The 46470-nt window shown below is 67.6% G+C and carries 33 protein-coding genes and 2 pseudogenes (1 of these 35 cut by a window edge); 25 read left to right on the forward strand and 10 right to left on the reverse strand.

Features of this window, described 5'->3' with window-relative positions; all coding sequences use genetic code 11:
- Nucleotides 1-76, forward strand: the 3' end of a protein-coding gene (locus tag A9G05_RS12295) for an ATP-dependent DNA helicase (protein WP_069561254.1). Its footprint begins 2186 nt before the window's first position; the window shows 76 of its 2262 coding nt (coding positions 2187-2262); its start codon lies off the left edge, out of view; it ends in the stop codon at nt 74-76.
- Nucleotides 77-92: 16 nt separating this feature from the next.
- Here the strand turns inward: A9G05_RS12295 and A9G05_RS12300 are convergent, their stop codons facing one another.
- Nucleotides 93-1133: an AraC family transcriptional regulator gene (locus tag A9G05_RS12300; RefSeq protein ID WP_069561288.1), complete on the reverse strand. Its 1041-nt coding sequence runs from the start codon at nt 1131-1133 to the stop codon at nt 93-95.
- A 243-nt stretch (nt 1134-1376) separates the two neighbouring features.
- On the opposite strand from A9G05_RS12300, the gene A9G05_RS12305 reads away from it, so the two are divergent.
- Complete coding sequence (locus A9G05_RS12305) at nt 1377-2321, forward strand: transporter (RefSeq protein ID WP_069561255.1); 945 nt, start codon at nt 1377-1379, stop codon at nt 2319-2321.
- A 118-nt stretch (nt 2322-2439) separates the two neighbouring features.
- Here the strand turns inward: A9G05_RS12305 and A9G05_RS12310 are convergent, their stop codons facing one another.
- The 5 genes from A9G05_RS12310 to A9G05_RS12330 form a co-directional block, all read right to left on the reverse strand.
- Complete coding sequence (locus tag A9G05_RS12310; protein WP_165669528.1) at nt 2440-3648, reverse strand: DSD1 family PLP-dependent enzyme; 1209 nt, start codon at nt 3646-3648, stop codon at nt 2440-2442.
- Nucleotides 3649-3732: 84 nt separating this feature from the next.
- Complete coding sequence (locus tag A9G05_RS12315) at nt 3733-5061, reverse strand: D-arabinono-1,4-lactone oxidase (RefSeq protein ID WP_165666709.1); 1329 nt, start codon at nt 5059-5061, stop codon at nt 3733-3735.
- 76 nt (nt 5062-5137) lie between these two features.
- The gene (locus A9G05_RS12320) at nt 5138-5506 is read right to left on the reverse strand and encodes a cytochrome c5 family protein (protein WP_069561258.1); all 369 of its coding nucleotides are present in this window, start codon (nt 5504-5506) and stop codon (nt 5138-5140) included.
- A gap of 166 nt (nt 5507-5672) precedes the next feature.
- Complete coding sequence (locus A9G05_RS12325; RefSeq protein WP_069561259.1) at nt 5673-6164, reverse strand: GNAT family N-acetyltransferase; 492 nt, start codon at nt 6162-6164, stop codon at nt 5673-5675.
- Between the two features lie 243 nt (nt 6165-6407).
- On the reverse strand, nt 6408-7094 hold the full coding sequence (locus tag A9G05_RS12330; RefSeq protein ID WP_069561260.1) for an endonuclease: 687 nt from the start codon (nt 7092-7094) through the stop codon (nt 6408-6410).
- A 308-nt stretch (nt 7095-7402) separates the two neighbouring features.
- On the opposite strand from A9G05_RS12330, the gene A9G05_RS12335 reads away from it, so the two are divergent.
- Nucleotides 7403-7759, forward strand: coding sequence for a hypothetical protein (locus tag A9G05_RS12335; protein WP_044412697.1), 357 nt, complete (start codon nt 7403-7405; stop codon nt 7757-7759).
- Here the strand turns inward: A9G05_RS12335 and A9G05_RS12340 are convergent.
- Nucleotides 7734-8612, reverse strand: coding sequence for a DMT family transporter (locus tag A9G05_RS12340; protein WP_069561261.1), 879 nt, complete (start codon nt 8610-8612; stop codon nt 7734-7736). The genes A9G05_RS12335 and A9G05_RS12340 overlap by 26 nt on opposite strands.
- A gap of 147 nt (nt 8613-8759) precedes the next feature.
- On the opposite strand from A9G05_RS12340, the gene A9G05_RS12345 reads away from it, so the two are divergent.
- The 13 genes and pseudogenes from A9G05_RS12345 (at nt 8760) to A9G05_RS12405 (ending at nt 23504) form a co-directional block, all read left to right on the forward strand.
- Nucleotides 8760-9008, forward strand: coding sequence for a DUF3820 family protein (locus tag A9G05_RS12345; protein ID WP_069561262.1), 249 nt, complete (start codon nt 8760-8762; stop codon nt 9006-9008).
- 216 nt (nt 9009-9224) lie between these two features.
- Complete coding sequence (gene putA, locus A9G05_RS12350) at nt 9225-13199, forward strand: trifunctional transcriptional regulator/proline dehydrogenase/L-glutamate gamma-semialdehyde dehydrogenase (protein ID WP_069561263.1); 3975 nt, start codon at nt 9225-9227, stop codon at nt 13197-13199.
- 295 nt (nt 13200-13494) lie between these two features.
- Nucleotides 13495-13838 (forward strand): annotated as a pseudogene (locus A9G05_RS12355) (LLM class flavin-dependent oxidoreductase); the annotation flags it as partial.
- A gap of 88 nt (nt 13839-13926) precedes the next feature.
- The gene (locus A9G05_RS12360) at nt 13927-14904 is read left to right on the forward strand and encodes a LysR substrate-binding domain-containing protein (RefSeq protein ID WP_069561265.1); all 978 of its coding nucleotides are present in this window, start codon (nt 13927-13929) and stop codon (nt 14902-14904) included.
- Between the two features lie 86 nt (nt 14905-14990).
- Complete coding sequence (locus A9G05_RS12365) at nt 14991-16457, forward strand: 2-hydroxymuconic semialdehyde dehydrogenase (protein WP_069561266.1); 1467 nt, start codon at nt 14991-14993, stop codon at nt 16455-16457.
- A 14-nt stretch (nt 16458-16471) separates the two neighbouring features.
- Nucleotides 16472-17284, forward strand: a complete 813-nt coding sequence (locus A9G05_RS12370) for a fumarylacetoacetate hydrolase family protein (RefSeq protein ID WP_069561267.1) — start codon at nt 16472-16474, stop codon at nt 17282-17284.
- An 11-nt stretch (nt 17285-17295) separates the two neighbouring features.
- Nucleotides 17296-18225: an acetaldehyde dehydrogenase (acetylating) gene (locus tag A9G05_RS12375; protein ID WP_069561268.1), complete on the forward strand. Its 930-nt coding sequence runs from the start codon at nt 17296-17298 to the stop codon at nt 18223-18225.
- A gap of 11 nt (nt 18226-18236) precedes the next feature.
- The gene (gene dmpG / locus A9G05_RS12380; protein WP_069561269.1) at nt 18237-19274 is read left to right on the forward strand and encodes a 4-hydroxy-2-oxovalerate aldolase; all 1038 of its coding nucleotides are present in this window, start codon (nt 18237-18239) and stop codon (nt 19272-19274) included.
- Nucleotides 19271-20041, forward strand: a complete 771-nt coding sequence (locus A9G05_RS12385; protein ID WP_069561270.1) for a 2-keto-4-pentenoate hydratase — start codon at nt 19271-19273, stop codon at nt 20039-20041. The genes dmpG and A9G05_RS12385 overlap by 4 nt, the downstream gene beginning before the upstream one ends.
- Before the next feature lie 28 nt (nt 20042-20069).
- Nucleotides 20070-20498, forward strand: coding sequence for a RidA family protein (locus A9G05_RS12390; RefSeq protein WP_069561271.1), 429 nt, complete (start codon nt 20070-20072; stop codon nt 20496-20498).
- Nucleotides 20499-20508: 10 nt separating this feature from the next.
- Complete coding sequence (locus tag A9G05_RS12395) at nt 20509-21081, forward strand: 3-hydroxyanthranilate 3,4-dioxygenase (protein WP_069561272.1); 573 nt, start codon at nt 20509-20511, stop codon at nt 21079-21081.
- On the forward strand, nt 21078-22067 hold the full coding sequence (locus tag A9G05_RS12400; RefSeq protein WP_069561273.1) for an amidohydrolase family protein: 990 nt from the start codon (nt 21078-21080) through the stop codon (nt 22065-22067). The genes A9G05_RS12395 and A9G05_RS12400 overlap by 4 nt, the downstream gene beginning before the upstream one ends.
- An 87-nt stretch (nt 22068-22154) precedes the next feature.
- A complete protein-coding gene (locus tag A9G05_RS12405) occupies nt 22155-23504 on the forward strand; it encodes an MFS transporter (RefSeq protein ID WP_069561274.1) in 1350 nt (449 codons plus the stop codon).
- A gap of 68 nt (nt 23505-23572) precedes the next feature.
- Here the strand turns inward: A9G05_RS12405 and A9G05_RS12410 are convergent, their stop codons facing one another.
- Both A9G05_RS12410 and A9G05_RS12415 read right to left on the reverse strand, forming a co-directional pair.
- Nucleotides 23573-24988, reverse strand: a complete 1416-nt coding sequence (locus A9G05_RS12410) for an amino acid permease (RefSeq protein WP_069561275.1) — start codon at nt 24986-24988, stop codon at nt 23573-23575.
- A gap of 267 nt (nt 24989-25255) precedes the next feature.
- On the reverse strand, nt 25256-26134 hold the full coding sequence (locus A9G05_RS12415; protein WP_069561276.1) for a LysR family transcriptional regulator: 879 nt from the start codon (nt 26132-26134) through the stop codon (nt 25256-25258).
- Nucleotides 26135-26279: 145 nt separating this feature from the next.
- Here A9G05_RS12415 and A9G05_RS12420 point away from each other — a divergent pair, with 145 nt between their 5' ends.
- From A9G05_RS12420 to A9G05_RS12445, 6 genes are all read left to right on the forward strand, one after another.
- Nucleotides 26280-27554, forward strand: a complete 1275-nt coding sequence (locus tag A9G05_RS12420; RefSeq protein WP_069561277.1) for an MFS transporter — start codon at nt 26280-26282, stop codon at nt 27552-27554.
- Nucleotides 27555-27632: 78 nt separating this feature from the next.
- A complete protein-coding gene (locus A9G05_RS12425; RefSeq protein WP_069561278.1) occupies nt 27633-30269 on the forward strand; it encodes a patatin-like phospholipase family protein in 2637 nt (878 codons plus the stop codon).
- Nucleotides 30270-30383: 114 nt separating this feature from the next.
- Nucleotides 30384-31493, forward strand: a complete 1110-nt coding sequence (locus A9G05_RS12430) for an AAA family ATPase (RefSeq protein WP_069561279.1) — start codon at nt 30384-30386, stop codon at nt 31491-31493.
- Nucleotides 31490-31924 carry a hypothetical protein gene (locus tag A9G05_RS12435; RefSeq protein ID WP_069561280.1) on the forward strand — a complete coding sequence of 145 codons (435 nt, stop codon included), beginning with the start codon at nt 31490-31492 and terminating at the stop codon, nt 31922-31924. Before A9G05_RS12430 ends, A9G05_RS12435 begins: the two co-directional genes overlap by 4 nt.
- Nucleotides 31921-33753, forward strand: a complete 1833-nt coding sequence (locus A9G05_RS12440; protein ID WP_083272559.1) for a hypothetical protein — start codon at nt 31921-31923, stop codon at nt 33751-33753. Before A9G05_RS12435 ends, A9G05_RS12440 begins: the two co-directional genes overlap by 4 nt.
- Nucleotides 33750-36671: a bpX6 domain-containing protein gene (locus tag A9G05_RS12445; protein ID WP_069561281.1), complete on the forward strand. Its 2922-nt coding sequence runs from the start codon at nt 33750-33752 to the stop codon at nt 36669-36671. The genes A9G05_RS12440 and A9G05_RS12445 overlap by 4 nt, the downstream gene beginning before the upstream one ends.
- Before the next feature lie 28 nt (nt 36672-36699).
- Here A9G05_RS12445 and A9G05_RS12450 read toward each other — a convergent pair whose 3' ends face one another.
- Entirely contained in the window at nt 36700-40164 is a 3465-nt protein-coding gene (locus A9G05_RS12450) for a response regulator (RefSeq protein WP_069561282.1), read from the reverse strand.
- Nucleotides 40165-40438: 274 nt separating this feature from the next.
- On the opposite strand from A9G05_RS12450, the gene A9G05_RS12455 reads away from it, so the two are divergent.
- The 3 genes and pseudogenes from A9G05_RS12455 to A9G05_RS12465 form a co-directional block, all read left to right on the forward strand.
- Nucleotides 40439-42577, forward strand: a complete 2139-nt coding sequence (locus tag A9G05_RS12455; protein ID WP_069561283.1) for a type I secretion system permease/ATPase — start codon at nt 40439-40441, stop codon at nt 42575-42577.
- Nucleotides 42578-42667: 90 nt separating this feature from the next.
- Nucleotides 42668-44083 carry an HlyD family type I secretion periplasmic adaptor subunit gene (locus A9G05_RS12460; RefSeq protein ID WP_069561284.1) on the forward strand — a complete coding sequence of 472 codons (1416 nt, stop codon included), beginning with the start codon at nt 42668-42670 and terminating at the stop codon, nt 44081-44083.
- 217 nt (nt 44084-44300) lie between these two features.
- Nucleotides 44301-46470, forward strand: a pseudogene (locus A9G05_RS12465) (hypothetical protein); the annotation flags it as partial.

Raw genomic sequence — 46470 nt, forward strand, 5'->3', positions numbered from 1 at the left:
CCTGATGGACGAACGCTTCGCCCAACCCGAGATCCGCCGGCTGCTGCCCAGTTGGTGGCGGGTGGAGATGGGTTGAACGCCGGGCCACTGCGTCACTGCGCGGCCATCACCTCATCACGGCACACCGACGGGCTCTGCCCGGTCCAGCGCTTGAAGGCCCGGCGAAAGCCACGCACGTCGCTGTAGCCGAGCGCTTCGGCGATGCGCTCGATGGGCATTTCGGGGTTGCTCAACAGGCTCATGGCCCGCGCCCGGCGCACCTGTTCCAGCAGGGTTTCGAAGGTGATGCCGTGCTCGCTCAGGCGTCGGCGCAGGGTCCGGCTACTCATGTTCAGCCCGTGGGCCACGGTGTCGATGGGGCTGCCGTGGGGCAGGTCGCGGGCGATGGCGCGCTCCACGGTCTGCAGCAGGCTGGCCTTCTGCTGCACCTGGGCGCTTTCCAGCTCCAGCAATTGCAGGGCCTGGCGCAGGGCCACCGGCTGGTGGCCGGGCAGCGGCCTGTCCAGCCAGTGGCTGGCGAACACCATGCGGTTGTGCAGGCAGCCGAAGAGCAGGTTCGGCCCCAGCAGGCGCTGGTACTGCTCGACGTAGGGCGGCACGCCATGGGTGAACTCGAAGCGCAGGGGCTGGAATTCGGCGCTGGCCAGGGCTTGGTTGTAGACCATCAGGCTGGCGAAGAACTCTTCAACGGCGAACACCTGCACATCGGCGTAGGGCAGCCGGCATACCACTTCCACGAAACTCTCGGCGGCCCCTTCGTGCAGGCTGTAGACCGCCATGCTGCCGGCGGTGTGCTGGAAGCGCAGACCCACCTCGAAGGCGTCGCGCAGGGTCTTGCACAGCGACAGCACGTGGCCGAGCAGGCCGAGGGTGCCGAGCACGTTGCGGTGCCCCACCCACAGCCCCAGCCCCCCTTCCGGGAAGGCCGCGAGGGCGCGCTGGATGAGGGTTGCCGCCTGGCGGTAGGAGATGCGCTGGGCCGGGTCCTGGAGGTCATCGGGGGTGAAGCCCAGGCCACGGCACAGGCGTTCGCTGCTGATGCCCCGGTCGCTCACCACCTCTGCCAGGGTCTGCAGCAGGAAGGGTGAAACCTGGGCCAGGTCGTACTGGGCGTCGAGGGGCGTGAAGGTCATGGCAGGCACATCCGAATCCGTCGCCTGAGGGTTCTTGTTGTGGGGCCAGGCGCGCAGGGTGGCCATCATAACCCGTTCGGGATCGCCCCAAGAGGGGTTGTAACAGCGTATTGCAGCCTGGCCTTGAATGCCCCCTGGCTGTCCGGCAATGCCCTGCTCCGCCAGGCCGCCAGCGCTTATTCCTATGGCGCCGCCCGAGGAGCCCTCCGGCGGCGCCCACACACAATAACAATGAGCACCCTCATGAACCCGAACCGTGCCACTTGGCTGCTTCCCCCTGCAGCCGCCCTCGCCATCGCCCTGCCACTGACCGCCCAGGCCACCGAGAACGGTGTCGACAACATCGGCCCCGGCACCGATGGCTTCTACGTCCTGCCGCTGGACGTGAACAGCCTTCCGGACCACATGTTCGCCTTCAACCTCTACTACAACCATTACGAGTCGAAGAAGCTGGACATCAGTTCCCTGGGCGGCAAGGTGCCGGGGGTGAAGATCACCTCCGATGCGATCATCCCGCGCCTGGACTACCTCAGCCCGCTGCGCCTGCTGGGCGGCCGGGTCGGTGGCTACGTGGCGCAGCCCTACATGCGCCAGCAGGTGGCGCTGTTCGGCCAAGAGAGCCGCCGCGAAGCCCAGGGCGACACCACCATCGCGCCACTGATCCTCTGGGACATGGGCAAGGACCTGACCCTGGGCGCCGCCCTGGAGATCACCCTGCCCACCGGCAGCTACGACGCTGCACGGCTGGCCAACACCGGCAACAACTTCGTCACCTACAAGCCGCTGCTCTCGGCCACCTGGCAGCCCAGCGAGCGCACCGAGCTGTCGGTCAAGGCCACCTACAGCTTCAACAAGGAGAACCCGGACACCGACTACCAGTCCGGCCAACTGTTCCACTTCGACTACTCCACCAGCTACCGGGTGACCGATAACCTGCGCCTGGGCCTGAACGGCTACTACGTGAAGCAGACCACCGACGACAAGCAGTTCGGCCGCACGGTGACCTTCATGGGCGAGGAGCTGGACGACGGTATGCGCGGGCAGGTCTTCGCCATCGGCCCGGCGGTGCACCTGACCTTCCTCAAGTACGCCAGCGTGGAGATGCGCTGGGCCAAGGAGTTCGCCGTGAAGAACCGCCCGGAAGGCGAGATGTTCTGGGCCAAGGTGAACCTGCCGTTCAGCCTCTGACCCGTCCCGGAACGCAGAACCCCAGGCAATGGCCTGGGGTTCTCTCGTCAGTTAGCACCTACCGCAGGAGCGCGCTCTGCTCGCAAAGCACTTCAAGCAGAGTGGGCTGACCCCGCGCTCAGCCGTACACCGGCCACTGCTCGACGATACGCCCATCGCGGACCGCCAGCAGGTCGCCGAACTGCAGGAGGATGGATTCGGACTGGGTCGGCCGCAGGAACACCTGGTCATCCACGCCCAGGCCGACGGCGTGGGAGCCGTTGATCATTTCCTGGTTGGAGCTGCGCCCGTAGAGGCCGTTGAACTGCAGGCCCGTGGGCGATTCCGGTTCGGCCATCCAGTTGCCGCCGTAGATGAAGAAGGTCTCGCGCTGGTTCGGGTCCCACCAGGAGAACAGTGCCGACTTGCCGTCCAGCGCCGGGATGCGCACCGCGCCGGTGCTCTTGAGCACGGGGGTGGCGATGTAGGCCGCCGGCTGGTGTTCCTCCAGGGACGGCAGGTCGTAGTGGGTGGGCTTGAGCAGCGCCGAGCCCACCGAGACCTCGCTGCTGGTGCGCTCGCGCTCGTGCATGCGGTAGCTGGGGCTGCCGGCGGTGTTCAGGGTCAGGTCCGGGCGCCACAGCGTGGGGTGTTGGGTGCGGGCGTAGTCGACGAAGCCGTCGTACAGCGTCATCACCTTGGCGAAGAGGGCCTCGGGCGAGCCGAGGATGCCCGGCACGCCCATGCCGACGAAGGGGTCGTAGCCCATGAAGCCGGCGAACTCCAGGTGCTGCGGATTGGCGCCGATCAGGTCGAGCATCCGCCCGAGGCCGGCCGTGTCCTGCACGCCGCCCCGGTGCAGCCCCACGTCCAGTTCGATGTTGATGCGCATGCGGATGTTCAGGGCCTTCGCCAGCGCCAGGTACTGCGCCAGTCGCTCGGGCGTGTCGAGCAGCCACTGCAGTTGCCGGGCCGGGTCGAAGGGGCCGCGATGGGCCTCGTAGAACAGTTGCGCCGCACGCACCGGCAGGGGCTTGCCGAGCAGGATGTCCGACTCGGGGAAGCGCTCGGCGTCGTGGTTGAGGAAGGGCTGGTGGAACGACATCAGCCGCTGGGTGCCGGCACGCTTGGCGATGTAGTCCAGCAGTTGCGGCGACGGCAGGGACTTCTCCACCAGGCGAAGCGACTTGCCGGCACGGCGCACCGACTGCATCACCACGTCGATGTTGTGGTCCAGCCGGTCGAGGTCGATCAGCATCACCGGGTGCATCGGCCCGTGGGCCTTCAGCTCGCGGTTCAGGCGGGCGAAGTAATCGCTGTACGGGGCGCCCTTGTCGGCCGGCCGCAGCCAGGCGCCGACGCCGGCGAGCAGTACGCCGGCACCGGCCGTGCCGACGAGGAATCTGCGACGGTTCATGGCTTCTCCTTGTTGTCAGGCCACGCCGAGGATCGAGGACAGGTGCGCATTGAGGAACTTGCCACTCGGGTCCAGCGCCTGGCGCACCTCGGTGAACTCCTTCCAGCGCGGGTAGAGCGCCTGCAGGGTGCGCGCGTTGAGCGTGTGCAGCTTGCCCCAGTGCGGCCGGCCGGCGTACTTCCAGAAGATCGGTTCGACGGCGGCGAAGAAGTTGTGGTGGTCCATGCTGTAGTGCTGGTGCACGGAGATGGAGCAGCTATCGCGACCCTCGAACATGCTCAGGGGAATGTCGTCGGCCTTCACGTAGCGGTACTCGATGGGGAACCAGGTGCGCAGATCCTTGTCGCGGATCAGCGCAAGGATCTCCCGCAGGCAGGCCGGGCCATGCTCGGCGGGCACCGAGTATTCCATCTCGTTGAAGCGCACGTTGCGTACATTGGCGTAGATCTCGTGGGAGTCGCCGACCCGGTCGTCGAAGCTGGCGATGTGGCGCAGGCTGTTGAGCAGCGCGCGGCGTGCGGCGGGGAAGTCGCTGCCGTACTTGTCGAGGTTCTCGATGATCTTCACGAAGCCGTTGCCGCCCTCCTCCTCCGGGTCCAGCGGTGGCGTGGCCGGGTCGGTGGTCTCGTTGAGGGCGACGGACAGCGCGTAGTCGGAATGGGTGATCACCAGCATCTCCCAGTGCTGGTTGTCGCGGGTGAGGTTTCCCACGTCCTCCAGCAGTTCTTCGGTGCTGGCGATCCACTGCTTCTCGCGCAGGCGATAGGCCTCGCGGTTCTGCAGGCGCACCCGCGTCGCCACGCCCAGGGCGCCCAGGGACACCCGCGCGGCGTTGAACACCTCGGGGTGGTGCTGGGCATCGCAGTCCAGCACCTCGCCACTGGCGGTCACCAGTTGCAGGCCAGTGACCAGTGAGGAATAGGAGCCGAAACCGACCCCGGTGCCGTGGGTCGAGGTGGCGATCGCCCCGGCCAGGGTCTGGTAATCGATGTCGGCCATGTTCGGCAGCGCCTGGCCGACCGCCTGCAGCGCCGGCCCCATGAGGGACATCGGCGTGCCGGCGGCGAACTCCGCCTGCAGGGTGGCCGGGTCATGGCCGAGAAGGCCGTTGAAGTAGGCCAGCGACACCAGGGTGCCGTCGGTAGGCACCAGGGCACTGAAGGAGTGGGCCGAGCCCACCGGGCGGACCTTGCCTTCGGCCTGGCGGATGACCTGGACCAGCTCGTCCAGGCTCTGCGGGGCGAGGCGTGCCTGGGGCAGGCAGCTCTGCCCGCCGGACCAGTTGCGCCAGGGGATCAGCCGGGGCGCGCGGGCCAGCTCCGCCAGTGCCGGGGTGCAGGCCAGTGCGGTGAAGGCGCCGGCCACGCCGGCCCGTAGCAGCAGTTGGCGTCGGGTGAGGTTCATAGCCATGGAAGACGCCTTATTCGAGGTGCTGACCGGACATGAAGGAAATCAGCGCGAGGAACTGTTCTTCCGAGCACTGCATGCACATGCCCATCGGCGGCATGCCCTTGAAGCCATTGATGCTGTGGTCCAGCAGGCTGTCGGTGCCCTGGGCGACACGCGGCGCCCAGGCGGCGGCGTCACCGCTCTGCGGCGCCCCGGAGGCGGGGTTGGCGTGGCACAGCTTGCAACTGGTGTCGTAGACCTTGGCCAGGGCCGGGTCGGCCGGCGCCAGGGTGGCGGCGTTCTGCGGCGCGGCCGGCTTGGCCTCCTCGCCACAGCCGCCGAGCAGCCCGGCCAGGGCCAGCAGGGCGGCGGGAATCAGCAGGTTCGCGGGTTTCGGCATCGCACTCCCCTCTTCTACCGTGCCAGGCGGCACGGCGCTTGTTGTGGTGGGTAGCGCGCCACGTTACGCCAGGCGCTTCCGGGCGCTGAGGGCATTGGCGGACAGCGAGGGGGCATGGCAGGACAGCGCGATGACCGCGCCGGGAACCACAGGGTGCGGAGGCGCCTCAGCCGAGGGTCTTGGTCATTTCGCGGGTGGCTGCCCAGCCGAGGGCCTGGTACACCGGGCGGCCGACCTCGGTGGCGTGCAGCACGGCGAAGCCCAGGCTGCGCCGGGCGAACTCGGCTTCCGCCAGCTTCATCAGCGCCGTCGCCAGCCCCCGACGCCGGTAGGCCGGCTCGACGTACACGTTGAGCACGTAGCCGCGCTGGTCCTGGGTCGGGTGGGCCGGGTGCGGTGGCCAGTCGATGCTCATCAGGCCGATGCCGGCCGCCGGACTGCCCTCGTCCATCACCATGAAGCCGTAATAGCGGCCGTCCTCCAGGCGCACCCGCAGCCAGGGGCGCAAGTGCTCGGTCATCACCCGCAGCGCAGCCGGATCACCTCCGGCTTCGAGGAACATCGCCTCGCGGTGCCTGCAGATCAGCTCCAGGTCGTCCGGTACCAGCCGCCGCACCTGCAAACCGGAAAACTCGATATCGCCGGGAATCTCGTCCATCACGCCACCCTCTCGTTGATGGCCGATGCTAGGTCGCGCCACAGGGCGGCCGATAGGCACAGATCCCTGGGAAAAGCGGCATACAGCGTCGTGCTGCCAGGTAGGGGCGACTTCAGTCGCCAAGCAGCCCACAGGGTTGCCCTCCGCAAGACCGGGGCAACGCCGTTGCCCTGGGCGACTGAGGTCACCCCTACACCGCCCCGATCAGGATCGGCACCTTCTTTCGCTGCAAGTCCGCTTCCCTCACTTGCACGCCTTCAGGTTCACCGCCCCCACGAAATGGTTGCCGTGCCCCATCACGCAGGCCACGCGCTGGTTGCGGTTCCGCTCCCAGGCTTCCACCGGATACTGCTTGTTCCAGGCGGTGTAGAGCTGGCGGTCCTGCCTGGACAGGCGCAGGCCGTAGCGCTCGCTCATGTAGAAGTAGGTGCGCGCGATCATCCCGCGGATCTGCTGGCGCGGCATGGCCTTGCGCGCCTTGAAGTCCACCACCATCGGGCAGGCGCCGTACTGGCTGGGCGCCTGGGGCAGCCAGCCGAAGCTGTAGTTGCTGCGGTCGCCGTTCACCTCGCCGATGCTCGGCACCAGGTTGTGCAGGTCGGCTTCGGCCCGGCGGTAGGCATCGTCGTGTCGGGCACAGTTCTCGCGGCCGCCGTTCTGCCAGCACTTGCGCTGGTGGCCGATGACCCAGGCCGGAACGATGTGCTCCCACTCGATGCGGCTGGCGCGCTTGGCATTGGTCCGCGGGACATAGCCGCAGCTCTTGAGGTCCACCTTGTTGCCGCTGTAGCGGCAGCCGCAATAGAACTCGACGGGGTGGGAAGCGTAGAGCTTCCAGGCGGCTTTCTTGGCTTCCTGGAAGGTGCGCGGCGCGGCGGCCTGGGCGGTACCGGCCAGCAGGAGGGAGAGCAGCAGGACGAAACGGATCATGGATCAGGGGATTCCCGTACAGCGTGGAGAGGCACTCACTGACAGCGGCTCTTCATCGGAGTTTTGTTGCCAGGGGATGAGTTCAACGAGTATATGTATATTCATACAGTATTCAATGAGAATCGTCTGATGATGCCTTCAGCCCCCATGCCCTTGCCAAAACCGCTGTCACAAAACCCTGGGATGATCCGTTCCCGGAAACACCCGCTGCCGCTGCGCGTTGCCGGCGGTCCGGACAACCCTGCACCACGCCGGCCGGCTGGAAGCCGCCACGGGGCGCGGTGCCTGCACTGATGAGGAGAACAGGGATGGTCGACGTGATGCAGTTGAAGTACACGGTCAACCGCATGGCGGTGTCCGAGGTACGCGAGGCGGTGGACGAGCTGCTGCTGGAGGGGCTGGTGACCGACGGCAAGACGCCCTTCACCCGGGTGCACTTCAACACCTGCCTGGCAGAGATCGAGGCGCTGTTCCAGCGGGCGGGCTACCACCGGCCGCTGGACGTGGTGGGCTACCAGGGGCTGGTGTATGCCCTGTTCGACCCGACCCGCTGGGAGCCGGTGGAGGTGCTGCGCTGGCTGAAGGACTACGTGGAAAACGCCCAGGCCTGCCGCTCCCTGGCACGCACCGCCGACGAGCTCAGCGCCGCTGGGCGTACGCCGTGAACAGGCCGCTGCCGACGATGATGGCGATGCCGACCACGCCGATGGCATCCGGCGCATGGTCAAAGAGCAGGTAGCCGAGCAGCCCGGCGAAGACGATCTGCCCGTAGCTGAACGGTGCCAGCAAAGCCGGCGAGGCATACCGGAACGCCTGGGTCAGCAGCATGTGCCCGCCCATGCCGCAGGCGCCCAGTGCCAACATCAGCAGGCCGTGGCCGGGGGTGGTGGGCAGGCTCCAGAAGAACGGCACCAGGGTGCTCATGATCAGGGTGTTGGTGAGGCCGGTGATGAAGTTGGTGGTGGCCGGGCTGTCGTAGCGCGAGAGGATGCGCGTCAGCAACTGGTAGAAGGCGAAGCACACCGCCGCCGAGACCGGCAGGAGCACCGCCGGGGTGAACAGCGCGCCCCCCGGCCGCACGATCAGCAACACCCCACCCAGTCCCAGCAGGACTGCCACCCACTGCCCACGGGTGACGCGCTCCTTCAGCAGCGGCACCGACAACGCCGTGACCAGCAGCGGCGCCAGGAAGATCACCGAGGTCGCCTCCGCCAGGGGGATGTAACGCAGCCCCGTGGTGAACAGCAGGCTCACCCCGATCAGGCACAACGCCCGCGCCACCTGCAGCCCGGGGCGCTTCGCCCGCAGCACCCGCAAGCCCTGCTGCGGCAGCAGGTAGCCGGCCATCAGCAGCGTGTGCACCAGGTAGCGCACCCACACCACCATGATGATCGGGTAAAAAGCCGACAGGTATTTGGAGATGGCGTCGTGGCTGGAGAACAGGAAGATCGCCACGCAGATCAGCAGGATGCCCTTCAAGGGTTCCTCGCGGCGCAGCGATGGGGTACTGGGGCTCATGCGGGGTTCCGGGCAGTCTGCGGCCGATATGTGTAGCAGACTAATGATGAGGCGGCTCAGAAAATAGCGGCTTGAGCGACCGACCTCAACTCAGCGCGACCGGTCTGGGGTTATCCTAGCCGCCCCTCCCCGACCCCACCCGGCCCGATGAACCCCGAAGACCTCCTGCTGCTGGTGACCCGCGAGATGCCCTACGGCAAGTACAAGGGCCGCCTGATCGCCGACCTGCCCGGCCACTACCTCAACTGGTTCGCCCGTGAGGGCTTCCCCAGGGGCGAGATCGGCCGCCTGCTGGCCCTGATGCAGGAGATCGACCACAACGGCCTCAAGCCGCTGCTGGAGCCCCTGCGCCAGAAACGGCGCCGCCCCCAGGCAGGTGCAACCAACTCGGACTAGTATGGAAACGCGCCCCTCGCCGCGTTTTCCCGACGACCGGTTGCACCTCACAAGGCATCGCGCAACCCCGCGCGCACCGAGGCGGTGCGGGGTTTCCCAGGCTTGCTGGAGACAGCGAAACATCAAGGTTGCACCTGGTTGCACCCCGACTTCGGCACAGCTACTCTTGGCGCCGCAATCCGCCGTGCCGACCACGGCAGCTGACGAGGACAAGAAATGGCCACCACCACTACCCTTGGCGTGAAACTCGATGAGGCGACCCGCGAGCGTCTCAAGGAAGCCGCCCGCCGCATCGACCGCACGCCCCACTGGCTGATCAAGCAAGCGATCTACAGCTACCTCGAGACCCTCGAGAGCGGCACCACCCTGCCGGAGCTGCAAAGCATCGCCGCGCGCCTGGCCGAGGGCGACAGTGAAGCGGTGGAGGCCCTCCTCGACCCGGTCTACCAGCCCTTCCTCGAATTCGCCGAGAGCATCCTCCCGCAGTCGGTCCTGCGCGCCGCGATCACCGCCGCCTACCGCCGCCCCGAGGAAGAAGTGGTGCCCATGCTGCTGGAGCAGGCCCGCCTGCCCGCCGAGATGGCCGAAGCCACCTACAAGCTCGCCTACGGCATCGCCGAGAAGCTGCGCAACCAGAAGAGCGCCGGCGGCCGTGCCGGCCTGGTGCAGGGCCTGCTGCAGGAATTCTCCCTGTCCTCCCAGGAAGGCGTGGCGCTGATGTGCCTGGCCGAAGCCCTGCTGCGCATCCCGGACAAGGGCACCCGTGACGCCCTGATCCGCGACAAGATCAGCAACGGCAACTGGCAGCAGCACCTGGGCCAGAGCCCGTCGATGTTCGTCAACGCCGCCTCCTGGGGCCTGCTGATCACCGGCAAGCTGGTATCCACCCACAACGAGGCCGGCCTCTCCAGCTCGCTGAACCGCATCATCGGCAAGAGCGGCGAACCGCTGATCCGCAAGGGCGTGGACATGGCCATGCGCCTGATGGGCGAGCAGTTCGTCACCGGCGAAACCATCGCCGAGGCCCTGGCCAACGCCAACAAGTTCGAATCCAAGGGCTTCCGCTACTCCTACGACATGCTCGGCGAAGCCGCGCTGACCGAAGAGGACGCCCAGCGCTACTACGCCTCCTACGAGCAGGCCATCCACTCCATCGGCAAGGCCTCCCACGGTCGCGGCATCTACGAAGGTCCGGGCATCTCCATCAAGCTCTCCGCCCTGCACCCGCGCTACAGCCGCGCCCAGTACGAGCGCGTGATGGACGAGCTGTACCCGCGCGTGCTGGCCCTGACCCTGCTGGCCAAGCAGTACGACATCGGCCTGAACATCGACGCCGAGGAAGCCGACCGCCTGGAAATCTCCCTCGACCTGCTGGAACGCATGTGCTTCGAGCCGGGCCTGAAAGGCTGGAACGGCATCGGCTTCGTCATCCAGGCGTACCAGAAGCGCTGCCCGTATGTGATCGACTACGTCATCGACCTGGCCCGCCGCAGCCGCCACCGCCTGATGATCCGCCTGGTCAAGGGCGCCTACTGGGACAGCGAGATCAAGCGCGCCCAGGTCGACGGCCTGGAAGGCTTCCCGGTGTACACCCGCAAGGTCTACACCGACGTGTCCTACGTGGCCTGCGCCCGCAAGCTGCTGGCCGTACCGGACGCCATCTACCCGCAGTTCGCCACCCACAACGCCCACACCCTCTCGGCCATCTACCACATCGCCGGGCAGAACTATTACCCGGGCCAGTACGAGTTCCAGTGCCTGCACGGCATGGGCGAACCGCTGTACGAGCAGGTGGTGGGCAAGATCGCCGACGGCAAGCTGAACCGCCCCTGCCGCATCTACGCCCCGGTGGGCACCCACGAAACGCTGCTGGCCTACCTGGTGCGTCGCCTGCTGGAAAACGGCGCCAACACCTCGTTCGTCAACCGCATCGCCGACAGCTCCATCTCCATCAAGCAACTGGTGGAAGACCCGGTCGCCAGCATCGAAGCCATGGCTGCTGCCGAAGGCACCCTCGGCAAACCGCACCCGCGCATTCCCCTGCCCCGTGACCTGTACGGCAGCGGCCGGGTGAACTCCAGCGGCATCGACCTGGCCAACGAGCACCGCCTGGGCTCCCTCTCCAGCGCCCTGCTGGGCAGCGGCCACGCCGACTGGCGCGCCCGCCCGATGCTCGGCTGCCCGGTCTCCGAAGGTGAGAGCCTGCCGGTGCTCAACCCGGCCGACCACCGCGACGTCGTCGGCTATGTGCAGAACGCCAGCCTCGAAGACGTCGGCAACGCCGTGCTCGCCTCGCTGACCGCCGCCCCCATCTGGCAGGCCACCCCGCCGGTGGAGCGCGCCGCCGCCCTGGACCGCGCAGCCGACCTGATGGAAGCCGAGATCCAGCCGCTGATGGGCCTGCTCTGCCGCGAGGCCGGCAAGACCTTCGCCAACGCCATCGCCGAAGTGCGCGAGGCCGTGGACTTCCTGCGCTACTACGCCGCCCAGGCCCGCCACGACTTCGCCAACGACAGCCACCGCCCGCTGGGCCCGGTGGTCTGCATCAGCCCGTGGAACTTCCCCCTGGCGATCTTCACCGGCCAGGTGGTCGCCGCGCTGGCTGCCGGCAACACCGTGCTGGCCAAGCCCGCCGAGCAGACCCCGCTGGTGGCTGCCCAGGCCGTGCGCATCCTGCTGCAGGCCGGCATCCCCGAAGGCGCCGTGCAACTGCTGCCGGGTGAAGGCCACACCGTGGGCGCCGCCCTGGTGAGCGACGAGCGCGTCAAAGGCGTGATGTTCACCGGCTCCACCGAAGTCGCCGGCATCCTCGCCCGCAACGTCGCCGGCCGCCTGGACGCCCAGGGTCGCCCGATCCCACTGATCGCCGAGACCGGCGGCCAGAACGCCATGATCGTCGACTCCTCCGCCCTGCTGGAGCAGGTGGTCAACGACGTGGTCGCCTCCGCCTTCGACAGCGCCGGCCAGCGCTGCTCCGCCCTGCGCGTGCTGTGCCTGCAGGAAGACGTGGCCGACCGCGCACTGGAGATGCTCAAGGGCGCCATGGCCGAGTGCCGCCTGGGCAACCCGGACAACATCATCGTCGACATCGGCCCGGTGATCGACGCCGAAGCCAAGGCCGGCATCGACCGCCACATCGAAGCCATGCGCAAGAAAGGCCGCCACGTTTACCAGGTCGCCCGCACCGAAGGCGACGTGATGAGCCGCGGCACCTTCGTCATGCCGACCCTGATCGAACTGGAAGGCCTGGACGAGCTGGAGCGCGAAGTGTTCGGCCCGGTGCTGCACGTGCTGCGCTACAAGCGCGAGAACCTGGACCAACTGCTGGACCAGATCAACGCCACCGGCTACGGCCTGACCCTGGGCGTGCACACCCGCATCGACGAAACCATCGCCAAGGTGGTGGACAAGGCCCACGCCGGCAACCTCTACGTCAACCGCAACATGGTCGGTGCCGTGGTCGGCGTGCAGCCCTTCGGCGGTGAAGGCCTCTCCGGCACCGGCCCGAAAGCCGGCGGCCCGCTGTACATGTACCGCCTGCTCGCCACCCGCCCGGAGGATGCGGTCACCCGCACCTTCCAGCGCCTCGACGAGCAACAGGCCGACGCCGGTCTGCGCACGCTCCAGGAAGAGCGCCAGGGCAAACCGCTGGCCGCCCTCAAGGAGTGGGCCGCGAAGGAAGGTCGTGGCGAACTGGCCAGCCTCTGCGACCGCTTCGCCGAGCTGTCCCAGAGCGGCCTGAGCCGCACCCTCCCCGGCCCGACCGGCGAGCGCAACACCTACCTGCTGCTGCCCCGCGAGAACGTGCTGGGCCTGGCCGACGACGAAGCCGATCTGCTGGTCCAACTGGCGGGCGCGCTGTCGGTGGGCAACCGCGTGGTCTGGCAGGACGGCGAAGTGACCAAGGCCCTGCGCACCAAACTGCCGAAGGCGGTTCAGTCGCGCATCCAGTTGGTCGCCGATTGGAAGAGCGAGGACGTGGCGTTCGACGCCGTGCTGCACCACGGTGATTCCGATCAGCTGCGCGAGATCTGCCAGCAGGTCGCCGCCCGCAAGGGCGCGATCATCGGCGTCCAGGGCCTGTCCCGTGGGGAAACCGCCGTACCGCTGGAGCGCCTGCTGATCGAACGCTCCCTCAGCGTCAACACTGCCGCCGCCGGCGGCAACGCCAGCCTGATGACCATCGGCTGACGCCCCGGGCCGCCTCGCGGCCCAACGGCCCGCGCTTCCACAAGAAGCCGGGCCGCCTGGTTCCCGGCCTTGCGCCGGGCACCTTCCCAGTCGGCGGCCCGTCCCGCCACCCGCCCCCAGGGCACGAGAGCGACGCCACAAGCGTCGCTCTTTTTTTGCCTGGCGTTCCGGCAGCCCTTACCGGGTTCGCCGCTGCCGCTGCAGCCGATCAGGTACGGAAGCACCGCACCCGTTGGTTCAGCTCGTTGCCAAGGTCGGTGAGGTTGTGAGCCTGGCGCTGGCCGCTGTCGGCGGCGACCCGGACTCCCACAACTTCGCGGTGAAGAACGGCTGCAACCTGATGGTCACCCCGCTGATGAAGGGTGACGAGGAAATGGTGGACCTGAAGAACACGCTCGAAGCTGCCCTGGCCAACAACCCCGATGTACCGCGCCCGCAACTGATGGTGCTGCGCCACACCCATGTGCACAGCATGGGCGACCCGGAAGGCTGGAAGCCCGACGCCGCTGCCATCTCGCGCTTCTACCGCACCTTCGACGCCTGGTTCGGCAACAAGCAGCCCCGGTCAACAGCATCCTGCCGCCCAGCCCGGAAGAGATGTTCAGGGACCGCTCCGAATTCGAGCTGGAGAACATCCGCGTTTCCCTGAATGCCCCGGTTGCCCGGAGCGAAGGCAATCGTGAGAAGCTCGCGACCTCCAGACAGACGTCGATGAGGAAGTCGCGGCATGCATTTCACCCACATGTCCGTCGCCCGGAAGCTGAAGTTCTACCAACTGGTGGCGTTCGACCAGGTCCTGCAGAGTGGCTCCCTCTTGCGTGCGGCCCAGGCGCTCAACCTCACCCAGCCGGCGGTGACCAAGATCATCCATGAGCTGGAGTCCTACTTCGGTGCACCCCTGCTGGTGCGCAGCAACCGGGGTGTCAGCGCCACGCCCCTGGGCGAGCGGGTCGCACGCCGGGGCAAGTCGCTGCTGGCCGAGCTGCGCGCGCTGACGGACGAGGTCAACGCCTACCAGGAAGGCACCTCGGGCCACGTCGTGGTCGGCACACTGATTTCCGCATCCAGCTCCTTGCTGCCCCAGGCCCTGCAACTGCTCAAGCAGCGGGCGCCGAAGGTGCTCGTCTCCCTGCGCGTCGGGCAGATGGATCAGCTTTTCCCGGCCCTCACGGTGGGTGAAGTGGACCTGGTGGTCGGGCGCGTGCCGGATGACTGGCGCACCCACCGCAAGGCGTCCCAACTGGACGTGACGGTGCTCTACGGGGAAGAGCTGGCCATCGTCGCCGGCGCCCGCCACCCGTTGCTCCGGCAGCCCACGGTACAGCTCGGCCAACTGCTGGACTGCCCCTGGGTCCTGCCGACCCAGGACTCGCTGCTGCGGCGCACCGTGGATGGCCTGTTCCACGAAGCCGACCTGCCCCTGCCGGGCAACGTGGTGGAGTCGCTGTCGATCCTCACCAACATCAGCCTCATGCAGGACCAGCAGACCGTCGCCGTCATGCCCCTGGAAGCCGCCCGGCAGTTCACCGAAGCCGGGCTGCTGGGCACCCTCGACCTGGGGCGCCGTCTGCAGTTCGGTGACATCGGCTACTTCCGCGCCGGCAACCGGGACCTCGGCCCGGCCGTGCACCTGTTCCAGCAATGCCTGGAGGAAGCCGGCGCGCTGCAGCGCGCGGCACCTGCGGACCCTCCAGCTATTCCATAAACAAATATCAGAGAACCATCTCTTCATTATTCGCTTATAGGACGCCTCCCTAGACTCCTCCGAAACCCCTGGAATCGGAGGCCGCTGTGTCCAATCCCCCCGCCCTGCTTCGCCATTACGTGAACGGTGAATTCGTCACCACGCCCCGGACCTTCGGCAAGCTGTCCCCCATCGACGGCCGCCTGCTCGGCCGGGTCTGCGAGGCCGATGCCGAGCTGGTGGACCGCGCCGTGGCGGCAGCCCGGTCGGCCCAGGAAGGTGCCTGGGCCCACTACAGCGCCAGCCAGCGGGCTGACGTACTGCTGCGCATCGCCGAAGGCATCGAGCGGCGCTTCGACGCCTTCGTCGCCGCAGAAGTGGCCGACACCGGTCGCCCGGTGCACCAGGCGCGGACCCTGGACATCGCCCGGGGCGTGCAGAACTTCCGCACCTTCGCCGAGCTGATCCGCCAGACCGGGGGCGAGTACTACGAGATGCGTACCGCCGAGGGCGAAGACGTCTTCAGCTACACCCTGCGCAAGCCCCATGGCGTGGTGGCGATCATCTCGCCGTGGAACCTGCCGATGCTGCTGCTCACCTGGAAAGTGGCGCCGGCGCTGGCCTGCGGCAACGCGGTGGTGGTCAAGCCCTCGGAAGACACCCCCTCCACCGCCACACTGCTGGCGGAAGTGATGCAGGCCGCCGGCGTGCCGGCGGGGGTGTTCAACCTGGTACACGGCTTCGGGCCGAACTCCGCCGGGGAGTTCCTGACCCGCCACCCGGGCGTGGACGCCATCACCTTCACCGGCGAATCGCGTACCGGCGCCACCATCATGAAGGCGGCCGCCGAGGGCGTGCGCGAAGTCTCCTTCGAACTGGGCGGCAAGAACGCCGCCGTGGTCTTTGCCGATTGCGACTTCGAGGCCGCCGTCGCCGGCGTGCTGCGCTCCAGCTTCACCAACACCGGGCAGGTCTGCCTGTGCTCGGAGCGCGTCTATGTCGAGCGACCGATCTTCGAGCGCTTCGTCGCCGCGCTGAAAGCCGGTGCCGAAGGCCTGAAGATCGGTTACCCCGACGAGCCCGACGTGAAGATGGGCTCGCTGATCTCCCACGCGCACCGCGACAAGGTGCTCGGCTACTTCGAACTGGCACGCCAGGAAGGCGCCACCGTGGTGACCGGTGGCGACATCCCCCACTTCGGCGACGACCGCGACCAGGGTGCCTACGTGCGCCCCACCATCTGGACCGGGCTGGCGGACGACGCCCGCTGCATGCGCGAGGAAGTCTTCGGGCCGGTCTGCCACGTCGCCCCCTTCGACCGCGACGACGAGGTCATCGCCCGGGTCAACGACTCCGACTACGGCCTTGCCGCCGCCATCTGGACCCGCGACCTGAAGCGTGCCCACCAGGTATCCCGGCGCCTGCGCGTGGGCATGGTGTGGGTGAACACCTGGTTCCTGCGCGACCTGCGCACGCCCTTCGGCGGCGCCCGCCTTTCGGGGCTGGGCCGCGAAGGGGGCCGCCACTCCCTGGACTTCTACTCCGAAGCCACCACCGTCTGCGTCAACCCCTGAGCAGGAGCGACTCCATGCATCCAGCACTCCTCGAAGCCGCCGAACGCCTGCGCCAGGCCGAGCACAGCGGCCAACCCTGCGCCCCGGTGCGCGACCTGATCGCCCGCGCCCTGGACGAACACCCCGGGCAGGACCCGGTCGCCCTGGCCTATGCCATCCAGCGCTGCAACACCCAGGCAGCCCTCGACGCCGGCCTGCGTCCGGTGGGCCGCAAGATCGGCCTGACCTCCCGCGCCGTGCAGCAGCAACTGGGGGTGGACCAGCCGGATTTCGGCCTGCTGTTCGCCGACCACGCGCGCGGCGACGGCCAGCCCATTGCCTGGAGCGACACCCGGCAACCCAAGGTCGAGGCGGAGATTGCCCTGGTCCTGGAGCACGACCTGCCCCACGAACGCCACACCGTCGCCGACCTGATCCGCGCCACCGCGTTCGCCCTGCCGGCCATCGAGGTGGTCGGCAGCCGCATCGCCAACTGGGACATCCGCCTGGTGGACACCATTGCCGACAACGCCTCCTCCGGCCTGTTCGTGCTCGGCACCCGGCCGGTCAGGCTGGAGCAGCTCGACCTGGTGCGCTGCGGCATGAACATGACCCTGCGCGGCGAGCCGGTCTCCGTGGGCGCGGGAGCCGCCTGCCTGGACAACCCGCTCAACGCCGCCGTCTGGCTGGCCGACACCATGGCCCGCCTGGGCGAGCCCCTGCAGGCCGGCGACATCCTGCTCACCGGCGCGCTGGGCCCCATGGTCACGGCCCGGCCGGGGGATGTGTTCACCGCCCATATCCAGGGCCTGGGCAGCGTCAGCGCCGCCTTCGCCCGCCAGGACTGAGGGGATCGTCCATGCCCAAGAAACGCACAGTCGCCATCGTCGGCTCCGGCAACATCGGCACCGACCTGATGATCAAGATCCTGCGCAACGCACAGCATCTGGAAATGGGCGCCCTGGTCGGCATCGACCCGGCGTCCGACGGCCTGGCCCGCGCCGCCCGCCTGGGCGTGGCCACCAGCCATGAAGGCGTCGAGGGCCTGACCCGCCTGCCGGTGTTCGACGAGATCGACTTCGTCTTCGACGCCACCAGCGCCACCGCCCACGTGCAGAACGACGCCTTCCTGCGCAGCGTGAAGCCCAGCATCCGCCTGATCGACCTGACCCCGGCAGCCATCGGCCCCTATTGCGTGCCGGTGGTGAACCTGGAGCACAACCTGCACCTGCACAACGTGAACATGGTCACCTGCGGCGGCCAGGCCACCATCCCCATGGTGACGGCGGTCTCGCGGGTGGCCAAGGTCCACTACGCCGAGATCATCGCCTCCATCGCCAGCCAGTCCGCCGGCCCCGGCACCCGCGCCAATATCGACGAGTTCACCGAGACCACTGCCAAGGCCATCGAGGTGATCGGCGGGGCGGCCAAGGGCAAGGCGATCATCATCATGAACCCGGCCGAACCGCCGCTGATGATGCGCGACACCGTGTTCGTGCTCAGCGACGCCGCCGACCCGGCGCAGGTCGCCGCCAGCGTGGCGGAAATGGCCGCCGCCGTGCAGGCCTACGTGCCCGGCTACCGCCTCAAGCAGGACGTCCAGTTCGACCGGGTGCAGGACCTGAACATCCCCGGTCATGGCCGCTTCAGCGGGCTCAAGACCTCCATCTTCCTGGAGGTGGAAGGAGCCGGCCACTACCTGCCGAGCTACGCCGGCAACCTCGACATCATGACCTCCGCCGCGCTGGCCACCGCCGAGCGCATGGCCCAGGCGATGAACCACGGCTGAGGAGACGCCCCATGGCATTCGACCCGAGCAAGAAGCTCTACATCTCCGACGTGACCCTGCGCGACGGCAGCCACGCCATCCGCCACCAGTATTCGATCGAGCAGGTGCAAACCATCGCCCGCGCTCTGGATGCAGCCCGCGTGGACGCCATCGAAGTGACCCATGGCGACGGCCTGCAGGGCTCCTCCTTCAACTACGGCTTCGGCGCCCACAGCGACCTGGAGTGGATCGAAGCGGCAGCGGAGGTGATCGAGCACGCACGCCTGACCGTGCTGCTGCTGCCCGGCATCGGCACCGTGCACGACCTCAAGGCGGCCTACGACGCGGGAGCCCGCAGCGTGCGGGTGGCCACCCACTGCACCGAGGCGGATGTGTCGAAGCAGCACATCGAATACGCCCGCCACCTGGGCATGGACACCGTCGGCTTCCTGATGATGAGCCACATGATCCCGGCCGAGGAGTTGGCGAAGCAGGGCCAGTTGATGGAGCGCTACGGCGCGACCTGCATCTACATGGCCGACTCCGGCGGGGCAATGAACATGGGCGATATCCGTGACCGCATGCGCGCCTTCAAGGCGCGGCTGAAACCGGAAACCCAGACCGGCATGCACGCCCACCACAACCTGTCGCTGGGGGTGGCCAACTCCATCGTCGCCGTGGAGGAAGGCTGCGACCGCATCGACGCCAGCCTCGCCGGCATGGGTGCCGGGGCCGGCAACGCGCCGCTGGAGGTGTTCATCGCCGCCGCCGAACGCCTGGGCTGGAACCACGGCACCGACCTCTACCGCCTGATGGACGCCGCCGACGACCTGGTACGCCCGCTGCAGGACCGCCCCGTGCGGGTGGACCGGGAGACCCTCGGCCTTGGTTACGCCGGGGTGTATTCCAGCTTCCTGCGTCATGCCGAGGTCGCCGCGCAGAAGTACGGCCTCAAGACCCTGGACATCCTCGTCGAGCTGGGCCGCCGGCGCATGGTCGGCGGCCAGGAAGACATGATCGTCGACGTCGCCCTCGACCTGCTGGCCCGCCAACCGGAGAACCGCCCATGAGCCTCGACATCCGCCCCATTGCCGCCGCCCTGGACCAGGCTGCGCGCCGCGCCGAAGCCCTGCCGCAGTTCAGCGCCACCACGCCCTTTTCGCTGGACGACGCCTACCGCATCCAGCGCGCCTCGATGCAGCACCGCTACGACGATGGCGAGCGCAGCATCGGCATCAAGCTGGGCTTCACCAGCCGCGCCAAGATGATCCAGATGGGCGTGGACAGCCTGATCTGGGGCTGGCTCACCGACGCCATGCTGGAGGAAGACGGCGGCCTGGTGGACCTGTCGCGCTACATCCACCCCCGCGTCGAGCCGGAAGTCTGCTTCCTCACCCGCCGCGACATCGACCGCCCGCTGACCCTGCTGGAAGCCGCCGACTGGATCGAAGCGGTGGCACCGGCCCTGGAGATCATCGACTCCCGCTACCAGGCCTTCGCCTTCACCCTGGAAGACGTGGTGGCCGACAACTGCTCCTCCTCCGGCCTCACCGTCGGCCCCTGGTCCCGCGACGTCTCCGGGCTGGCCAATGCCGGTGTGGTCATGCGCCTGGACGGCCGAGCGGTCCAGGTCGGCTCCACGGCGGCCATCCTCGGTCAGCCCCTGCGCAGCCTGGCGCACGCCTCCCGCCTGCTGCACGACGCCGAATGCGTGCTGCCGGCCGGCAGCCTGGTGATGGCCGGCGCGGCCACCGCCGCCGAGGCCCTTTACCCCGGCGCCCACGTCAGCGTCGAGATCCTCGGGCTGGGCGAGAGCCACTTCACGGTCCGTGCCTGACCCTTCGCCGCCCTCACAAGGAGCCACCATGACCGCCGATAACCGCTCCACCGTCGTCCCCGGCAAGGCCAAGCCCCGGGGCCGCTTTCCCCACATCAAGCGCGCCGGCGACCTGCTGTTCGTTTCCGGCACCAGCTCGCGACGACCGGACAACAGCTTCGCCGGCGTCGAGGTCGATGCCCTGGGCACCACCCGGCTGGACATCCGCACCCAGACCCGGGCCGTGATCGAGAACATCCGCGACATCCTCGCCAGCGAAGGCGCACGCCTGGAGGACCTGGTGGAGATCAGCAGCTTCCTCGTCGATATGAACGACTTCGGTGGCTACAACGAGGTCTACGCCGAGTACTTCGACGAGTCCGGCCCCACCCGCACCACCGTGGCCGTCCACCAGTTGCCCCACCCGTACCTGCGCATCGAGATCAAGGCCATCGCCTACGCCCCCCGCCACCGCTGAGGACAGAACAATGCACAAGAACCACTTCAGCCCGCCGCTCAACTTCAACCACTGGATCGAGGCAAACGCCCACCTGCTGCGGCCCCCCGTCGGCAACCGGCAGGTCTGGCAGGACAGCGACTTCATGGTCACCGTGGTCGGTGGGCCCAACCAGCGCACGGACTTCCACGACGACCCGATGGAGGAATTCTTCTACCAGTTCAGGGGCAACGCCTACCTGAACATCTGGGACCGCGGGCGCTACGACCGGGTGGAGCTGCGCGAGGGTGACATCTACCTGATGGCCCCCCACGTCATCCACTCACCGCAACGCCCGGAGGCGGACAGCCTGTGCCTGGTCATCGAGCGCCAGCGCCCGATCGGCCTGCGTGACGCCCTGCAATGGTCCTGCGCACGCTGCGGCACCCTCGTCAAACGCTACGAGATGCAACTGGAGAGCATCGTCAACGACCTGCCACCGGTCTACGAGCAGTTCTACGCCACCTCCGAGCAGGCCCGCCGTTGCCCCGAATGCGGCGACATCCACCCCGGTCGCGACTGGCAGACCTGGCACCAGACCCTCAACGAGTTCCACCGCCTATGAAGATCGACATCCACTCCCACTTCTTCCCGCCGATCAGCCAGGACGAGGCCGCCCGCCTCTGCCCCGAGCGCGCCCCCTGGCTGCGCGCCGAAGGCCGCAGCGGGCAGATCATGGTCGGCACCACGCCGTTCCGCCCCGTGCACGACGCGCTCTGGGACCCGGTGCGCCGCCTGGAGCACCTGGACGAACAGGGCCTGGACATCCAGGTCATGTGCGCGACCCCGGTGATGTTCGGCTACGACCAGCCCATCGAACGCGCGCTGCCCTGGGCGCAGTTGATGAACGACCGCGCCCTGGAAATGGCCAACCACGCGCCGAACCGCCTCAAGGTGCTGGCCCAGGTCCCGCTGCAGGACATCGACGCCGCCTGCCGCGAGGCCAGCCGGGCCGTGGCGGCCGGGCATGTGGGCGTCCAGATCGGCAACCACGTCGGCAACCAGGACCTGGACCAGGACGGCCTGGTGACCTTTCTCCACCACTGCGCGACCGAGGGCATCCCGCTGCTGGTGCACCCCTGGGACATGATGGGCCGCGAGCGCATGAAGCGCTGGATGCTGCCCTGGCTGGTGGCCATGCCGGCAGAAACCCAGTTGGGGATTCTCTCGCTGATCCTCTCCGGCGCCTTCGAGCGGCTGCCCGACACCCTGCGGCTGTGTTTCGCCCATGGCGGCGGTGCTTTCGCCTTCCTGCTGGGGCGGGTGGACAACGCCTGGCGCCACCGCGACATCGTCCGCGAAGACTGCCCCAACCCGCCCTCCAGCTACGTGAAGCGCTTCTTCGTCGACTCCGCCGTGTTCGACCCGCGCGCCCTGCAACTGCTGGTGGACGTCATGGGCGCAGACCGGGTGATGCTGGGCTCCGATGCACCCTTCCCGCTGGGCGAGCAACGCATCGGCGCCGGCGTGCTGGAACACCCGCACCTGACCGAGGCCGACAAGGCCCGCATCGTCGCCGGCAACGCCCGGCGCTTCTTCAACCTCGACTGAACCGCCGGGCCGATGGACATCGTCGTCCACCGGCCCGCAACGCCCGTGCCCATCCCTTCCGAGAACAACTCCAACAAGGAATCCGCCATGAACGCGCGCGTACACGCCCTTACCGAACTCATCGACCGCAGCCCGATCTCCGCCTTGCAGGTGCGGGTGCTGGTGCTCTGTTTTCTCATCGTCCTGCTGGACGGCTTCGACACCGCTGCCATCGGCTACATCGCCCCCGAGCTGATCCGCGACTGGGGCATCGAGCGGACAGCCCTGGCCCCGGCCTTCGGTGCGGGCCTGTTCGGCATGTTGCTGGGCAGCTTCTGCTTCGGACCGCTGGCGGACCGGCACGGGCGCAAGGCGGTGCTGCTGGTCTGCGTGCTGATCATTGCCGGCGGCACCCTCGCCTGCGCCCTGGCGCCGTCCATCGAGGTGCTGGCGGCGCTGCGCTTCGCCACCGGAATCGGCCTGGGCGGGGTGCTGCCCAACTGCATCACCCTCTGCTCGGAGTACTCGCCAGCCCGGCGGCGCATGCTGCTGGTCACCCTCAGCTACTCGGGCTTCACCCTGGGGCTGGCGCTGGGCGGCGGGCTGGCGGGTTGGCTGCTGCCGCTGATCGGCTGGCAGGGGCTGCTGCTGGTCGGCGGCCTGGCGCCGCTGCTGCTGTGGCCGGTGCTGTTCTACGGCTTGCCGGAGTCGGTGTGCTTCATGGCCAGCCAGGCGCGTCACCGGGCAGCCCTGGTGCGGGTCCTGGAGCGCATTGCCGGCCAGGGTGACTGGGCCAGCCGCCTGGACGCCCTGGCGGCCGCCCCGTCCCACACCCCGGCGGTTCGCGCATCGATCGCGGCGTTGTTCAGCGCCGGCCAATTGCCGCGCACGCTGCTGCTGTGGCTGACCTTCTTCTGCTGCCTGTTCGTCTTCTACCTGCTGACCAACTGGCTGCCGACCGTGCTGCGCGCCAGCGGCTACGCGACCACCGAGGCCGCCCACATCAGCGCGATGATGCCGTTCGGCGGCGTGCTGGGCGGCATCGCCATGGCCTTGCTGATGGACCGCATCGGCGCCCTGCGCATCCTGCCCTGGCTGTGCCTGGTGGCCAGCCTCGCCCTGGTGCTGGTCAGCACCCAGTTGGGCAGTGCCTGGGGCACCCTGGGCATCGTGTTCCTGGCCGGCTTCAGCCTGACCGGTGCGTTGAACAACCTCAGCGTGGTGGCCGCCACCCTCTACCCCATGACCTCGCGCGCCACCGGCGTTGCCTGGGCCCTGGCCGCCGGCCGGGCCGGTTCCATCATCGGTTCGATGCTGGGGGGCTGGCTGTTCGCCGAGGCGGGCGAGCTGGGCCGGTTCTTCGTCTGGATCGCCCTGCCGGTGCTGCTGGCGAGCCTGGCCCTGGGGCTGATGCAGCGCATGGCGAGTCGCCAGGAGGCGATGGCCGCCACCGCGTAACGCGACAGCGGCGGGCACAAGAAAGCGGGCAGCGCCCACCGGCGTTGCCCGCTTTGCTTTGCAGCGTCTCAGCGGCGCAAGGGCAGCGGGGCTGGCGCCTCACCGGCGACCGGCCGCGATGCGCGAAAACGCAGCAGGTAGATGAGCGTCATCACCCCCAGGAACGGCAGGCCCCAGATCAGCGTCAGCGAGAAGGCTTCGGTGAACAGCGTGGTGACCATCACCGCGAGCATCAGCAGCAGGCCGGCCAGGCTGGTCCAGGGGTAACCCCAGAGGCGGAACTCCAGGGTGTCGACGGCCTGGCGCCGGCGAAAGAGCAAGTGGGTGAGGAAGATGCCGGCCCAGGTGAACATGGCGCCGAACATGGCGATGGACATCATCAGGGTGAAGGCCCGCTCCGGCTCGACGATGTAGAGCAGCGTGCCCAGACCGATGCCCAGGGAAGACAGCAGCAGCGCCGCCAGCGGAACGCCACGCCGGCTGACCCGTCCGAACAGGGCCGGTGCCTGCCCGGCGCGAGCCAGGCTGAACATCAGCCGCGAGGTGATGTACAGCTGGCTGTTCATTGCCGAGAGTGCGGCCACCAGCACCACGGCGTTGAACAGGGCCCCGGCGAACGGCACGCCGGTCGCCTGCATCACCAGGACGAAGGGGCTCTGGCCCCCGTCGTTCTGGCGCCAGGGCAGGATCGCCAGCACCAGCGCCAGGGTCAGCAGGTAGAACAGCACCAGCCGCACCAGGGTGATGCGGAACGCACGGGTCACGGAACGCTTCGGGTCACGGGCCTCCCCCGCTGCCACGGCGATCATCTCGATGCTGAGGTAGCTGAAGAACGCCACGATCACCGCCACCCAGGTGCCCCAGTAGCCATGGGGGAAGAAGCCGCCGTCGCGGGTGTAGTTGGCGAAGCCGATGGGGCCGCCGGCCGGTGCATCGAAGACCACCCAGGCGCCCAGCAGGATGAACCCGACGATGGCGCCGAGCTTGAGTACCGAGAACAGGTATTCGACGGTGCCGAACGCCTGCACGCTGAGGAGGTTCACCGCCACCAGCGCGGCGGAGAACGTGACCATCCAGTAGCCACCCGGCACGTCGGGGAACCAGTAGGCCATGTACAGGGCAGCGGCGGTGATCTCGGTGCCGACGGCGAAGACGATCGAGGTCCAGTAGGCATAGCGGATCAGAAAGCCGAACCAGGGCGCGACGTAGAACTCGGCGAACGACCCAAAGGACCCGGAGGTGGGATGGCGGACGGTCATTTCCGCCAGGCAGCCCATCAACAGCAGGGCGATCACCGCGCCAATGGCGTAGCTCACCAGCACGCTGGGGCCGGCGAAGCCGATGGCAAATCCACTGCCGAGGAACAGGCCGGTACCGATGGCGCCACCGATGGCGATCATCGACAACTGGCCGCTGCCCAGGCTTTGCTTGAGGCCCTGCTCGCGCTGGGTCAGGTCATCGAACGTGCGTGTTGTTCTTGTCATGTTCGCAACTCCTGTGGAGGGGTGGGTCAGATCACCGACTGCAGATCGACGCCAAGGGGGTCGTCGAGGTCAAGGCGCTCGCAGTCGGCGCGACTCGAGCGAGGGGGAATCGGCATGGCAACTCCTGATGGATGCTCGTGGGCGGTTCCGCAGGCCGTGTGGCATGCGCTCTCCAGGGATGCTATCCAGCGTCGCCATTACTCAAAAATAGAAAACGGGCTCGCGTCTATTCCTACTCGGAATACTCGGAGTGACCTGCATCCTCCATCAGGGCGCGATCAGCTCGATGAAGGCACGCGACAGCGGCGAGCGCTCGTCGTCCCGGCGTACCAGCCACACGGCGGTGGTGGCGCCGGCGTCCAGCAGCGGGCGGTAGACGACGCCGTCGAAATGCATGCGGGTGAAGGACGCCGGCAGCACCGAGACCCCGAGTCCCGCTGCCACCAGCCCGATCAGGGTCAGGGCGCTGTGGGACTCCTGGGTGATGCGCAGGCTGAAGCCGGCCTCATGGGCCAGGGCGATCACCTGGTCGTAGAGGCCGGTGCCGGCATTGCGCGGGAAGTACACGAAGGGTTCGGCCGCCAGCTCCGCCAGGTGCAGGCCGGCGCTCTCGCCTGCCAGCCGGTGCTGGGCGGGCAGCACCGCCACCAGCGGCTCGCGGAACAGCTCCACCGCCACCAGAGACTCCGGCAACGGCAACGGGCGGATCAGCCCCACCTGGATGCGCCCGTTGAGCAGCGCGTCGGCCACCTCCCGGCTGTTCAGCTCGTGCAGCTCCAGTTGCACCTCGGGGAAGGCCTGGCGAAAGCGCAGGATGGCGCCGGGAATCACCGAGGTGAACGGCGCCGAGGAGGTGAACCCCAGCTTCAACTGGCCCAGTTCACCGCGCTGGGCGCGGCGCGCCACCTCGGCGGCCTGGCTCACCTGGGCGAGCACCTGGCGGGCCTCGTCGAGGAACAGCCGCCCGGCCTCGGTGAGGGCCACGCGGCGGTTGGTGCGCTCGAACAGTCGCGCCCCCAGTTCCTCTTCCAGGGCCTGGATCTGCTGGCTCAGGGGGGGCTGGGAAATACCCAGCAGTTCCGCCGCGCGGCCGAAGTGGAGTTCGTCGGCGACGGCAATGAAGTAACGCAGGTGGCGGAGTTCCATGGCAGCGATTGATAGGTTTCAGATATCAAAGATGTCGAACAATATATTGGAAACGTGTATTGCGCACCGATAGGCTTTCCCCGTCCCCCAGAGCCCGCCAGCAGCGGGCCACGGCCCTGATGGGCCGACTTGCCTGATTCGCGTGATGAGGTCCCCGATGAACCACCCCGAGCGCCAGACTGCCACCGGCGCGCCCGCCGAGCCGCCTTCCCATATCGAGAAAGGCAGCGCCACCTTCCTGCGCACCAACCTGGCGCTGTTCTGCGGCGGCTTCGCCACCTTCGCCCTCCTCTATTGCGTGCAACCGATGATGCCGGTGCTGGCCCAGGCGTTCGCCATCAATGCCGCCGAGGCCAGCCTGGTGCTGTCGGTGTCCACCCTGGCGCTGGCGGTGGGCCTGCTGTTCACCGGCTCGCTGTCCGACGCCCTGGGGCGCAAGCGGGTGATGGGCGTTTCGCTGCTCTGCGCAGCCCTGTTCACCCTCGCCAGCGCGGCCATGACGCGCTGGGAGCTGGTGCTGCTGATGCGTGTGCTGGTGGGGCTCTCCCTCAGCGGGCTCACGGCCGTGGCCATGACCTACCTGAGCGAGGAGATCCACCCGGCCCACACCGGGCTGGCGGTGGGCCTGTACATCGGCGGCAACGCCATCGGCGGGATGAGCGGCCGCCTGGTGGCCGGGGTGATGGTGGACTACCTCTCCTGGCACTGGGTACTGGCCTGCATCGGCCTGCTGGCGCTGCTCGCCGGCCTGGTGTTCTGGCGCCTGCTGCCGGAGTCCCGGCACTTCCGCCCCCGGCCGATCACCCTGGGCAACCTGGCCGGCGGCTTCGCCCTGCACCTGCGCGATGCCCGGCTGCCGGTGCTGTTCGTCGAGGCCTTCCTGCTGATGGGCAGCCTGGTGACCTTCTTCAACTACATCGGCTTCCACCTGCTGCAGGCGCCCTACCACCTCAGCCAGGCGGCGGTGGGTATGCTCTCCATCGTCTACCTCTCCGGCACCTACAGCTCGGCCATGGCCGGCTCGCTGGCCGACCGGGTGGGCCGGCAGAAGGTGCTGTGGGTGATGATCCTGCTGATGCTCGGCGGCTTCGGCCTCACCCTGCTGGCGCCGCTGCCGCTGATCCTGTTGGGCATGCTGCTGTTCACCTTCGGCTTCTTCGGCGCCCACTCGGTGGCCAGCGGCTGGGTCGGCCGCCGTGCCACCCAGGCACGCGGCCAGGCGGCCTCGCTCTACCAGGCGTTCTACTACACCGGTTCCGGCGTGGCCGGCAGCGTCGGCGGGCTGTTCTGGCACCAGGCCGGCTGGCACGGCATCGGCCTGTTCGTCGGCGGCATGCTGGTGCTGGCCCTGGTACTGGCCATCGGCCTGGCACGGCGCCCCCTGGGCGATCCGGGCCCCTGCCCGGGAGGCCCGCGCTGAGCCCGTTGCCTGGCTGGCGGAATGCCCTGCACCTGCTTTAGTAAGGAGCTGTAGGCAACATCGCACCAGGGAGGGCACGTGAAAGACCAATACAAGGCCGAACAGGAACGCATCGTCTGGCGCCGCGAGACGCTCGGCATCGACACCCCGTCGGAACCGCGCCGCCGCCCCTGGGCCCTGGCCCTCTCCGGCGGCGGCATCCGCAGCGCCACCTTCTGTTTCGGCGTACTCCAGGCCCTGGCCCGCGCGCCCTACGCCCCCGCCAACCGGCCCCTCGGCAGCAATGGCGACGCCCACACCGAACGCCTGCTGCCGCGCTTCGACTACCTCTCCACCGTGAGCGGCGGCGGCTACATGGGCTCGTTCTTCTCCAGCCTGTTCCAGCCCGGGCGTCTGCGCTCCAGCACGGGCACCGAACAGGCCCAGGCGCGCCAGGCCGCCGAGAACGCCTACCGGGTGCTGGGCTACCAGCCGCCGGGGCGCATCCACTCCTCCACCGACTACCGAGCGGCTCCGGTCGGCGCCGGGCCCACCGCCTGGCTGCGGGAAAACGGCCGCTACCTGACACCCACCGGCGCCGGTGACCTGATCTACGCCCTGGCAATGACCTGGCGCAACTGGGTGGCCGTGCACCTGGTGATCGGGTTGCCGATCCTGCTGGTCACCGCGCTGCTGGCGCTGACCCAGGGCGTGGCCTGTTCGCGCTGGAGCCTGTTCTGCGATCACCTCCTGGCCATTCCCCTGTGCATCGCCCTGGTGGCCGTGGCTCCGCTGATGATGGCGTACTGGCTGATCTACTCACGCAAGACCCAGGACGAACAGCCCACGCTGCGCAACTGGGCCGCCGGCAGCGCCCTGGCGATGGCAGTGGTGCTCACCTGGGTATCCATCACAACGGACAAGCTGCCGACGCCCGCCCGCGACCTGCTCTGGGTAGTGGTCACGGTGCTCGGCCTGGGGCTGGCCTGGTGCGCCGCCCTGGTGACCTCCCAGTACCGGAAGCAACGCCCCAATGAGAAGGACGATGGGCTGGATGCCGACAACGTGCGCAACTACCGCCTCAGGGCCACCCGGGCACTGAGCAAGGCCATTACCTGGGCCGTTGCCGCCCTGGTGCTGGTGCTGGTGCACCAACTGACGTTCGAGCTGTACACGGTGCTGGCCCGTCACTGGCAGGGCAGCCTGACCTTCAGCGTGCTGCCGGTGCTGATCTGGCTGGTGCGTCACCTGGCCCGCAGCCGTGACGAAAAGCCCGCAACCGGGCTGCTGAAGAAGCTGCCCCTGGACGCCCTGGCACTGGTCGCCGGCCTGGCCCTGCTGCTGGCCGTGACCCTGGCCTGGGGCCTGCTGGCCCACTGGTTCGCCTGGAACGGGCGGGTGCCGGGCGCCCACGCGGGTGACACGCAGCTCTTCCGCTTCGGCCTGCTGGCGGTCATCGCCCTGGTGATGACGGTGGTCACCGGGCAGTTCATCGGTTTCATCAACCTCTCCAGCCTGCAGGCGTTCTACTCCGCCCGCCTGACCCGCGCCTACCTGGGGGCCTCCAACGGCCAGCGCTTCGACGTCGCCTGTGCCCAGAGGCGGCGCATGAGCGTGTCGCAGACGCTCTCGCAGGACGATATTTCCCTGCAGGACTACTACGGCAGGCGCACCGCCGGCCCGCTGCACCTGATCAACGTCACCGTGAACCTGACCGTGGACCCGGCCGAGCAACTGGTGCAGCGCGACCGCAAGGGCAAGCCGCTGTGCGTGGCGCCCTACCGCTATGTGCCTGGCGGCGAGCAGGATCAGGTCACCAGCTTCATCCTCGACGGCCAGCGCAAAAGCCGGCTGCCACCCCACGGCCGCGGCGAGATCAACCAGCCGCTGAGCCTCGGTCAGTGGGTGGCCACCTCCGGCGCCGCTGTCAGCACCGGCCTCGGCCGCCAGACCAGCCTTGGCCTCTCGCTGCTGCTGGGGCTGGCCAACGTGCGCCTGGGCACCTGGTGGCAGAGCAACTTCGTCGACCGCACCAAGCCACTGTCGCGGATCGACGAAGCGCCGTCGCACTGGCTGCCGACCCAGACCTACCTGTTCTACGAACTCACCGCGCGCTTCCACGGCCATCGCCGCGACAAGCTCTACCTCACCGACGGTGGCCACTTCGAGAACACCGCTACCTATGAACTGCTGCGCCCCGCCCGCGACATCGAACTGGTGGTGATGTGCGACTGCGGCTGCGACCCGGAGTACCGCTTCGACGACCTGGCCAACCTGGTGCGGCTGTCGCGCATCGACCACGACCTGGAGATCGAGGAAGACCCCGGCGTGCTGCGCCACCCGCTGCTGTCCCAGGTGTTCGGCAGCACACAGAGCCTGCGTGCCGCCACCGAACCGAGCGACCGCCGCTGCGCCGTACTGCTCAACGTCTTCCACACGGACCGGGAGAAACCCGACAGCTCGCGTCGCCTCACCAGCCGCATCCTGCTGATCAAGCCCCGGCTGATCGAAGGCGTACCCACCGATGTACTGAACTACGTGCGCGCCCACCCGGACTTCCCCAACCAGACCACCGGCGACCAGTTCTTCGACGAAGCCCAGTTCGAGAGCTACCGCCAACTGGGCCTGAGCATCGGGCAACTGCTGTTCGGCGACGTCCAGCGCCCCAACAACATCGCCCACGCCCTGTCGCGCTACCTGGCCAAGCCGGTGCTGGAGGATGCCGCCGGGGAGTGAGTGCACGGGCCGGGACGGTTCCCTGTGAACCGTCCGACGGGCTGCGTAATGGCGCATTGACAGCCCGGTCGATTTGCGCAAAATCCGCGCCTTGCCATCAGGGAAGACGCCGCTTTGAACGCCATCCAGCACGCCGCCCGGGAACTCCGCTCGGCCATTCGCACCGCCACCACCGGCCTCGTCGGCCGTGAGCAACTCGCCGAACTCATCATCCTCGCCGCCGTGGCCCAGGAGCACCTGCTGGTGGTCGGCCCACCCGGCACGGCGAAGAGCGCCGTGGTACGGCGGGTGGCCCAGGTGCTGGGCGGCCGCTACTTCGAATACCTGCTCGGGCGCTTCACCGAGCCCAGCGAGCTGTTCGGCCCGGTGGACCTGCGCAAGCTGCGCGAAGGCACAGTGGAAACCGATGTCAGCGGCATGCTGCCGGAAGCCGACGTGGCCTTCCTCGACGAGGTGTTCCTCGGCTCCACCGCCATCCTCAACACCCTGCTCGGCGTGCTCAACGAACGGCGTTTCCGCCGGGGCCACACCGAGCTGCGCTGCCCGCTGCGGGTCTGCGTCGGCGCGGCCAACGGCCTGCCGGAAGACGAAGCCCTGGCGGCCTTCGCCGACCGCTTCCTGCTGCACCTGTTCGTCGACACCGTGCCGGACCACCAACTGGAAGCCATGCTCGCCGGGGGCTGGAAGGCCGAGCAGCTACCGGTGCTGGACGCGCACCACCTGGGCCACCTGGACACGCTCTGCGGCGCCCTGCGCCAGGTCGACCTCGACAGCGTGCGCCCGGCTCTGGCCGACGCCATCCGCCGCCTGCGCCAGGCCGGCATCCCGCTTTCCGACCGGCGCATCGTCAAATCGCAACGCCTGATCGCCGCCGCCGCACTGCTCGGCGGCCGCCAGCAGGCCAGCGAGGCGGACCTCTGGCCGCTGCTCTACGCCCTGCCCACCCAGGCCATGCAGCAACAGGCCCGCGAGGTCCTGCGCGAACTGTTCGCCCAGGCCAGCAACGACAACCTCTTCAGCGCGGTGGAAGAAGCCACCCTGCAGCCGCTGTCGCGAGCCAGCCGCCTGGCCGAAGAAGCCCGCGCCTGCCTGGACGAGGCCGAAGGCGCGAACCCGGAAGCGGTGCTGCGGGAGATCGACGCCAACTTCCTCGCCGACGCCCTGCCGCCGGAGCTGGCCGAGCTGCGCGAGCGCCTGGTCGCCCGCCTCGCCACCCCCGCATGAGCGCCCTGAAACAGGCCTGGCGCTGGCAACCCCGCGCCCAGGCCCCGGAACCCCGTGCGGCCCTGGCCTGGGGCGAAGCCTCCCGGCGCCTGCACGCGCGCCTGCTGGCCCTGCCCGCCGGGCAACTGGCGGGCCTGCAGGCCACCGCCGCCGATGACCTGCTGGTGGTGATCGGTGAGGCCGACGCCCTGCCCTGGGTGGAGGGCATCGACTACGCCGCCCCTTGTGAAGGCGCCCCCGAACTCTGGCTGCCAACCCGGCTGTGCCCCGATGCGCCACTGGACCTGCTCGCCCGCGCCCTCGCCAAGCGCCACGGCCGCACCCCGCTGCTGCTCTGGCCCGCGCCGGCCAGGACGGTGCCGCTGGACCGCCAGCTACCGCTTTCCGAAGGTCACCTGGCGCGCATTGCCGAACATTGGGCAGCCCCATGAGCCTGCAGTTACCCGACGCCCTGGCCCACTGGGGCCAGCCTCTGCAGGAACTGGACAGCGAGCTGGCCGAAGCCCTGGCCGACATCGCGCAACGCCTGCACAACCTGGTGGGGCCGGTTCAGCGCCGGCAGAGCGGCGAGCTGAAGGAGCCGGACGGTCTGGGCGATCTGCAGCGGCGCGGCCCCTATGAGCGCCTGCTGCCCAGCGAGTGGTTGCTGGCCGACGCATTTCCCGACGAGTTCCTGCGACGTGCCGCCAGCGGCGAGCACCTGTTCCTCGCCTCCGAGGCACGCGCCTGCCAGGGCAATCGCACGATCATTGCCCTGTTCGACGCCGGCCCCCGGCAACTGGGCGCCCCACGACTGGCCCACATTGCGATGCTGATCCTCCTGGCGCGCCGTGCCCAGGCCGTGGGTGGCGAGTTGCGCTGGGGCATCCTCCAGCAACCCGGCTGGATCGATGGCGTGCGCGGCGCAGTCGACTTCGCCCGCCTGCTCGAAGCCCGGCGCTGGCAAGCCGCCGCGCCCGATGACTGGCGCGCCTGGAACGACCTGCGCAACGCCCTGCCCGCAACGCCGGACGAATGCTGGCTGATTGGCGCCCAGGCCACGGATGACGGTTTCAGCCACCGCCTGCACCTCTCCACCAGCCTGGATGGTGAGGCGCTGGAGGCCGAGCTGCACCTGGGCAACAGCCGACGCGCCCTGAACCTGCCCTTGCCGAGCCCGGCCATCGGCAGGCGCCTGCTTTCAGGGCAGTTCGCCCTCGCCGGGCAGGTACCTGCCGGGCACGCTGAGACCCTGAACGTGGAGCGCGTGGCACTGACCTTGCCACCGGTCATTTCCCGCTCCGGGCAGATGGTGGCGTTGGCGCTGCTCGATCAGCCCGGCGTACTGGTGTTCAAGCTGCCGGCCCTGGGGAGCAAGAAGAAACCCAGGACTCGCCGGCTCCTCTGGAGCACGGGGGAGCAGCCGCTGGCCCTGGCGTTCACCGGGCGCAGCCTGGGCGGCGTGATGGACGCCGGTCCCGACCTGCGCTTCTGGCAGTTGTCGCCCTTGAGTACCGCCACACGTCCGCCACAGGAGGTACTGAGCGCTCCACCAGGCACCGCCAGGTTGCTACCCCTCGCCCTGGTGGACAGCGTCCATGACGGCGAGCGCCTCTACCTGCTGGATGCCCAGGGGCGACTGCTGCACTGGCACCATCAGAGAGGCCTCCCCCGCAGCCAGGAGCCGCTTCTGGAGCGCGTAGAAACAGACGTGCTCGCCATGAGCCACCTCGACGATGGCCGCCTCTATTACCTGCACAAGCGTGACCAGCGCTTCATCCTCCAGGAGGTGCTGTCGGGCCACCGCGTGAGCACGCCCCTGCGCCTTGGCGAGGTAGGTGAAGCCAGCAAGGCCTTCATGGCCCGGTTCAGCACCACCAGCACCCACCCGGCATGCGCCCTGCTACTGAGCGCAACGCCACAGGAACGCTGGCGGCTGTGCCGCCCCGAGGATCGGCAAGGCGGCGCTGCTGGGAACTGGACACTCGACGTGCCCCCGGGCTGGAGTGCCCAGGGCCTGGTGGCCGACCCCGACGCCAGGGGGTTGCTGCTGGTGCTGATGTCTGGCGATCACAAGCGCCTTGCCCTGTATGACGGCAGTGCGCTCCGGAGCATCGTCGAAACGCCCGATGCCATTGCGCGGCTGAGCGTCTGTGCCAGCAGCGGCCTGCTGGCGGTCCTCAGTCAGGCTCGCGAGCTGGTGCTCTATTGCACCCGGCACCATGTCGTGCGCCTGCGGGCCTCCTGCACCCGGGCATATGACCAGGGAGGCACGCCATGAGTGCATCGGCCCCCCGCGTTCGTCAGCCCTCGCTCAAGGGGCGCCGTCCGGTCGCAGGCCTGTGGCTGCCTGCCGACTGGCTGGCGGTCGAGGTCCGTGCGGCCCTGTTGCTGCGCCATTGGCGGGCCGGATCGGCAGCCTGGCGCTTCCCCGAGGGCGACCTGTTGCGCTTCAACGCGACCGTTGTGCAGGACTGTGACGCGCTGGAGGGCTGGCCGCTGCTGGCCTTGGAGACCGGTGGCCTGTGCTCGGCCGAGCTGACGCAGGAAGAGCAGGCAACCCTGCCGACCGCCGATCTCTGGCTGGTACAGGGTGGCCGCGTCACCGCACTGGACCTGCATCAGGCCGAACGCCTGGCGCTGGAGGACTGCCTCGATCTCGACGGCCACCCCTGGCAGGACACCCATGACTGCCGGGACGCCCTACCGCCGCTGGTGATCGAAGAGCTGCCGCCCGCCAAGGACATCCACACCATCCTCCAGGGCAAGGTGAAACCACCCAGCCCACAACGCGAGGCCTTCCTCCAGTCACTGGCGAAGCAGCCTCCGGCGCGTGCGCCGGGCAAGCGGGCTGCTGCGCAGACCACCTCCGGAGGCGTCGGCAAGGGCCTGCTCATCTGGTTCGTGCTGTTCGCCGTGGTGATCCTGGGTAGCCACCTGCCAGACGCCTTGCACCTGGCCCAGGACGCGGTGTCACCCTCGGCCAGCACGGCTCCGCTGGCCCAGGACTCCGACGATCCATCCGGCCCCGGGGCGCTCCTGTTCGTAGCCGCCCTGCTGATCGTCATCGCCCTGCTGCTCATCGGCGCCTTGCGCCGGTTCTTCTCCGGCGCCCCCCAGCACTGGACGGCAGCCCCCACGCCGGTCGCCAGTGCGCGCGCCCTCCCTCCCCGCAGGAGCCAGGCGCCGGCCACCCCGAGCCGCTGGCGTCGCCTGCTCACCAGCCTGGCCATCACTTCCCGCTTCAGCGCAATGCTCAACCGCCGCCAGAGTGCCTACCTGCGGCGCATGCTCAACCTGTTCGAGAAGGGCGACATCGACGAGGCGCTGCGCCACGCGCTGCCCCTCGGGGGCGAACAGGGCAGCCTGGGCCAGGCATTCGGCACGCCGGACCGCCGCGACGACCTGTCCCTGGGACGCCCCTCGGGCCCCGGGGTCTCCATCTCCCTGGGCGAGGACCTGGAAGCCCACCTGCGCAAGGTCTATCGCCAGCACTTCGAGAAACTCGACCGTGCGGGGCGCATCGACGAAGCGGTCTTCATCCTCGCCGAGCTGCTCAAGGTGCGGCAGGAGGCGCTGGACTACCTGGAGCGCCACCAGCGCTTCCGCCAGGCTGCCGAGCTGGCACTGGCCTGGGACATGTCGGCCGACTGGATCGTGCGCCTCTTCTGCCTGGCCGACGACTGGAAGACGGCCCTGCAGGTGGCGCGCCGTGACGACGCCTTCGTCAGCGCGGTGCAGATGCTCCAGACCAAGTGGCCGCAAGTGGCCGACCGGCTGCGCATGGAATGGGCCGAGATGCTGGTAGCGCGCGGCGACTGGTTGAAGGCCATGGACGTGGCCTGGCCGATTCCCGAGGCACGGGATCGTGCGGTGCAATGGCTGAGCCAAGCCGAAGCGGCAGGCGGCAGCCTGGGCACCGAGGCCCTGGTGACCCGCGCTGCCCTGCTGCCGGACACCCTGGAGGCCTATGCCGCCCCCCTGCGTGCGCTGCGCGACGACCCGGCACGTGTCCGGGATCGCCAGGCCCTGGCCCGCGCCCTGTTGTGGGTCGGCACCAAGAACCGGCACACGCGGGACAACCGCTCACTGGCCCTGCTGGCCCGGATGGTGCTGCCCGCCTTGCTGGATGACCACGCCACCCAACGCGCGAACCTGTCCAGGTCCGAGCTGGACAGCCTGCTCAAGCTCAGCCGGGACACGCTGCTGCAGGCCGACCTGCCGCCCCGCGGGTTTCCCAAGGGGCGTGCCACCCCCTTGCAGCGCGCCACCTCGCCACTGCATTGGCAGGCGCCCCCCGCCGGGCAGCAGGCGATTTTCGACGCGGTGGCCCTGGAGGACCAACGCACACTGGTGGCACTCGGGGAAGCCGGTGCCCAGGTACTGGATGCCCACGGGCGTGCAGTATTCAGCTTCGCCGAACCGGCACACCGCCTGGTCATCGCGCACAACCGGCGCGTTGCCCTGGCCATGGCACGCCGCGACCAGGTCTGGCGCATCACCAAACTGGACCTGGTCAGGCGCACGGCACGGGACCTGGGTGTGCTGGAGCTGCACGCCCACTCACCGGTCTTCGACGGCATCAGTTGGGCCATCACCCTGCGGGACAGTGTTCGTGTCGTGGACGTCGACCGCGCGTTCGCCGTGCTCTGGCACGTCAGCGACCTCAAGGGCGACATCCGCCTCTTCCACCACACCGAGCACTTCGAGCAGTGGTTGGTGATCGGCGCAGACGGGTCGCACGTGCTCTGGCGCTACACCCTGCCCTCACGGCGCCTGGCCGAGCGCAGGCCCGTGGACGCCCCCCTTGAGCAGCAACGAATTCTCCCCAACCCCCTGGGCGGGTTGCTGACCTTCACCTGCCAGGACGGCGCCAACGGCACGATGACCCTGACGATGGAAAGCACCGGTGGGCGATGCGACATCCCTCTGCCCGGGACCACGCCGGAGCAGGTGGCGGCGCTGGACCTGGAGGTGCTCCCGGAGTGGCTGCTGATCGGCCTCGCACCCCAGGGCAGCACCCGGCAATGGCGCCTGGTGAGCCAGCAGTCGCTGCAGGCCTGCGCAGTGCTGGACTGGCCGGCGGACGCACTGCTGCAGGTGCGTGCCCAGTCGCACGACTGGCGTCTGTTCGACCAAACGGGACGCCTGCTGCGCCTGGACACCCTGACCAGCGAACTCCGCGAACTGCGCGGGTAAGCGGCCGCGCGGCGGTCACCGCCGCGCTTCAGAACCTGTCCAGCTTCGGCAGCCACACGCGGATCAGCGAGAACAGCCGCTCCAGGTCGATGGGTTTGGCCAGGTAGTCGCTGGCGCCGGCGCCCATGCACTGCTCCTGGTCGTCCTTCATCGCCTTGGCGGTGACGGCGATGATCGGCAGCCGGCTCCAGCGCGGGTCCTGGCGGATGCGCCGGGTGGCTTCGAAGCCGTCCATGACCGGCATCATCACGTCCATCAGTACCAGGTCGATCTGCGGGTTTTCCTCCAGCTTCTGCAGGGCTTCCTGGCCGTTGCGGGCGGTCACCACCCGAGTGCCCTTCTCGTCCAGGGCGCTGATGAGGGCGAAGATGTTGCGCACGTCGTCGTCCACCACCAGCACGGTGCGCTCCTCGAACACCCGGTCACGGTTGCGCGCGCTCTGCAGCATGCGCTGGCGGTCGCTGGAGAGGGAGGATTCGACCTTGTGCAGGAACAGGGTGACCTCGTCGAGCAGGCGCTCGAGGGAGCAGGCGCCCTTGATGATGATGGAGCGGGAGTGGCGCAGCAGCTCCTCCTCCTCGCGCGGGCTGAGCTGGCGGGCGGTGTAGACGATCACCGGGGGGAAGTTGCCGAGCGACTCGGCAGCCATGCGTTCCAGCAGGTCGTTGCCGCGCATGTCCGGCAGGGCGAGGTCGATGATCATGCAGTCGTACACACCGCCACGCAGGCGTTCCAGGGCCTCGGTGCCACTGGCGACGGCGCTGACCTGGATGTCTTCATCGCTCACCAGTTGGGCGATGCTGTCGCGCTGGCTGGCGTCGCCTTCCACCACCAGAACGTGCTTGACCTTCTGGGTGAGCTTGTCCTCCAGGCGGGCGAAGACGTCACGCAGTTGGTCCCGGGTGGCAGGCTTGCGTGCGTGGCCGATGGCTCCCAACTGCAGCGCCGGGCCGGTGCGGTCGTCGACGGAGAGCACGTGCACGGGCAGGTGCCGGGTGGCCGGGTTTTCCTTGAGCGTCTGCAGTACCGCGAGGCCGGACTCGTCCGGCAGGCGCATGTCCAGCAGCACCGCGTCGGGCCCCTGCTCCCGTGCCAGGCGCAGGCCCTCCTCGGCGCTACCCGCCAACAGGCAGCGGTGGCCCAGCTCGTGGGCAAGCTCGTAGAGGTCACGGGCGAACTTCGGGTCGTTCTCGATCACCAGCACACAGTGGCGCCCATCGCCGGGTCGCTGGCGGTCGTCCTGGAGGCCGCTGGCGGACGCCGCGGGCGCCATGCCCCGTGCGCCTTCGGCGGGCTGCGCCTGGGCAGTGTCCGGCAATGACTCGCCGGCGAGGCAGTTGCTGGGCAGCCAGAGGGTGAAGCAACTGCCGCGCCCGGGCTGGCTCTGCACGGTGATACTGCCACCGAGCATTTCCGCGAGGTTGCGGGAGATGGACAGGCCCAGGCCGGTGCCGCCGAAGCGCCGGTTGGTGGTGCCGTCCACCTGGCGGAAGGGCTCGAAGATGATGCCCATCTGCTCGTCGCTGATACCGATGCCGGTGTCGCTGACTTCGAAGGCGATGCCGCCGCTGGTTGCGCGGACCTTGAGGCCGATGCGGCCGCTGGCGGTGAACTTGACGGCATTGGACAGCAGGTTGCGGAGGATCTGACCGGCGCGCTGGCCGTCGGTGTAGAGCCGCGCCGGGGTATCGGCCTCGACCTGCACGTCGAACGCCAGCCCCTTTTCGTCGGCCTGGGGCTGGAACAGTGCGCGCAAGCCGTCCACCAGTTGCGCAACGTCTGTGTCCTCGGGGTGGACCTCCAGGCGACCGGCCTCCACCTTGGAGATGTCGAGGATGTCACTGATCAGCCGCAGCAGCTCGTTGCCGGACTTGTTGATCAGCTCGGCGTACTGCACCTGCTGCGGATCGAGGTTGCCCTTGCGGTTCTCCGCCAGCAGCTTGGAAAGGATCAGCGAACTGTTCAGCGGGGTACGCAACTCGTGGGACATGTTGGCAAGGAACTCGGACTTGTAGCGGCTGGTCCGCTGCAGTTCCTCGGCACGCGCCTCCAGTTCGCGCCGGGCCTGGTCGAGGGCGTGGTTGCGCTCGTCCAGCAGGTCACGCTGATCTTCCAGGCGGCGGGTCTTCTCGCTCAATTGTTCGTTGGTCTGCTCCAGCTCGGCCTGCTGGGTCTCCAGGTTGACCTGGGAGTCGCGGATCACCCGGGCCTGGTCTTCCAGCTCCTCGTTGGCGACGCGCAACTCCTCCTGCTGCACCTGCAGCTCCTCGTTGAGCTGCTGGGTCTCGGTGAGCATGTCGTGCAGGCGCTGGCGGTAGCGAGCGGCCTCGATGGAGGTGCCCAGGCTCTCGGCAACGGCTTCCAGCAATTGCCGGTCGCGGGACTCCAGGGGCCGCAGGAAGGCCAGCTCAATCACGCCGTTGACCTGTCCATCGCTGTGCGTAGGCGACAGGATCACCGACAGGGGGTCGGTATCGCCCAGCCCGGAGTTGACCCGCAGGTAGGCCGGGGGCAGCCCTTCCATGACCCGCGCCTCGCGGGATCGCAGCACCTGCCCGAGCAGGCTGGCACCGTCCTCGAAGACCTGCTCGCGGGCCTGCTGCCCGGGTGCGAAGCCGTAGTCGGCGACGCGCCGCAACCGCCCGTCACCCTCGCGTACATAGAGGGCACCCACGGCGACGTCCAGGTAACCGGCGAGGAAATCCAGCACGGCGCGGCCGATCAGCGCCGGGGTCTGCTGGCCGATCAACTGTTCGGCCAGTTGCGACTGCCCCTCCCGCAGCCAGGCCTGGGCTTGCAACTGCTCGGTGAAGCGCCCCTGCTGTCCAAGGATGCGGTTGTAGGCCGTCGACAGGCCGATCAGCTCACGCCGCCCGAAAATGGCCAGGGCTCCACTGCCGCCCAGTTGCATGACCGCCAGCAAGCCGATGATGAGCACCACGGCCCGGTTGGCCCGCTCGCTACGTTCATTGCGAAGCTGCGCCTCGGTGCCGACAAGGGCCATGAAGCCCTGACGCACCTCGTCCATCTGCCGCTTGCCCTGCCTTTCGCGAATGAAGGCGCTCACGTCCTGATTGGCACGCCGCGCCTCGATCAGAGGCTCGGTCATCTGCAGCCAGCGCGCCTGGGCAGCCTCGATTCGCGCCAGTCGCTCACTCTGGACGGGGTTGTCGCGGATCAGCTCACGCAGTGCCTGCAGCCCGACCAGCAGACGCGGGGACGTCTCCCGGTAGCCCTCCAGAAACGCCTCCTCCCCGGACAGCAGGAAGCCCCTGAGACTCGATTCGCACTCAACCGACTGGCGCAGGCTCTCGTTGCTGCGGGCGATGACCTGGTCGGTGTGCTCGACCCAATTGAGCACATGGAGCAGGTAGCCGATCAGCCCGACGAACAGCACCAGACCCAGGACGCCAACGCCCAGGGGCAATGCCACGTTGCGGATGAGAATGCGGCGGAAACTCTCTGCATCGGTGCTGAAAGACGTGCTGTTCATCGGCCTTCCCTGCTGAACCGTGAAGCGGAACTCCCGGCGCAAAGGCACATCCCGAAGACTTGCACTGGGGTCGGATACGACGTAGGCATCCAAGAAAGACTGTAGACAGTCGTAGGCAAACTGCCCGCGCGTGCGCCATCAATGCTTACAGAGTCTGAATCCCCCGGAGTGAGAACCGTTCGTCAATCCGCCGCTTTTTATCCCGAGGGCGGTTTTGTCAGAATGGCGCGCGCATTTCATGGCGCCTCGCCACCCTCAAGGAAGAAGGCTTTTTATGCAGGAAAGCTCCCCCCACGAACCGGGACAAGCGCTCGACACCGGCCTTGCGTGCCTGGTGATGTTGGCCCGTTTCCACAACGTGGCCGCCTCCCCCGAACAACTCGCCCACGAATTCGCCGAAGACGGCCGCCATTTCGCCAAGGCCGAAATGCTCCTGGCCGCGAAGAAGCTGGGGCTCAAGGCACGCCCGGCGCGCAGCACCCTCAAGCGGCTGGAGCACACGCCGCTGCCGGCGATTGCCGCCGACCGGGAGGGCCACTTCTTCATCATCGCCCGCCTGGACGACGGCAAGGCGCTGATCCACGACCCACGCGCCCAGCGCCCTGAGGTGCTGGAGTTCGACGCCCTGGAGGCCCGCTGGACCGGCGAGCTGCTGCTGATCCGCTCCCAGGCGTCGCTGGCCGGCGACCTGGCCAAGTTCGACTTCACCTGGTTCATCCCCGCCATCGTCAAGTACCGCAAGCTGCTGGGCGAGGTGCTGCTGGTGTCCTTCGTGCTGCAGATCTTCGCGCTGCTGACACCGCTGTTCTTCCAGGTGGTGATGGACAAGGTGCTGGTGCACCGGGGCCTGTCCACCCTGGACGTGATCGCCCTCGGCCTGCTGGGGATCATGGTTTTCGAGTCGCTGCTCTCGGGCCTGCGCAGCTATGTGTTCGCCCACACCGCCAGCCGCATCGACGTGGAGCTGGGCTCCCGGCTGTTCCGCCACCTGGTGACGCTGCCGCTGGCCTACTTCCAGGCGCGCCGGGTGGGCGACTCGGTGGCGCGGGTGCGGGAGCTGGAGAACATCCGCAGCTTCCTCACCGGCAACGCCATCACGCTGATCCTCGATGTGCTGTTCTCGGTGGTGTTCATCGGCGTGATGTTCTTCTACAGCGGCTGGCTGACGCTGGTGGTGGTGCTGTCGCTGCCGCTGTACTTCCTCATCTCCCTGTTCATCACCCCGCTGCTGCGCGCGCGGCTGAACGAGAGCTTCACGCGCGGGGCGGAGAACCAGGCCTTCCTGGTGGAAACCGTCAACGGCATCGACACCCTCAAGGCGATGGCGGTGGAGCCGCAGATCAACCGCAAGTGGGACAACCAGCTCGCCGGCTACGTGGCGGCCAGCTTCCGCACCCAGACGCTGTCCACCCTGGCCAACGAGGGCGTCGGCCTGGTGGGCAAGCTGGTGACGGTGGCGACCCTGTGGCTGGGCGCGCGGCTGGTGATCGACGGGGACCTGAGCGTCGGCCAGTTGATCGCCTTCAACATGCTGGCCGGCCGGGTGTCGCAGCCGATCATGCGCCTGGCCCAGTTGTGGACCAACTTCCAGCAGACCGGCGTCTCGGTGCAGCGCCTGGGGGACATCCTCAACACCCGCACCGAGCTGTCCCAGGCCACCCGCAGTGCCCTGCCGCCGCTGCGTGGCCATGTGGAGTTCGACCAGGTGCACTTCCGCTACCGCCCGGACGGTTCGGAGATCCTGCGTGGGGTGAGCCTGACCATTCAGCCGGGCGAGGTGATCGGCATCGTCGGCCGCTCCGGCTCCGGCAAGAGCACCCTCACCCGCCTGCTGCAACGCCTCTACACGCCGGAGCGTGGGCGGGTGATGGTGGACGGCATGGACCTGGCCCTGGCGGACGTGTCGTCCCTGCGCCGGCAGATCGGCGTCGTATTGCAGGACAACATGCTGTTCGCCCGCAGCATCCGCGAGAACATCGCCCTCACCGACCCCGGCGCGCCCATAGAGGCGGTGATGCAGGCCGCCAAGCTGGCCGGCGCCCATGAATTCATCCTCGAACTGCCCGAAGGCTACGACACGGTGGTGGGCGAGCACGGTGCCTCGCTCTCCGGCGGACAACGCCAGCGCGTGGCCATCGCCCGGGCGCTGATGGGCAACCCGCGCATCCTCATCTTCGACGAGGCCACCAGCGCCCTGGACTACGAGTCCGAGCGGGTGATCCAGCAGAACATGCGCGCCATCTGCCAGGGGCGCACGGTGATCATCATCGCCCACCGTCTTTCGGCCGTTCGCGATGCCAACCGCATCGTGGTGATGGACCGCGGGCAGATCGTCGAACAGGGCACCCACGCCGAACTGCTGGCCCACCAGGCCGGCCATTACTCGCGCCTGCACCGCCTGCAACAAGGGTGATCCCCTGATGAACCCCATTCCAGCCAGCCCCCTCTCCCACCGGGAGAGGCCCGAGGTGAGCGCAACCTCACCCGCAAGGAAGCCCACGCCATGAGCGCACGCCGTGAACTGATCAACCGCTACCGCACTGTCTGGCGCCACGCCTGGCGCAACCGCAAGGCCATGGACGCGCCCGCGCGCCTGAGCCACGAGGTGCAATTCCTCCCTGCCGCCCTGGCCCTGCAGGAGCAGCCGCCGCACCCGGCGCCACGCATCATCCAGTGGCTGATCATCGCTTTCGCCGTGCTGGCGCTGGTGTGGGCCTGCATCGGCGAGATCGACGTGGTGGCCACCGCCACCGGCAAGATCGTCCCCAGCGGCAAGACCAAGGTCATCCAGCCCAGCGAGGTAGCGGTGGTCAAGGCCATCCACGTCTACGACGGGCAGAAGGTGAAGGCCGGCGACCTGCTGGTGGACCTGGACGCGCAGATCACCGGCGCCGACGTCGACCGTCTGAAGAGCGACCTGCTCGCCGCCCAGGTGGACAACGCCCGTGCCCGCGCCCTGCTCGATGCCATTCAGAGCGACAGCGAGCCCGCGTCCCTGGCCGCGCTGATCCCCGAGGCCAGCCCCGAGCAGCAACTGGCGGCCCAGCGCTGGCTGCAGGGCCAGTACCTGGAGCTGCGCAGCACCCTCGACCAGGCCGACGCCGAGATCGAGCAGCGCGTGGCCGAGATCCAGGCGGCCAAGGCCTGGGTGGCCAAGCTGGAGGAGTCCCTACCCATCACCCGCCAGCTCTCCGCCGACTACAAGCGCCTGCTGGACAAGGCCTACGTAGCCAAGCACGCCTACCTGGAAAAGGAGCAGGCACGCCTCGATCAGGAGCGCGAGCTGGCCATCCAGCAGGCCCGCGTGATCGAACTCACCGCCGCCCGCAGCGCTGCCGAACGCCAGCGCAACACCGTGCTGGCCCAGACCCGCCGCGCCATGCTCGACCTGCAGCACGAGTCCGAACAACGCGCCGCCGGCCTCGTCCAGGAGCTGAAGAAAGCCGAACAGCGCGACCGCCTGATGCGCCTCACCGCCCCGGTGGACGGCACCGTGCAGCAACTGGCCATCCACACCCACGGCGGCGTGGTCACCGAGGCCCAGCCGCTGATGGTCATCGTCCCCAGCGACCAGCCGGTGGAAGTGGAAGCCATGCTGGAGAACAAGGACATCGGCTTCGTCCACCCCGGCCAGGAAGTCGAGATCAAGGTGGAAACCTTCACCTTCACCAAATACGGCGTGGTGCACGGCAAGGTCGTCAGCATCTCCAACGACGCCATCGACGACGAAAAACGCGGCCTGGTCTACAGCACCCGCATCCAGCTGGAGGAAAACAGCATCCAGGTCGGCGACAAACGTGTGGAACTCTCCCCCGGCATGGCCGTACGGGCGGAAGTGAAGACGGACAAGCGGAAGGTGATCGACTACTTCCTGAGTCCGTTGAAGGAATATCAGGATGAGAGTTTGGGGGAGCGGTAAGTGAATACGGGGAGCTTTGTACTGCCCCGCCCGCCACGAAGAAGAGACACATAAACAGTCAAATACCCTGAGAAACTATTTAAAAATAAAGCCTACAACTCCAAGAGACGAATAAATTCACGCCCGATCAACTTATGAAAAGCCTATTTCGGCTTAGCCACAAGACAAAAACAACCCATTACCCCAACGGCACTAATAAACAAGCAAGGAGCATCCTATGACAGGTTACACCGGGCAATACAGAGACTGGTCATATACCGACGGAGACGGCATCCACATCTTTGACAAGAAAGGCTATAGCGCACACATCGGACCTGACGGAAGTATCAAATTCATCGACCGACATGGTAACGAACTCTCAACAGACGCACTTCTTTCCTCTGGCGAAGTAACCATAAAATCCGGCAACTCCAGCATCTCAGTAAACAGCAAGAGAGAAATAAAGCTGTCATATGAAGTTGGCCCCGCCAAAATCGAAACAAGATCAAAGATTCAACCTGACGATTCTGTGACGCTGGAGGAATTCAAAGCAACCGGGACGATCCTCTCCCTGGGAAACAAACTGGTCTCGGTGGACGTCAACACCACACTGACGTGGACTAAGGATAAAGGTTGGGAGTTCACTAAAATCTCGGGAGAGATCAAGGTCCTTGGGGCAACCCTTCCAGAGATTGCCGATGGTGCCTATAAAGCCGTGGAGAGCTCCGCCGTTGGCCAATTGATGGGAACCCGTGATGAGTGGATGGAGGCAGTAATTAATGGCGAAACCACCGACTCGCATTTGGTTTGGCTCAGAAAAAGAAACACTCCCTCAGTACAAAATGACGTTAACCAAAATTTCAATAGCGCCAATTCGTTTGTTCAGCGGCGCGACCCCCTCAGCCTCGACCTAGACGGCGACGGCATCGAAACAGTCGGCGCCAATGCCGGTATCACCTTCGACTTCGATGGCGATGGCCTGAAAACCGGTACCGGCTGGGTCAAGGGCGATGACGGTTTCCTCGTGCTGGACCGCAACGGCAACGGCCAGATCGACAATGGCGGCGAGTTGTTCGGGGTCGACACCGTCAAGGCCAATGGCCAGAAAGCCACTGATGGCTTCGACGCACTGCGTGACTTCGACAGCAACGGTGATGGCGTCTTCGATGCGAAGGATGCCCAGTTCGCTAACGTCCGGGTCTGGCAGGACACCAATCAGGACGGCATTGCCCAGGCCGGCGAACTCAAGACTCTGGCTGAGCACAACATCGTCGCCATCAACCTCAACTCGACTGCCAGCAACCAGACATCCAATGGCAACCTGATCAGCGCCACCGGCACCTTCATCCGGGGCGACGGTACCCAAGGCAGCGTCAACGCTAACCAGAGCGTGGTTGCCAACCTGGACCTGGCCAGCAACCCCTTCTACCGCGAGTTCACTGACCACATTGCCCTCGACGATGCAGCCAAGGCCCTGCCCGACATGAAAGGCTCCGGCGCCGTGCGCGACCTGCGCGAAGCCTCGATGCTCAACGCCGAGCTCAAGACTCTGCTGGCTACCTACGCCCAGGCCCAGACCCGCGAAGAGCAGATGGGTCTGCTGGACAAGCTGATCGCCGAGTGGGCCAAGAGCGCCAACTACCAGACCTTCGACAAGCGCATTGATGCGCTGGACGAAGGTGGCACGGATGTGCGTTTCCAGTACTCCTGGGAGACCAACGGTACTCAACCGAGCGAAGCGCAGCAGAACACCCAGAAGCTTCTTGAGCGCGTAAAAGCGCTGGAAGTATTCAATGCGCAGAACATCCTCAAGTTCGGTAAGGTTGGCTCAGGCACTAATAGCCTGACTTTATCGTTTGGCGTGGGTACAGCTAGCAGCAATAGTTCCTACAACACGACCCAAGGCAGTGTTGTGATTAATGAGAGTCGTCTTGGCTTCAACGCTGGTCAGATTAGCTTGCTGAATCAGGCTTATGAGAGCCTCAAGCTATCTATTTATAACGGCTTGCTTCTCCAGACACGACTAAAGCCTTATATCGATGCAATTGAACTAAAACTCACAAGCTCTGGAATAGAATTAGACTACAGCGGAACGCTCAAGCTGTTTGAGAAGGTATCAGATACCAACTCACTCAAGGCAGCCACCGACGCGCTTGAGTTTTTCAGCTTTTGGAAAGGAGAACTGCCGAGCAGTTTATACAGCCAGCTAATCCCCACTTATATAAATGCCCTTTCGCATCAACAGATACAAACCCTGCGCAATAGCTTTACCGCTACATCACATATTTTTATTGGAAGCGCAGGCAGCGACAACATTTCCGGCACCGCTGGAAATGATAAAATATTTGGCGGTGCCAGCGACGATGTAATCAATGGTGGAACAGGTACCGACCAGCTCTACGGCGGAA

Origin of the sequence: Pseudomonas sp. ENNP23 (assembly GCF_001728945.1) — a bacterium.
In the GTDB taxonomy this organism is placed as follows: Bacteria; Pseudomonadota; Gammaproteobacteria; order Pseudomonadales; family Pseudomonadaceae; genus Metapseudomonas; species Metapseudomonas otitidis.

What these genes read in the sequence shown, in the direction of transcription:
- A9G05_RS12360 (WP_069561265.1), top strand. Translation starts at nt 13,927, where the DNA reads ATGCATTTCACCCACATGTCCGTCGCCCGGAAGCTGAAGTTCTACCAA.
- A9G05_RS12385 (WP_069561270.1), top strand. Translation starts at nt 19,271, where the DNA reads ATGAGCCTCGACATCCGCCCCATTGCCGCCGCCCTGGACCAGGCTGCG.
- dmpG (WP_069561269.1), top strand. Translation starts at nt 18,237, where the DNA reads ATGGCATTCGACCCGAGCAAGAAGCTCTACATCTCCGACGTGACCCTG.
- A9G05_RS12410 (WP_069561275.1), bottom strand. Translation starts at nt 24,988, where the DNA reads ATGACAAGAACAACACGCACGTTCGATGACCTGACCCAGCGCGAGCAG.
- putA (WP_069561263.1), top strand. Translation starts at nt 9,225, where the DNA reads ATGGCCACCACCACTACCCTTGGCGTGAAACTCGATGAGGCGACCCGC.
- A9G05_RS12390 (WP_069561271.1), top strand. Translation starts at nt 20,070, where the DNA reads ATGACCGCCGATAACCGCTCCACCGTCGTCCCCGGCAAGGCCAAGCCC.
- A9G05_RS12440 (WP_083272559.1), top strand. Translation starts at nt 31,921, where the DNA reads ATGAGCCTGCAGTTACCCGACGCCCTGGCCCACTGGGGCCAGCCTCTG.
- A9G05_RS12320 (WP_069561258.1), bottom strand. Translation starts at nt 5,506, where the DNA reads ATGCCGAAACCCGCGAACCTGCTGATTCCCGCCGCCCTGCTGGCCCTG.
- A9G05_RS12305 (WP_069561255.1), top strand. Translation starts at nt 1,377, where the DNA reads ATGAACCCGAACCGTGCCACTTGGCTGCTTCCCCCTGCAGCCGCCCTC.
- A9G05_RS12460 (WP_069561284.1), top strand. Translation starts at nt 42,668, where the DNA reads ATGAGCGCACGCCGTGAACTGATCAACCGCTACCGCACTGTCTGGCGC.
- A9G05_RS12330 (WP_069561260.1), bottom strand. Translation starts at nt 7,094, where the DNA reads ATGATCCGTTTCGTCCTGCTGCTCTCCCTCCTGCTGGCCGGTACCGCC.
- A9G05_RS12450 (WP_069561282.1), bottom strand. Translation starts at nt 40,164, where the DNA reads ATGAACAGCACGTCTTTCAGCACCGATGCAGAGAGTTTCCGCCGCATT.
- A9G05_RS12400 (WP_069561273.1), top strand. Translation starts at nt 21,078, where the DNA reads ATGAAGATCGACATCCACTCCCACTTCTTCCCGCCGATCAGCCAGGAC.
- A9G05_RS12445 (WP_069561281.1), top strand. Translation starts at nt 33,750, where the DNA reads ATGAGTGCATCGGCCCCCCGCGTTCGTCAGCCCTCGCTCAAGGGGCGC.
- A9G05_RS12455 (WP_069561283.1), top strand. Translation starts at nt 40,439, where the DNA reads ATGCAGGAAAGCTCCCCCCACGAACCGGGACAAGCGCTCGACACCGGC.
- A9G05_RS12340 (WP_069561261.1), bottom strand. Translation starts at nt 8,612, where the DNA reads ATGAGCCCCAGTACCCCATCGCTGCGCCGCGAGGAACCCTTGAAGGGC.
- A9G05_RS12395 (WP_069561272.1), top strand. Translation starts at nt 20,509, where the DNA reads ATGCACAAGAACCACTTCAGCCCGCCGCTCAACTTCAACCACTGGATC.
- A9G05_RS12335 (WP_044412697.1), top strand. Translation starts at nt 7,403, where the DNA reads ATGGTCGACGTGATGCAGTTGAAGTACACGGTCAACCGCATGGCGGTG.
- A9G05_RS12415 (WP_069561276.1), bottom strand. Translation starts at nt 26,134, where the DNA reads ATGGAACTCCGCCACCTGCGTTACTTCATTGCCGTCGCCGACGAACTC.
- A9G05_RS12405 (WP_069561274.1), top strand. Translation starts at nt 22,155, where the DNA reads ATGAACGCGCGCGTACACGCCCTTACCGAACTCATCGACCGCAGCCCG.
- A9G05_RS12325 (WP_069561259.1), bottom strand. Translation starts at nt 6,164, where the DNA reads ATGGACGAGATTCCCGGCGATATCGAGTTTTCCGGTTTGCAGGTGCGG.
- A9G05_RS12420 (WP_069561277.1), top strand. Translation starts at nt 26,280, where the DNA reads ATGAGGTCCCCGATGAACCACCCCGAGCGCCAGACTGCCACCGGCGCG.
- A9G05_RS12435 (WP_069561280.1), top strand. Translation starts at nt 31,490, where the DNA reads ATGAGCGCCCTGAAACAGGCCTGGCGCTGGCAACCCCGCGCCCAGGCC.
- A9G05_RS12375 (WP_069561268.1), top strand. Translation starts at nt 17,296, where the DNA reads ATGCCCAAGAAACGCACAGTCGCCATCGTCGGCTCCGGCAACATCGGC.
- A9G05_RS12300 (WP_069561288.1), bottom strand. Translation starts at nt 1,133, where the DNA reads ATGACCTTCACGCCCCTCGACGCCCAGTACGACCTGGCCCAGGTTTCA.
- A9G05_RS12370 (WP_069561267.1), top strand. Translation starts at nt 16,472, where the DNA reads ATGCATCCAGCACTCCTCGAAGCCGCCGAACGCCTGCGCCAGGCCGAG.
- A9G05_RS12345 (WP_069561262.1), top strand. Translation starts at nt 8,760, where the DNA reads ATGAACCCCGAAGACCTCCTGCTGCTGGTGACCCGCGAGATGCCCTAC.